Annotated in this window: 62 protein-coding genes and 1 tRNA gene (2 of these 63 cut by a window edge); 35 read left to right on the top strand and 28 right to left on the bottom strand. The window is 64.1% G+C overall.

Annotation, left to right across the window (positions count from 1 at the left end):
• From HOY44_RS12500 to HOY44_RS12510, 3 genes are all read right to left on the bottom strand, one after another.
• Nucleotides 1-1,684 carry the 5' end (the start) of a beta strand repeat-containing protein gene (locus tag HOY44_RS12500; RefSeq protein ID WP_287434937.1) on the bottom strand. Its footprint begins 2,600 nt before the window's first position, so only the first 1,684 of its 4,284 coding nucleotides appear in the window; its start codon is at nt 1,682-1,684; its stop codon lies off the left edge, out of view.
• Nucleotides 1,685-1,942: 258 nt separating this feature from the next.
• Nucleotides 1,943-2,018, bottom strand: a tRNA-Ala gene (locus HOY44_RS12505).
• Nucleotides 2,019-2,225: 207 nt separating this feature from the next.
• Nucleotides 2,226-2,558, bottom strand: coding sequence for a TIGR02300 family protein (locus HOY44_RS12510; protein WP_287434939.1), 333 nt, complete (start codon nt 2,556-2,558; stop codon nt 2,226-2,228).
• 120 nt (nt 2,559-2,678) lie between these two features.
• Here HOY44_RS12510 and HOY44_RS12515 point away from each other — a divergent pair, with 120 nt between their 5' ends.
• The 3 genes from HOY44_RS12515 (at nt 2,679) to HOY44_RS12525 (ending at nt 4,898) form a co-directional block, all read left to right on the top strand.
• Nucleotides 2,679-3,419 (top strand): M48 family metallopeptidase, encoded by a 741-nt coding sequence (locus HOY44_RS12515; RefSeq protein WP_287434942.1) that lies wholly within the window; start codon nt 2,679-2,681, stop codon nt 3,417-3,419.
• A gap of 30 nt (nt 3,420-3,449) precedes the next feature.
• The gene (locus HOY44_RS12520) at nt 3,450-4,115 is read left to right on the top strand and encodes a GntR family transcriptional regulator (RefSeq protein ID WP_008331367.1); all 666 of its coding nucleotides are present in this window, start codon (nt 3,450-3,452) and stop codon (nt 4,113-4,115) included.
• Nucleotides 4,116-4,199: 84 nt separating this feature from the next.
• A complete protein-coding gene (locus HOY44_RS12525) occupies nt 4,200-4,898 on the top strand; it encodes an intradiol ring-cleavage dioxygenase (protein WP_287434945.1) in 699 nt (232 codons plus the stop codon).
• A 160-nt stretch (nt 4,899-5,058) separates the two neighbouring features.
• Here HOY44_RS12525 and HOY44_RS12530 read toward each other — a convergent pair whose 3' ends face one another.
• Nucleotides 5,059-6,411: an ammonium transporter AmtB gene (locus tag HOY44_RS12530; RefSeq protein ID WP_287434947.1), complete on the bottom strand. Its 1,353-nt coding sequence runs from the start codon at nt 6,409-6,411 to the stop codon at nt 5,059-5,061.
• Nucleotides 6,412-6,436: 25 nt separating this feature from the next.
• On the bottom strand, nt 6,437-6,775 hold the full coding sequence (locus HOY44_RS12535; protein WP_008331361.1) for a P-II family nitrogen regulator: 339 nt from the start codon (nt 6,773-6,775) through the stop codon (nt 6,437-6,439).
• A gap of 268 nt (nt 6,776-7,043) precedes the next feature.
• On the opposite strand from HOY44_RS12535, the gene HOY44_RS12540 reads away from it, so the two are divergent.
• The 7 genes from HOY44_RS12540 (at nt 7,044) to HOY44_RS12570 (ending at nt 15,391) form a co-directional block, all read left to right on the top strand.
• Nucleotides 7,044-9,245, top strand: a complete 2,202-nt coding sequence (locus tag HOY44_RS12540; protein WP_287434949.1) for a transglycosylase domain-containing protein — start codon at nt 7,044-7,046, stop codon at nt 9,243-9,245.
• Between the two features lie 100 nt (nt 9,246-9,345).
• Nucleotides 9,346-11,094: a type I secretion system permease/ATPase gene (locus HOY44_RS12545; RefSeq protein ID WP_287434951.1), complete on the top strand. Its 1,749-nt coding sequence runs from the start codon at nt 9,346-9,348 to the stop codon at nt 11,092-11,094.
• The gene (locus HOY44_RS12550) at nt 11,094-12,479 is read left to right on the top strand and encodes an HlyD family type I secretion periplasmic adaptor subunit (protein ID WP_287434954.1); all 1,386 of its coding nucleotides are present in this window, start codon (nt 11,094-11,096) and stop codon (nt 12,477-12,479) included. The genes HOY44_RS12545 and HOY44_RS12550 overlap by 1 nt, the downstream gene beginning before the upstream one ends.
• Nucleotides 12,480-12,533: 54 nt before the next feature.
• Nucleotides 12,534-12,995, top strand: a complete 462-nt coding sequence (locus HOY44_RS12555) for a RidA family protein (protein ID WP_287434956.1) — start codon at nt 12,534-12,536, stop codon at nt 12,993-12,995.
• On the top strand, nt 12,992-13,759 hold the full coding sequence (locus HOY44_RS12560; RefSeq protein ID WP_287434958.1) for a glycerophosphodiester phosphodiesterase family protein: 768 nt from the start codon (nt 12,992-12,994) through the stop codon (nt 13,757-13,759). Before HOY44_RS12555 ends, HOY44_RS12560 begins: the two co-directional genes overlap by 4 nt.
• Nucleotides 13,760-13,790: 31 nt before the next feature.
• Complete coding sequence (locus HOY44_RS12565) at nt 13,791-14,954, top strand: GNAT family N-acetyltransferase (protein ID WP_287434960.1); 1,164 nt, start codon at nt 13,791-13,793, stop codon at nt 14,952-14,954.
• A 50-nt stretch (nt 14,955-15,004) separates the two neighbouring features.
• On the top strand, nt 15,005-15,391 hold the full coding sequence (locus tag HOY44_RS12570) for a DUF302 domain-containing protein (protein WP_287434962.1): 387 nt from the start codon (nt 15,005-15,007) through the stop codon (nt 15,389-15,391).
• 123 nt (nt 15,392-15,514) lie between these two features.
• On the opposite strand, the gene HOY44_RS12575 is transcribed toward HOY44_RS12570, so the two are convergent.
• Entirely contained in the window at nt 15,515-16,003 is a 489-nt protein-coding gene (locus HOY44_RS12575; RefSeq protein WP_287434964.1) for a peroxiredoxin, read from the bottom strand.
• Nucleotides 16,004-16,080: 77 nt separating this feature from the next.
• Here HOY44_RS12575 and HOY44_RS12580 point away from each other — a divergent pair, with 77 nt between their 5' ends.
• From HOY44_RS12580 to HOY44_RS12590, 3 genes are read left to right on the top strand one after another with little or no spacing between them, the layout of a single operon-like run.
• Nucleotides 16,081-17,304 (top strand): NAD(P)/FAD-dependent oxidoreductase, encoded by a 1,224-nt coding sequence (locus HOY44_RS12580; protein ID WP_287434965.1) that lies wholly within the window; start codon nt 16,081-16,083, stop codon nt 17,302-17,304.
• Nucleotides 17,301-17,864 carry a 16S rRNA (guanine(966)-N(2))-methyltransferase RsmD gene (rsmD, locus tag HOY44_RS12585; protein ID WP_287434967.1) on the top strand — a complete coding sequence of 188 codons (564 nt, stop codon included), beginning with the start codon at nt 17,301-17,303 and terminating at the stop codon, nt 17,862-17,864. Before HOY44_RS12580 ends, rsmD begins: the two co-directional genes overlap by 4 nt.
• A complete protein-coding gene (locus HOY44_RS12590; protein ID WP_287434969.1) occupies nt 17,861-18,511 on the top strand; it encodes an HAD family hydrolase in 651 nt (216 codons plus the stop codon). The genes rsmD and HOY44_RS12590 overlap by 4 nt, the downstream gene beginning before the upstream one ends.
• Nucleotide 18,512: 1 nt before the next feature.
• Here the strand turns inward: HOY44_RS12590 and HOY44_RS12595 are convergent, their stop codons facing one another.
• Entirely contained in the window at nt 18,513-19,427 is a 915-nt protein-coding gene (locus HOY44_RS12595; RefSeq protein ID WP_287434971.1) for an oxygenase MpaB family protein, read from the bottom strand.
• Nucleotides 19,428-19,558: 131 nt separating this feature from the next.
• Here HOY44_RS12595 and HOY44_RS12600 point away from each other — a divergent pair, with 131 nt between their 5' ends.
• Both HOY44_RS12600 and HOY44_RS12605 read left to right on the top strand, forming a co-directional pair.
• The gene (locus HOY44_RS12600; protein WP_287434973.1) at nt 19,559-19,891 is read left to right on the top strand and encodes a hypothetical protein; all 333 of its coding nucleotides are present in this window, start codon (nt 19,559-19,561) and stop codon (nt 19,889-19,891) included.
• Between the two features lie 135 nt (nt 19,892-20,026).
• Nucleotides 20,027-20,902, top strand: a complete 876-nt coding sequence (locus HOY44_RS12605; protein ID WP_287434975.1) for a DUF2189 domain-containing protein — start codon at nt 20,027-20,029, stop codon at nt 20,900-20,902.
• On the opposite strand, the gene map is transcribed toward HOY44_RS12605, so the two are convergent.
• Nucleotides 20,893-21,711 (bottom strand): type I methionyl aminopeptidase, encoded by an 819-nt coding sequence (gene map / locus HOY44_RS12610; protein ID WP_008331338.1) that lies wholly within the window; start codon nt 21,709-21,711, stop codon nt 20,893-20,895. The two genes, HOY44_RS12605 and map, sit on opposite strands and share 10 nt — an antisense overlap.
• 123 nt (nt 21,712-21,834) lie before the next feature.
• Between map and HOY44_RS12615 the strand changes: the two genes are divergently transcribed.
• Nucleotides 21,835-22,470 carry a hypothetical protein gene (locus tag HOY44_RS12615; RefSeq protein WP_287434978.1) on the top strand — a complete coding sequence of 212 codons (636 nt, stop codon included), beginning with the start codon at nt 21,835-21,837 and terminating at the stop codon, nt 22,468-22,470.
• A 6-nt stretch (nt 22,471-22,476) separates the two neighbouring features.
• Here the strand turns inward: HOY44_RS12615 and sfsA are convergent, their stop codons facing one another.
• The 4 genes from sfsA to HOY44_RS12635 all read right to left on the bottom strand — a co-directional run bounded on the left by sfsA (nt 22,477) and on the right by HOY44_RS12635 (nt 24,590).
• Complete coding sequence (gene sfsA, locus HOY44_RS12620) at nt 22,477-23,184, bottom strand: DNA/RNA nuclease SfsA (protein ID WP_287434980.1); 708 nt, start codon at nt 23,182-23,184, stop codon at nt 22,477-22,479.
• 167 nt (nt 23,185-23,351) lie between these two features.
• Nucleotides 23,352-23,711, bottom strand: coding sequence for a hypothetical protein (locus HOY44_RS12625; RefSeq protein WP_287434982.1), 360 nt, complete (start codon nt 23,709-23,711; stop codon nt 23,352-23,354).
• Nucleotides 23,689-24,288: a thymidine kinase gene (locus tag HOY44_RS12630; protein ID WP_287434984.1), complete on the bottom strand. Its 600-nt coding sequence runs from the start codon at nt 24,286-24,288 to the stop codon at nt 23,689-23,691. Before HOY44_RS12630 ends, HOY44_RS12625 begins: the two co-directional genes overlap by 23 nt.
• Nucleotides 24,289-24,329: 41 nt before the next feature.
• A complete protein-coding gene (locus tag HOY44_RS12635) occupies nt 24,330-24,590 on the bottom strand; it encodes a DUF6455 family protein (protein WP_040884722.1) in 261 nt (86 codons plus the stop codon).
• A gap of 102 nt (nt 24,591-24,692) precedes the next feature.
• Here HOY44_RS12635 and HOY44_RS12640 point away from each other — a divergent pair, with 102 nt between their 5' ends.
• Nucleotides 24,693-24,950 (top strand): DUF8831 family protein, encoded by a 258-nt coding sequence (locus HOY44_RS12640; RefSeq protein WP_008331330.1) that lies wholly within the window; start codon nt 24,693-24,695, stop codon nt 24,948-24,950.
• 15 nt (nt 24,951-24,965) lie between these two features.
• Here HOY44_RS12640 and HOY44_RS12645 read toward each other — a convergent pair whose 3' ends face one another.
• Nucleotides 24,966-25,223, bottom strand: coding sequence for a DUF167 domain-containing protein (locus tag HOY44_RS12645; protein WP_287434988.1), 258 nt, complete (start codon nt 25,221-25,223; stop codon nt 24,966-24,968).
• Between the two features lie 109 nt (nt 25,224-25,332).
• On the opposite strand from HOY44_RS12645, the gene HOY44_RS12650 reads away from it, so the two are divergent.
• From HOY44_RS12650 to HOY44_RS12660, 3 genes are read left to right on the top strand one after another with little or no spacing between them, the layout of a single operon-like run.
• The gene (locus HOY44_RS12650; protein ID WP_287434990.1) at nt 25,333-25,911 is read left to right on the top strand and encodes a nitroreductase family protein; all 579 of its coding nucleotides are present in this window, start codon (nt 25,333-25,335) and stop codon (nt 25,909-25,911) included.
• Nucleotides 25,908-26,606: an EI24 domain-containing protein gene (locus HOY44_RS12655; protein WP_008331324.1), complete on the top strand. Its 699-nt coding sequence runs from the start codon at nt 25,908-25,910 to the stop codon at nt 26,604-26,606. The genes HOY44_RS12650 and HOY44_RS12655 overlap by 4 nt, the downstream gene beginning before the upstream one ends.
• Nucleotides 26,607-26,660: 54 nt before the next feature.
• Nucleotides 26,661-27,362 carry a heme-dependent oxidative N-demethylase family protein gene (locus tag HOY44_RS12660; RefSeq protein ID WP_287434992.1) on the top strand — a complete coding sequence of 234 codons (702 nt, stop codon included), beginning with the start codon at nt 26,661-26,663 and terminating at the stop codon, nt 27,360-27,362.
• Here HOY44_RS12660 and HOY44_RS12665 read toward each other — a convergent pair.
• Together HOY44_RS12665 and mce are read right to left on the bottom strand one after the other, a co-directional pair.
• Complete coding sequence (locus HOY44_RS12665; protein ID WP_287434994.1) at nt 27,359-27,640, bottom strand: DUF1467 family protein; 282 nt, start codon at nt 27,638-27,640, stop codon at nt 27,359-27,361. The two genes, HOY44_RS12660 and HOY44_RS12665, sit on opposite strands and share 4 nt — an antisense overlap.
• On the bottom strand, nt 27,640-28,044 hold the full coding sequence (gene mce / locus HOY44_RS12670) for a methylmalonyl-CoA epimerase (protein ID WP_008331319.1): 405 nt from the start codon (nt 28,042-28,044) through the stop codon (nt 27,640-27,642). The genes HOY44_RS12665 and mce overlap by 1 nt, the downstream gene beginning before the upstream one ends.
• Nucleotides 28,045-28,190: 146 nt before the next feature.
• On the opposite strand from mce, the gene HOY44_RS12675 reads away from it, so the two are divergent.
• Nucleotides 28,191-28,874 carry a response regulator gene (locus HOY44_RS12675; protein WP_287434997.1) on the top strand — a complete coding sequence of 228 codons (684 nt, stop codon included), beginning with the start codon at nt 28,191-28,193 and terminating at the stop codon, nt 28,872-28,874.
• Here HOY44_RS12675 and HOY44_RS12680 read toward each other — a convergent pair whose 3' ends face one another.
• Nucleotides 28,875-29,594, bottom strand: coding sequence for a GNAT family N-acetyltransferase (locus HOY44_RS12680; protein WP_287434999.1), 720 nt, complete (start codon nt 29,592-29,594; stop codon nt 28,875-28,877).
• A 186-nt stretch (nt 29,595-29,780) separates the two neighbouring features.
• Here HOY44_RS12680 and HOY44_RS12685 point away from each other — a divergent pair, with 186 nt between their 5' ends.
• Nucleotides 29,781-29,963 carry a hypothetical protein gene (locus HOY44_RS12685; protein WP_287435001.1) on the top strand — a complete coding sequence of 61 codons (183 nt, stop codon included), beginning with the start codon at nt 29,781-29,783 and terminating at the stop codon, nt 29,961-29,963.
• A 140-nt stretch (nt 29,964-30,103) separates the two neighbouring features.
• Nucleotides 30,104-30,580 (top strand): hemerythrin domain-containing protein, encoded by a 477-nt coding sequence (locus HOY44_RS12690; RefSeq protein ID WP_008331311.1) that lies wholly within the window; start codon nt 30,104-30,106, stop codon nt 30,578-30,580.
• 58 nt (nt 30,581-30,638) lie between these two features.
• Here HOY44_RS12690 and HOY44_RS12695 read toward each other — a convergent pair whose 3' ends face one another.
• Both HOY44_RS12695 and aspS read right to left on the bottom strand, forming a co-directional pair.
• On the bottom strand, nt 30,639-31,148 hold the full coding sequence (locus HOY44_RS12695; RefSeq protein ID WP_287435004.1) for a DUF1993 family protein: 510 nt from the start codon (nt 31,146-31,148) through the stop codon (nt 30,639-30,641).
• A gap of 1 nt (nt 31,149) precedes the next feature.
• A complete protein-coding gene (aspS, locus tag HOY44_RS12700) occupies nt 31,150-32,928 on the bottom strand; it encodes an aspartate--tRNA ligase (RefSeq protein WP_287435006.1) in 1,779 nt (592 codons plus the stop codon).
• A 263-nt stretch (nt 32,929-33,191) separates the two neighbouring features.
• On the opposite strand from aspS, the gene HOY44_RS12705 reads away from it, so the two are divergent.
• From HOY44_RS12705 to lfb1, 6 genes are all read left to right on the top strand, one after another.
• The gene (locus HOY44_RS12705) at nt 33,192-34,427 is read left to right on the top strand and encodes an SAM-dependent methyltransferase (protein ID WP_008331306.1); all 1,236 of its coding nucleotides are present in this window, start codon (nt 33,192-33,194) and stop codon (nt 34,425-34,427) included.
• 78 nt (nt 34,428-34,505) lie between these two features.
• Nucleotides 34,506-35,702, top strand: a complete 1,197-nt coding sequence (locus tag HOY44_RS12710; protein WP_287435008.1) for a class I SAM-dependent methyltransferase — start codon at nt 34,506-34,508, stop codon at nt 35,700-35,702.
• A complete protein-coding gene (locus HOY44_RS12715) occupies nt 35,699-36,940 on the top strand; it encodes a glycosyltransferase family 87 protein (RefSeq protein WP_287435011.1) in 1,242 nt (413 codons plus the stop codon). Before HOY44_RS12710 ends, HOY44_RS12715 begins: the two co-directional genes overlap by 4 nt.
• A gap of 109 nt (nt 36,941-37,049) precedes the next feature.
• On the top strand, nt 37,050-40,319 hold the full coding sequence (gene carB, locus HOY44_RS12720) for a carbamoyl-phosphate synthase large subunit (RefSeq protein ID WP_287435013.1): 3,270 nt from the start codon (nt 37,050-37,052) through the stop codon (nt 40,317-40,319).
• A 303-nt stretch (nt 40,320-40,622) separates the two neighbouring features.
• Nucleotides 40,623-42,026, top strand: a complete 1,404-nt coding sequence (locus tag HOY44_RS12725; RefSeq protein WP_287435015.1) for an L-serine ammonia-lyase — start codon at nt 40,623-40,625, stop codon at nt 42,024-42,026.
• Nucleotides 42,027-42,085: 59 nt separating this feature from the next.
• Complete coding sequence (gene lfb1, locus HOY44_RS12730) at nt 42,086-42,415, top strand: LIC10280 family protein (protein WP_287435018.1); 330 nt, start codon at nt 42,086-42,088, stop codon at nt 42,413-42,415.
• Here lfb1 and HOY44_RS12735 read toward each other — a convergent pair whose 3' ends face one another.
• The 9 genes from HOY44_RS12735 to HOY44_RS12775 form a co-directional block, all read right to left on the bottom strand.
• Nucleotides 42,416-43,054, bottom strand: a complete 639-nt coding sequence (locus HOY44_RS12735) for a sulfotransferase family 2 domain-containing protein (protein ID WP_287435020.1) — start codon at nt 43,052-43,054, stop codon at nt 42,416-42,418.
• A 109-nt stretch (nt 43,055-43,163) separates the two neighbouring features.
• Nucleotides 43,164-44,531: a 30S ribosomal protein S12 methylthiotransferase RimO gene (gene rimO, locus HOY44_RS12740; protein ID WP_287437224.1), complete on the bottom strand. Its 1,368-nt coding sequence runs from the start codon at nt 44,529-44,531 to the stop codon at nt 43,164-43,166.
• A gap of 87 nt (nt 44,532-44,618) precedes the next feature.
• Nucleotides 44,619-44,963, bottom strand: a complete 345-nt coding sequence (locus HOY44_RS12745; RefSeq protein ID WP_287435022.1) for a hypothetical protein — start codon at nt 44,961-44,963, stop codon at nt 44,619-44,621.
• 49 nt (nt 44,964-45,012) lie between these two features.
• A complete protein-coding gene (locus HOY44_RS12750; RefSeq protein WP_287435024.1) occupies nt 45,013-45,270 on the bottom strand; it encodes a hypothetical protein in 258 nt (85 codons plus the stop codon).
• A gap of 78 nt (nt 45,271-45,348) precedes the next feature.
• The gene (locus HOY44_RS12755) at nt 45,349-45,636 is read right to left on the bottom strand and encodes a hypothetical protein (RefSeq protein ID WP_287435026.1); all 288 of its coding nucleotides are present in this window, start codon (nt 45,634-45,636) and stop codon (nt 45,349-45,351) included.
• Nucleotides 45,637-45,789: 153 nt separating this feature from the next.
• Entirely contained in the window at nt 45,790-46,146 is a 357-nt protein-coding gene (locus HOY44_RS12760) for a hypothetical protein (protein ID WP_008331291.1), read from the bottom strand.
• A gap of 91 nt (nt 46,147-46,237) precedes the next feature.
• Nucleotides 46,238-46,603 (bottom strand): glyoxalase superfamily protein, encoded by a 366-nt coding sequence (locus HOY44_RS12765; RefSeq protein WP_287435028.1) that lies wholly within the window; start codon nt 46,601-46,603, stop codon nt 46,238-46,240.
• A gap of 1 nt (nt 46,604) precedes the next feature.
• Complete coding sequence (locus HOY44_RS12770) at nt 46,605-47,189, bottom strand: GcrA family cell cycle regulator (protein WP_008331288.1); 585 nt, start codon at nt 47,187-47,189, stop codon at nt 46,605-46,607.
• Between the two features lie 96 nt (nt 47,190-47,285).
• Nucleotides 47,286-48,167: a DMT family transporter gene (locus HOY44_RS12775; RefSeq protein ID WP_287435029.1), complete on the bottom strand. Its 882-nt coding sequence runs from the start codon at nt 48,165-48,167 to the stop codon at nt 47,286-47,288.
• A 251-nt stretch (nt 48,168-48,418) separates the two neighbouring features.
• Between HOY44_RS12775 and HOY44_RS12780 the strand changes: the two genes are divergently transcribed.
• The 4 genes from HOY44_RS12780 to HOY44_RS12795 all read left to right on the top strand — a co-directional run bounded on the left by HOY44_RS12780 (nt 48,419) and on the right by HOY44_RS12795 (nt 51,502).
• Nucleotides 48,419-49,597 (top strand): aspartate aminotransferase family protein, encoded by a 1,179-nt coding sequence (locus tag HOY44_RS12780; RefSeq protein ID WP_287435031.1) that lies wholly within the window; start codon nt 48,419-48,421, stop codon nt 49,595-49,597.
• Nucleotides 49,594-50,520: an ornithine carbamoyltransferase gene (argF, locus tag HOY44_RS12785; RefSeq protein WP_287435033.1), complete on the top strand. Its 927-nt coding sequence runs from the start codon at nt 49,594-49,596 to the stop codon at nt 50,518-50,520. The genes HOY44_RS12780 and argF overlap by 4 nt, the downstream gene beginning before the upstream one ends.
• A gap of 63 nt (nt 50,521-50,583) precedes the next feature.
• Nucleotides 50,584-50,820: an Lrp/AsnC ligand binding domain-containing protein gene (locus HOY44_RS12790; RefSeq protein WP_008331284.1), complete on the top strand. Its 237-nt coding sequence runs from the start codon at nt 50,584-50,586 to the stop codon at nt 50,818-50,820.
• Between the two features lie 184 nt (nt 50,821-51,004).
• Nucleotides 51,005-51,502 carry an isochorismatase family protein gene (locus HOY44_RS12795; protein WP_287435036.1) on the top strand — a complete coding sequence of 166 codons (498 nt, stop codon included), beginning with the start codon at nt 51,005-51,007 and terminating at the stop codon, nt 51,500-51,502.
• On the opposite strand, the gene HOY44_RS12800 is transcribed toward HOY44_RS12795, so the two are convergent.
• A complete protein-coding gene (locus tag HOY44_RS12800) occupies nt 51,499-52,317 on the bottom strand; it encodes a sulfotransferase family protein (RefSeq protein ID WP_040884708.1) in 819 nt (272 codons plus the stop codon). The two genes, HOY44_RS12795 and HOY44_RS12800, sit on opposite strands and share 4 nt — an antisense overlap.
• A 143-nt stretch (nt 52,318-52,460) precedes the next feature.
• On the opposite strand from HOY44_RS12800, the gene HOY44_RS12805 reads away from it, so the two are divergent.
• Both HOY44_RS12805 and HOY44_RS12810 read left to right on the top strand, forming a co-directional pair.
• On the top strand, nt 52,461-54,038 hold the full coding sequence (locus HOY44_RS12805) for a DUF5928 domain-containing protein (protein ID WP_287435041.1): 1,578 nt from the start codon (nt 52,461-52,463) through the stop codon (nt 54,036-54,038).
• 10 nt (nt 54,039-54,048) lie between these two features.
• Nucleotides 54,049-54,313, top strand: the 5' portion of a protein-coding gene (locus HOY44_RS12810) for an HIT domain-containing protein (RefSeq protein WP_138423858.1). It continues 113 nt past the right edge of the window; only the first 265 of its 378 coding nucleotides appear in the window; the start codon lies at nt 54,049-54,051; its stop codon lies off the right edge, out of view.

Genomic DNA, 54,313 nt, shown 5'->3' on the forward strand with positions numbered 1-54,313 from the left:
CGCTGCCGAAAATGACATAGGCCTCACCTGCGGAGCTGCCACCGTCATCACCGAAGTGCGCGCCCAGAATCAAATCGTCAAAGCCGTCACCGTTGACATCACCCGCATTCGCAACGTCACGGCCCAATTGGTCGTCCGGTGCATCGCCCACGACAGAAAAACCAAAAGCTCCCCCAAGTGTTCCGGCATTCACGTGGGTACCGAACCCAGTCGCCGAGCCGCCGTAGATGACATAGGCCTCGCCCGCGTCGGTGCCGCCGTCGTCGCCGCCATAGGCGCCCACGATCACGTCATCGATCCCGTCACCGTTCAGATCACCGGCGCCCGAGACGCTCCAACCTGCCCGGTCGTAAGACATGTCGCCCTGAATGATGAAGCCGTCAGCAGCGGCAAGAGAAGACAGGTCGACATTGGAAATCCCGCTCGACTTGCCGAACACGACATAGGCCTCGCCCGCAGTCGTGCCACCATCGTCACCGCCTTGAGCCCCGACGATCAGGTCGTCGATCCCGTCGCCGTTCACGTCCCCCGCGGACGAAACGCTCCACCCCGCATAATCGTTGGAGGCGTCGCCCTGAATGATGAAGCCGTCTGATAGAGTCAGATTCGTCAGATCGATGTTGGTAAAGCCGCTCGCCTTGCCGAAAATCACATAAGCTTCGCCCGCGTTTGTGCCACCATTGTCGCCACCTTCTGCACCAACAACAATATCGTCGATGCCGTCGCCATTCACATCACCGGCCGCCGAGACACTTCGTCCTGCGGTATCGGAATTGGTGTCTCCCTGAATTATGAAGCCGTCCGCAAGCGCGAAAGCGGACAGATCGATGTTCGTGAAACCGGTCGATTTTCCGAAGATGACATAGGCTTCACCTGCACCCGAGCCACCGTCATCGCCATTCGGTGCACCGACGATCACATCGTCGATCCCGTCGCCGTTCACGTCCCCCGCGTAAGACACGCTGAAACCGAGACCGTCACTTGACGCATCGCCCTGAATGATGAATCCATCAGCCGTCGTCAGGATCGTCAGGTCGATGTTCGCGATCCCGCTCGACCTGCCGAAGATGACATAGGCTTCGCCTGCACCCGAGCCACCGTCATCGCCATACGGTGCACCGACGATCACATCGTCGATCCCATCGCCGTTCACATCGCCAGCATAGGACACGCTAAAGGCGGCTTGATCGTTTGCCGCGTCGCCCTGAATAATGAACCCGTCCGCGAGCGTCAGGCTCGACAAATCGATGTTCGCAATCCCGCTCGTCTTCCCGAAGATGACATAGGCTTCGCCCGCGTTGGGATCACTGTCATCGCCGTAGGGCGCGCCGACGATCACGTCGTCGATCCCGTCGCCGTTCACATCGCCCGCATAGGACACGCTGTAGGCGGCTTGATCGTGTGCCACATCGCCCTGAATGATGAACCCGTCGGCGAGCGTGAAGCTCGAAAGGTCGATGTTCGTGAAACCGCTTGTCCTTCCGAACACGACATAGGCTTCGCCCGCGAACGAGCCGCCGTTGTCGCCATAACTCGCCCCGACGATCACATCGGCGATCCCGTCGCCGTTCACGTCGCCTGCGTTCGAAACGCTCCACCCGGCCCGGTTGCCGGACACGTCGCCCTGAATGATGAACCCCTGCGCCGAGGTCAGAAAAGTTAGGTCGATAACGCGTGCAGCCATAATGCGGTCCCCCGAACCAATGCATTTTCAAATCGAATAGCGGCGCCCGGAATGTTGGGCGCTCAGGCCTGAGTTATTGTTAACAAGCATAGGGAAACGAGCGTGTCCCGCAACTCTGCCGTCGGTCGCCCATCCCGGCTGACGGCGATCGGGAGGACGGGATGCGCAGGGCCGAAGGCGTAGCGACGCAGTTGCGGGCTATATGGCACACGCATCGAAACGCGCGAGAAAAACGCTTCTGCGACTTGGAGGGGGATTTGGTGGAGCCTAGGGGAGTCGAACCCCTGACCTCTTGCATGCCATGCAAGCGCTCTCCCAACTGAGCTAAGGCCCCGATGACGGCTGTGCCGTTCGTTCGCGGTGTTTAGGCGAGGCGGGGATGCGTTTCAAGCGAAAAAGTTGTCGGCGGCGGCTTTTGCGTCGACGCGCCCAATGGCCCTGCAAAATCTGGGTTTCCCGGGCCTGCGCGGTCGAAAACCGCCCGCCGCGAACGAAAAAGGCCGGGCGCTGCGGCCCGGCCCAAATCCGTCATGTCAGACGATCACTCGTCGTCGTCCGAGGCGACGTCGGCGATGTCGTCCAGCGACACATCGTCGTCTTCGTCGTCTTCGAGAACGTCATCGCCCAGATCGACATCGTTGTCGTCATCGTCGTCGATCACGTCATCATCGTTGTCGATAAGGTCGTCGCTCTGCGTATCGTCTTTGCGCGATTTCTTGTCGGCCTTGTCGGCCACCATCGTCCGGGTCTTGCCGGTGTCGATCTCGACCACTTCGCCGGTGTAGGGCGAAACGATCGGGTTGGCGTTCAGGTCATAGAACCGTTTGCCGGTCGTCGGGCAAACGCGCTTGGTGCCCCATTCTTCTTTGGGCATGGATAACCCTTTCCGTCATCGTGTCGTCATGCGAGAATCTGGGTGCAACTGCCATATGTGCAAGAGGGTGTCAAAGCCTTTCAAAACCGCATTGGCGATATGGGCGAGCGGGGGCCGGAAATGGGGCTGAGACGGGCATTGTTCGGTGGGGCACCGGATGCGGGGCCGGGCGTGATTCGGGTCGCCGGGTCGCCCGAGGTCACCGTGCGGCTCAAGCGTTCGTCCCGTGCGCGCCGCCTCTCCTTGCGGATTTCGCGGCTCGACGGGCAGGTGACGCTCACGCTGCCGACCCATGTTCCGCGTCGCGAAGCCGAGGCTTTCGTGCATGAGAAAGCCGACTGGATTCGCGGGCATCTTGCCGACCTGCCGGGCGAGCTTCGCCCGATGCCCGGCGATCTGATACCGTTCGAAGGGCAGATGTGCGAGGTCGTCGCCGTCGCCCGCCGTGGCGTCGCGCAGGTGGGCGGCCGGATCGAAGTGCCTTCGAGCGGGGTCGAGGCGACCCCGGCCCGGCTCGGCGCGTTCCTCAAGGTCGCGGCGCGCGAGCGGCTGGTCGCGGCGTCTGAGCGCCATGCCGCCGCCATCGGGCGCGAGATCGGCAAGGTCACGCTGCGCGACACACGCTCGCGCTGGGGGTCGTGCACCCACGAGGGCAACCTCATGTATTCGTGGCGGCTGGTGATGGCGCCGCCCGACGTGCTTGACTATGTGGCCGCGCATGAGGTGTCGCACATGGTCCATATGGATCACTCCGATGCGTTCTGGCGCCAATGCGCGGACCTGTTCCCGGATCACAAGGCGCAGCGTCGCTGGTTGCGGCAAAAGGGCGGGGCGCTCCACCGCTATCGTTTCCGCGATTGACCAATCCGCGATTTGTGATCACGAATAGGCATGGACCAGCCAGCCCCCACTCCGATCCAGCCGCCCGACCCGAATACCTCGGCGCATGAGCGGGTCTACCGCACTCTGCGTGGCCGCATCATGGCGGGCGAGATGGAGCCGGGGGTGGCCCTGACCCTGCGCGGCATCGGGCGGGAATTCGACGTCTCGATGACCCCCGCGCGCGAAGCGGTGCGGCGTTTGGCGGCCGAGGGTGCCCTGACGCTGTCCTCCTCGGGTCGGGTCACGACGCCCGACCTGTCCCCGGAACGGATCGAGGAACTGGCCGCCCTGCGTGCCCTGCTGGAGCCGGAGCTTGCCGCCCGCGCCCTGCCACGCGCCCACAACGCCCTGATCGAGCGGCTGCGCACGATCAACGGACGGGTGGCCGAGGTCGTGGCGAAGCATGACGTGACCGGCTACATCCGTTCGAACCTCGAATTCCATCGCACGCTTTATCTGCGCGCACAGGCCCCCGCGATGCTGGCGATGGTCGAAACCGTCTGGCTGCAACTCGGGCCGACGATGCGGGCGCTTTATCAGTCCCGCGACCGTTCCGACCTGCAAAAGCACCACCGTTCGATTCTCGCCGCCCTCGCAGCCGGGGACGAGCCGGGGCTGCGGCTGGCCGTGCGGACGGATGTGACGCAAGGGCTGAGGATGCTGGTGGGCTTGTGAAGATTACAAATCTGTAATCGCCCCTGCCGACGGACTGCCGCCGCCCCCACGTTAGGGTCGGACAGGCAAACGAAAGGCAGCGCCATGACCGACACCTCACCGACCCGCAGGCAGCTTCTGGCCGCCTTCGCCGCGTCCCCCATCGTGCTGACCGGCGTCGGCGTCTTTCCGAGAGCCGCGCGGGCGCAGGCGAGTTCGGCGGGCCTTATCGCGCCGAACGTCTGTATGGTGATGCCGGAAACGACGGAGGGGCCTTATTACTTCGACCCCGGCCTCGTGCGCGCCGACATCACCGAGGGTCGGGCGGGCGTGCCGCTCGACATGGCCATACAGGTGGTGGATGCCGCTTGCGATCCGATAGCGGATGCGCGGGTGGACATCTGGCATTGCGACGCCGAGGGGAATTACTCCGGCTACGCCCAGAACGCGGGTGGCGACACTGAGGGCGAGACGTTCCTGCGCGGCACACAGATCAGCGATGCACGCGGCGTGGTCACGTTCCGCACGATCTATCCCGGCTGGTATCCCGGCCGCACGACGCACATCCACTACAAGGTGTTTCTGGATCAGCGCACCGTGCTGACCAGTCAGATCTTCTTTCCCGATGCGCTGTCGCAGTATTTTTACCAGTCCGTCGAACCCTACAGCACCCACGGCGCGGATCGTGCGGTCATGAACCGCAACGACAGGATCGCCAGCAGCGTGGGCGACGGGGGCTATGCGGCCATCCGCGAGCAGTCCGAGGCCTACTCGGCGCAACTGGTGGTGGGCGTCGACGTCTGAACGGGAAACGGGAGGGCAATGTCCTGCCCCCTTCCGCGCTGTGCCCGAACCGGGCGCAGCAGAAAGGCCGGGGATCTTCCCCGGCCTTTTTCATGGCTGGACCGAATGAAAAGGCCCGGGCGATTGCCCGGGCCTTTCCCACTTCACTGTCCAGCAAGGATTAGCTGGTGAATTCCGGATAGGCTTCCATACCCAGCTCGGCCTTGTCGAGGCCCATCATCTCGTCCTCTTCGCTGACGCGCAGGCCCATGATGGCCTTGAGGACGAACCAGATGATCGCGGAGACGACGAAGGCGAAGATGCCGACGATGATGATCGAGATGATCTGACCGCCGAAGGTCGCGTCCGAGTTGGTGAAGATCACCGCGATGGTGCCCCAGATACCGGCGAAGAGGTGCACCGGGATGGCGCCGACCACATCGTCGATCTTCAGCTTGTCGAGCAGCGGCACGGTGAAGACCACGATGACGCCACCGATGGCACCGATGATGGTCGCGGCACCCAGCGACGGGGTGAGCGGTTCAGCGGTGATCGACACGAGACCGGCGAGCGCGCCGTTCAGAACCATCGTCAGGTCGACTTTCTTGTAGACGATCTGGGTCAGGATCAGGGCGGCGATGGCGCCACCGGCAGCGGCCGTGTTCGTGTTCGAGAAGATGCGCGAAACGTCGGCCACGTCACCCACGGTGCCCATGGCAAGCTGCGAGCCGCCGTTGAAGCCGAACCAGCCGAGCCACAGGATGAACGTCCCCAGCGTGGCGAGGGTGAGGTTCGAACCCGGGAAGGCCGTCACTTTGCCGTCGACATACTTACCCAGGCGCGGGCCGAGGATCAGAGCACCGGCGAGAGCCGCCCAGCCACCGACCGAGTGCACGACGGTCGAACCGGCGAAGTCGAGGAAGCCGAACTGGCTGTCGAGGAAGCCGCCGCCCCATTTCCAGGAAGCCTGGATCGGGTAGATGAAGCCGGTCAGGATGATCGTGAAGATCAGGAACGGCCACAGTTTGATGCGCTCGGCGAGCGTGCCGGACACGATCGAAGCGGTCGTGGCGCAGAACATCAGCTGGAAGAAGAAGTCCGAGCCGGTCGAGGCGTAGCCGTAGTCGTCGGCTGCGTCGCGGCCAACGCCGACAGCTTCCAGAACCGCAACGCCGAAGGCGCCGAGGTAGCCGCCGGTCTCATCGGTGCCGATGGACCAGTTGCCCAGCGGATACATGAGGTTGTAGCCGATGAGGTAGTACATGATCGCTGCGAGCGAGAAGAGCGCGATGTTCTTGGTGAGCTGCATGGTCACGTTCTTGGAGCGAACGAGACCGGCTTCGAGCATCGAGAAGCCGGCAGCCATCCACATGACGAGGAAACCGCCGATGAGGAAGAGCAGCGAGTTGAAGATGAAGATCGAGTCGGACGACGCATCGGTGCCCGCAGCGGGCCCTTCGTCCTGACCGAAGGCGACCATCGGCAGCAGGGTAGCTGCCGCGACGCCAAGCGGAAGAAGTTTCTTGAGTTGCATGTCGTTGTTCCCCTGTTTCCCGCGCTTAAAGCGCGTCCCCGTCGGTTTCGCCGGTCCGCACGCGCAGAGCGCCCGAAACGTCCATGGTGAAGATCTTGCCGTCGCCGATCTTGCCCGTCTGGGCGGTCTTGGCGATGGTTTCGACGACCTGCTCGGCCAGCCCGTCTTCGACGACGATTTCCAGTTTGACCTTCGGCACGAAGTTCACGGCGTATTCCGCACCGCGATAGATTTCCGTGTGGCCAGACTGGGAACCGAAACCCTTGATTTCCGTCACCATCATGCCGCGCACGCCGATGGTGGTCAGCGCCTCGCGGACCTCCTCCAGCTTGAACGGCTTGATCGCTGCAATGATCAGTTTCACGTCATTCCCCTTTTATTTATGCGGGTGTGTCCCCGCGCGAAATCACGCCCTTAGCAAGCGCATGCGGACCCCGGCCAACAAGGAATCCACGGGGTCCATGTGCCCGCATTGTGGGCAACTGCACAAATTTTAGTCAATAACCGCGCGCCGTGTGCAAGAATTGAGCGCACAAGAAAGCAGCATTTAAGCGGACTCCCGCCATAGCCCTCGCAAACGGTCCGGCGAGTCGTTACCTTGGGCCGAAAAGAGCAGCTGAGACAGCGGACACATGGCACAGAACGGAAATCGGCGCCCGCCGCTCGTCGCGGACAAGCGCTATGCAAAGCCGCAGAAAACAAGGAAAAAACCGACCAAGAGTCCGTCGGGGAAACCGCCGCGCAAGACGCGGAAATCGGCCAAGCGCAAACCCCGTCGCAACTTGCCCCTGATCCTCGCCTTGCCCATCGGTCTGGTCCGTTGGGTTTTCCGTATCGTCTTCCGCCTTGGATTCGTGACCGCGATCATCGCCGTGCTCGGGCTCGGCGCGGCCGTTTGGTATACCTCGACGACGATTCCGCCGCTCAATCAACTCGTGGACGGGCGCGCAAAGGGGTCGGTCACCATGCTCGACCGTTACGGCAACACCTATGCGTGGCGCGGCAACCAGTTCGGCGGGCTCGTCACGGCCGAAACCGTCAGCCCGCATCTCAAGAACGCGGTGGTCGCGACCGAGGATCGGCGGTTCTATCGCCACTTCGGCGTCAGCCCGCGCGGGATCGCCAGCGCGATCCGCATTAACATGGCCGAGGGGCGCGGCCCGCTCGAAGGTCACGGCGGCTCGACCATCACGCAACAGACCGCGAAACTGCTGTGTCTCGGCACGCCCTACGACTCCTCGTCCGGCATGACCGAAGCGGAATACGAGGCCGATTGCCGCCGCTCGTCGCTTGCCCGCAAGGCCAAGGAGGCGATCTACGCGATGGCGCTGGAGCTGAAATTCTCCAAGGACGACATCCTGACGATCTACCTGAACCGGGCCTATTTCGGCGGTGGCTCATACGGGGCCGAGGCCGCGGCGGGACGCTATTACGGCATTTCCTCCGCCGAACTCAGCCCGGCGGAAAGCGCGACGCTCGCCGGTCTGCTCACCGCGCCTTCGACCTATTCGCCGACCAGCAGCATGGATCGCAGTTGGGCCCGTGCCCTGACCGTGCTCAAGCTGATGGAGCAGCAGGGTTACCTGTCCGAAGCCGATGCGGAATACGCCCGCGCCAATCCCGCACAACTGTCGGAAGCGGCCGAGCGCAAGGCGGGCGGGTATTTCGCGGATTGGGTGATGGGCGAGGGGCCGAGCTTCCTGACCCGTGACACGACCGAGGACGTCATCATCAAGACGACCTTCGACCAGAAGATCCAGACCGCCGCCGAAGAGGCGCTGGCCCACATTTTCGAAACCAAGGTGTCCGAAGGGTCCGAAGCGCAGGCCGCGATCGTGGTGATGAGCGCGGACGGCGCGGTCCGCGCGATGGTCGGCGGGCGCAAGACCAAGGTGTCGGGCGCCTTCAACCGCGCGACGCAGGCGATGCGCCAGACCGGCTCGGCCTTCAAGCCGTTCATCTATGCCGCCGCACTGGATCTCGGCTGGTCCTATGCCGACGTGATCGTGGACGAGCCGATCACCATCAACGTCCCCGGGTCCGGCCCGTGGTCGCCGCAGAACTACACCCGCAAGTATTATGGCCCCGTCACCCTGACGACGGCGCTTCAGAACTCGCTCAACATCCCGGCGGTGAAGCTGTCCGAGGACGTGGGGCGCGAAAACGTGCGGACGGTCGCAAGCTATTTCGGCATCGAAAGCGACCTTGCCGCCGGCCCCGCCCTTGCGCTGGGGGTGTCCGAGACGACGCTTCTCCAGATGACCGGCGCTTTCGCGGGCATCCTGAACGGCGGCTCGGCGGTGGTGCCCTACGGCCTGACGGAACTGTCGCTTCTGGGCGAATCCCAGCCGCTGATGGAGCAGGAGGGCGGGATCGGCAAACGCGTGATCCAGACCGCCGCGAACGAACAACTCGTCTACATGATGAATCAGGTGATCGAAGCCGGGTCGGGCCAGCGCGCCAAGCTGTCGGACCGCGAGGCTGCGGGCAAGACCGGCACCACCCAATCGGCCCGCGATGCGTGGTTCGTGGGGTTCACGGCGGATTACGTGGCCGGGGTCTGGATGGGCTATGACGACAACACGCCGCTCAAGGGTGTGACCGGCGGCGGGCTTCCGGCCGAGATCTGGAAAGAGGTGATGGAACGGGTGCACGCGGACCTGCCGCCCCGTCCGCTGCCGATGATCCGGCCCGAGATGGCCCCGGTCGTCGTTCAGGACACACCCGCCGAGACGTTCAACCCCGGAAACATCTTCAACGGCGGCAACAACAATAATCGCCCGCGCGAAGACAGCCTGATCGGTGTCATCCAGAACATACTCGGGATCAATTGAGCCAATCCGTCCAATTTGCCGATGACGAGAATGACCGTGCGCGTTAACCAGTTATTGGGGAGCGCCCGCCTATTCTCGGGTTGCAAGGTGATGAGGGCACATGAGCCTCGATACGACAGTTTCCGGACGCACTGAACTCCGCGCGGTCCTTCGTGAGAACAGGGGCCTGTTCTGGGCCGTCGGCATCTTCTCGGTCTTCATGAACGTGCTGATGCTGACCGGCCCGCTTTACATGCTTCAGGTCTATGACCGCGTTCTGGGCAGCCGGTCCGAAGAAACGCTGATCGCGCTGACGATTCTGATGGCGTTCCTGTTCGCGATGATGGGCATTCTCGATTTCGTCAGGGGCCGGGTGCTGGCCCGGATCGGGGCCAAGTTTCAGGCCAAGCTCGATCACCGGGTGTTCACGGCGGTTCTGGACTACGACTCGCGCACGAACCGCAAGTCGGGCAATAGCGAGAACGGGCTGAAGGAACTCGAAGCGATCCGGCGGCTCTTGTCGTCGCCCGTGTTCGGCGCGCTGTTCGACCTGCCGTTCACCCCGATCTTTCTGGCGGGTATCCTTCTGTTCCACCCGTATCTGGGCATTCTCGCGCTCGTCGGCGGCGGGGTGCTGGTCACCATCGCGATCCTGAACCAGATATCGACCTCGGCCCCCGCGCGGCAGGCGAATGCCGCGACCATGCAGTCGGACAATGTGGCCGAACAACTGCGCGGCGAGGCCGAGATGGTGCGCGCGCTGGGCATGTCCGACGCCGCGTTCAGCCGCTGGTATCGCCAGCGCCACGCGGCCCTCGCCGATGCTATCCTGTCCGCCGACCGTTCGGGCGCTTATACCTCGCTCTCCAAGACCCTGCGCCTGCTCTTGCAGTCGGCCATGCTGGGCCTTGGCGCCTATCTGGTGCTCGAAGGGCATGTGACCCCGGGCGTCATGATCGCAGCCTCGATCCTGCTCGGCCGCGCTCTGGCCCCCGTCGACCTTCTGATCGGCCAATGGCAGATCGTTCAGGCCGGGCGCCGCGCCTGGCGCACCTTGTCCGCGCTGTTGTCCGAAGTGGCGCGCCCGGGTCCGCGAACCGCCTTGCCGCGCCCCCGAGCGGTGCTGACCGCCGAAAACCTGACAGTCGTGCCGCCGGGTACGACGCAAGCCTCGCTCCGCATGGTGAATTTCGACGTCCAGCCGGGCGAGGCGCTGGGCGTCATCGGCCCGTCCGGCGCAGGCAAGTCGACGCTGGCACGCGCGATCACCGGGGTCTGGAACCCGGCGGGCGGGCGCCTGCGTCTGGACGGCGCATCGCTCGACCAGTTCGACACGGCGACCTTGGGGCAGCACATCGGATACCTGCCGCAACGTGTCCGCCTGTTCGACGGAACGATCGCCGAGAATATCGCGGGCCTGTCGCTGACCCCGGACGACGCCAAGGTCGTCGAGGCGGCGAAAAAGGCGGCGGCCCACAACCTGATCCTGCGTCTGCCCGATGGCTACGACACGCCGGTGAAAGGGGCGGGCGGCCTGCTGTCCGGTGGACAATTGCAGCGCATCGGTCTGGCGCGCGCGCTTTACGGCGATCCGGTCGTGCTGGTGCTGGACGAGCCCAACGCCAACCTCGACAACGAGGGGAGCGAGGCGCTCAATCAGGCCGTGCGCGCGGTCAAGGGCGAAGGCGGTGCCGTGCTCATCATGGCGCATCGCCCATCGGCCATTCAGGAGTGCGAGAAACTTCTGGTCCTCGACGACGGTATGCCGCGCGCCTTCGGGCCGCGTGACGAAGTGCTGCGGCGCACGGTGCAGAATGCCGCCCAGATCGAGGACAGCGCGGCGCAGCGCAAAGGCGGAGGAGTCGCCTGATGGCACGCAACCTGACCGACCCGAAACCGACCAAACTCGCCAAGGTCGAACCTGCACAGTCCGCCCAGTCCGGCTGGGGGGACGACGTGGCCCGCGCATGGTCGGCCCGCACCCACATGGTCGTCGGACTGCTCGCGCTTCTGATCCTCGTGGGCGGCTTCGGGACATGGTCCGTGACCACCGACATTTCCGGCGCGATCATCGCGCCCGGCGGGATCGAGAGCGAGCAGAACCGGCAGGTCGTCCAGCACCCCGACGGCGGCGTGATCCAGTCCATCGAGGTCAAGGAGGGCGATATCGTCGAAGCGGGCGACATTCTGGTCCGGCTCGACCCCGAAGAGCTTCAGTCCGAACTCACCATCGTCCAGAACCAGTTGTTCGAGCTTGTCGCGCGCCGTGGGCGGCTAGAGGCCGAACGCGACGGGACCGACCAGATCACATTCGACGACCTCATCGTCGAAGAGGCGCGGGTGCATCCCGACGCGCAGGAGTTCATGGACGGTCAGCAACGACTCTTTGACCAGCGCCGCGAAAGCCTCGCCTCCGAAACCGAGCAGTTGCGCAAGCGCATGTCGCAGATTTCCAGCCAGAACGAAGGGATCGCCGCGCAACAGGCGGCTCTCGAGACGCAACTCCGGCTGATTTCCGAAGAACTGGTCAACAAACGCTCCCTGCTCGAACGGAACCTCGTCCAGTCTTCGGTCGTGCTTGCGCTGGAACGCGACAAGGCCGCGCTCGAAGGGCAGAGCGGCGAACTTACCGCCGCCATCGCCCAGAACGAAGGGCGCATCACCGAAATCGAGATCGAGATCCTGAAACTGGGTCAGGCCCGGCGCGAACAGGCGATCGAGAACCTGCGCGACCTCGGTTATCAGGAGCTGGAACTGGCCGAACGGCGCCGCGCCCTGATTGCCCAACTCGGTCGCCTCGACATTCGCGCACCGCTTTCGGGGGCCATCCATGCGATGCAGGTCTTCGCCGAACGCGAGGTGATCCGCTCGGCCCAGCCGCTGCTGTACATCGTGCCGCAGGATCAGGCGCTCGTCATCGGGGCGCAGGTCGACCCGATCCACATCGACGAAATCCACGTCGGGCAGGAGGTGACCCTGCGGCTGGCCGCCCTCGACCGCCGCAACACGCCGGAACTGATCGGGCGGGTGATGACGATCTCGGCCGACGCGCTGACCGACGAGAACACCGGGCGCAGCTTCTACCGGGTGCGCATCGCGCTGGAGGATGGCGAGGTCGAGAAGCTGCCGGAGGGGACCGTGCTGGTGCCCGGTATGCCGGTGGAAAGCTACCTGCGCACGGCGGACCGCAGCCCGCTCGCCTATCTCGTCAAACCGCTGGCGGATTACTTCAACAAGGCGTTCCGCGAAAGCTGACCCTTCCACCCGGTCCCACCCCGCGCTAGCGTGCCGCCAACCAAGGAGGCCCGCATGAGCACTTACGAATCCCGACTGTCCGATCTCGGCGTCACCCTGCCCGACGCCCCGGCGCCCGCGGCGAATTACGTTCCGTGGCAGGTCCTGGGCGACATCGTCTATGTCTCGGGCCAGGTTTCGATGCAGGACGGCACGCTCGTCACAGGCAAGCTGGGCGCGGACATGGCGACCGAAGACGGCGCGGCGGCGGCGCGCCTGTGTGCGATCAGCCTGCTCGCGCAAGTCAAGGCGGCCTGCGGCGGCGATCTCGACCGGCTGGTGCAGGTCGTGAAACTGACCGGGTTCGTCAATTCGACGCCGGATTTCGGCGACCAGCCCAAGGTCGTGAACGGCGCGTCCGACTTCCTTGTCGAGGCTCTGGGCGACGCCGGTCGTCACACCCGTTCGGCGGTTTCGGCGGCCTCCCTCCCGTTCGGCTGCGCGGTCGAGATCGAAGGCATCTTCCGCATCAAATGACCGCGCTTCCCGACGTCTTCCTGCGCGCACCACTGGCCCACCGCGCCTATCATGACGCGTCGGCGGGCCGCCCCGAAAACTCCCGCGCCGCGATCCGTGCGGCGGTCGCGGCGGGCTACGGCATCGAATGCGATGTGCAACTCAGCAGCGATGACGTCGCGATGGTGTTTCACGACTACGACCTCGGTCGGCTGACGGCGCAAAAAGGCCCCGTGGCGCAAAAGACGGCACGCGCGCTGGGCGCGATCCCGTTGCTCGGCGCGGACGACGGCATTCCGACCCTTGCGGAGGTGCTGGGCATCGTGGCCGGTCAGGTGCCGCTTCTCATCGAAATCAAGGATCAGGACGGCGCGATGGGGGCCAACATCGGCCCGCTGGAGGCTGCGGTGGCCCACGCGCTCGAAGGATACGCAGGGCCGGTGGCCGTGATGTCGTTCAATCCCCATTCCGTCAGCGAAATGGCCCGGCTGGCGCCAGAGATTCCGCGCGGCCTGACCACCTGCGCCTATGACGCCGACGATTGGCCGCTTCTGAACGCGACGACACGAACGCTTCTTGCCCGTATCCCGGATTACGACCGCGTCGGGGCGTCGTTCATCAGCCATGATGCCCGCGATCTGACCTCGGATGTGGTGGCCGATCTGAAAGCGAAGGGTACGCCCGTGCTGTGCTGGACGATCCGCTCGCCCGAGGCCGAGACAAAAGCGCGTGAGGTCGCCGATAACGTGACCTTCGAGGGCTACGCAGCCGCGCTCCCCGCTTGACCCTTACCGCACCGCCGCGTCACATCGGCCCATGGATCAACGCGCCATCGAAATCCGCACGCATGACAGTATCGACGGGATCGACCCGGCCGACTGGGATGCCTGCGCCTGCCCCGAAGGCAGCTTGCGGCCCGACGACCCGTTCACGACCCACCGCTTCCTCGCCGCGCTGGAGCGGTCCGGGTCTGTCGGACCCGGCACCGGCTGGCAACCGCTCTACCTGACCGCCCATGACGAGGCGGGAATGATCGGTGCCGCGCCGATGTATGCCAAGTCGCACAGCCAGGGCGAATACGTGTTCGATCACAGCTGGGCTCATGCCTATGAGCGGGCGGGGGGCCGCTATTACCCCAAGCTTCAGATCGCGGTGCCGTTCACGCCCGCGACGGGGCGGCGCTTTCTGGTCAAGCCGGGGGCCGAGGCCGAAGCCACGGCGGCGCTGGTTCAGGGCGGGGTGCAGGTCGCGGCGGACAACGAGATATCCTCGCTCAACGTCACCTTCTGCACCGAGGCCGAGGCCATCGCGGGAAAAGCGATGGGGCTGATCCACAGGACGCACAGCCAGTATCATTGGTTCAACGACGATTTCACCGACTTCGACGCGTTCCTCGAAACGCTGTCATCGCGCAAGCGCAAGGCGATCCGAAAGGACCGGCGCACGGCGCAGGATTTCGGGGGCGAGATCGTGGCGCTGACCGGCGACGATCTGAAACCCGAGCACTGGGATGCGTTCTGGGTGTTCTATCAGGACACGGGGATGCGCAAATGGGGCTCGCCCTACCTGAGCCGGGCCTTCTTCGACGACGTGCAGGCGACCATGCGCGACGACGTGTTGCTGGTGTTCGCCATGCGCGACGGGCACCCCGTCGCGGGCGCACTGAACTTCATCGGGCGCGACGTGCTCTATGGCCGCTACTGGGGCTGCACCGAGCACCATCCGAGCCTGCATTTCGAGCTCTGCTACTATCAGGCCATCGACTATGCCATCGCACACGGGCTGGGCCGGGTCGAAGCGGGCGCGCAGGGCGACCACAAGCTCGCCCGCGGCTACCTGCCGGTGACGACCCATTCGCTGCACTGGATCGGTGACCCCGGGTTCCGGCGCGCGGTCGCGGAGTTCTGCGAACAGGAAGCGCGCGCGGTGGACGAGGATATCGAGATCCTGACCTCGATGGGACCGTTCAAGCGCGGTTGACGCGGCGCAGTCCGGCCCCCACATTCGAAATAACGAATATGGAGGACCGAATGGCCTATACCCTCGACCGCACCATCACCGATGCCGATTTCGAAACCGTCGATGCCCGCACCCGCAAGGCGCTGGGTGACGCGGGCTTCGGCGTGCTGACCGAAATCGACGTGCAGGCGACGATGAAGAAAAAAATTGACAAGGATATGGACGGCTACCGCATCCTCGGCGCCTGCAACCCGAACATGGCGTGGGAAGCGATCGGGATGGAACCCAAGGTGGGCGCGATGCTGCCCTGCAACGTGATCCTGCGCGAGGTGGACGGCGGCGTCGAAGTGTCGGCGGTCGATCCCGTCGCTTCGATGTCCGGCATCGACAACGCGGACCTCAAGGGTGTCGCAGGTCAGGTGCGCGACATGCTTCAGGGAGTGATCGCGGCGATCTGAGGAAATGGTGCGGCGCAAGCGCCGCGCATGATTTGCGCTGTCCCACCTTGCGGTGGGACAGCGCGGTGTGCGAGAGGGCCAGCCCTCTCGCGCTCTCCCGGGATATTTGCGACCGGAAAGAGGTCAGATGGCCTCGACCATCGCTTCGCCGCCCGACATATCGCAGACGCCGGGGTTTTCTTCGGCTTGAAAGACCTTCACGACCCCGTTGTCCGCCATCAGCGCGTAGCGTTTGGACCGGGCGATGAGACCCACGGGCGGGGCGTCGAACCTCAGGCCCATCGCTTCGGTCAATTTGCACTCGGCGTCGCCCAGCATGGTGATGCCGGCGTCGTTCGCGCCGGTCGATGCACCCCAGGCCCCCATCACGAAGGGATCGTTGACGGAGACGCAGACAACCTCGTCCACGCCCTTGTTCTTGAGCGCGTCCATGTTGCGGATGAAGCTGGGCACATGCGCCGTGGTGCATGTGCCGGTAAAGGCGCCGGGCAGGCCGAAGATCACCACCTTGCGTCCCGAGGTCAGGGCGGAAAGCTCGACCGGTTCCGGTCCCTTTTCCCCGAGTCTCATCAAAGTGGCCTCGGGTAGCGTGTCACCCACTGCAATCGTCATAACGTCCTCCTGTTCGCGTTGCCATTTGATTACGGCTGGCGATATGGTCCGGACCAAAGTGGGAGAGGCAAGTAAAAATGTCGGATATCGTCGTAATCGGGGCCGGGCAGGCCGGGGCAGCACTGGTGGCCAAGCTGCGGCACCTGAAATTCGAGGGCAGCATCACCCTGATCGGGGAAGAGCCTGTGCCGCCCTACCAGCGCCCGCCCCTGTCCAAGGCATATCTTCTGGGCGAGATGGAGCTGTCGCGGCTCTACCTCCGGCCCGAAAGCTTCTACCCCGAGCACGACATCGACCTGAAGACCGGCACGCGGGTCGAGCGGATCGATCCCGCCGCCAAGACCGTGACCTTTGAGAGTGGCGAAACGCTGGATTACGGCCAGCTTGCGTTGACCACCGGATCGCTGCCCAACCGGCTGCCGGCGGCCATCGGTGGCGATCTGGGCGGCGTTTACACCGTGCGCACGCTCGCCGATGTGGATGCCATGGCGCATGAGTTCGCCGAGGGGCGTCGCGTGCTGGTGATCGGCGGCGGCTACATCGGGCTCGAGGCCGCCGCGGTCGCCGCCAAGAAAGGGATGCAGGTGACCATCGTCGAAATGGCGCAACGCATTCTGCAACGTGTGTCGGCCCCCGAGACGTCGGACTATTTCCGCGCGCTGCACAAGGCGCACGGCGCGACCATTCTGGAAGAGGTCGGGTTGTCGAAGCTGACGGGCGAGGGGCATGTCTCTGGCGCCGAACTCACCGACGGCTCGACCATCGACGTCGATTTCGTCGTGGTCGGCGTGGGGATCAAACCGGACGTGGCCTTGGCCGAGGCCGCTGGGCTTGCCATCGACAACGGGATCAAGACCGATGCGCAGGGGCGCACGTCGGACACGTCGATCTTTGCCGCGGGCGATTGCGCCTCGTTTCCCTACAAGGGCGAGCGTATCCGGCTGGAAAGCGTGGGCAACGCCATCGATCAGGCGGAAGTGGTGGCCCAGAACATGCTGGGCGCGGGCAAGGATTACATCGCGAAGCCGTGGTTCTGGTCGGACCAGTACGACACCAAGCTTCAGATCGCCGGGCTGAACACCGGCTATGACCGGGTCGTCACCCGCGATGACGGGACCGAGGACGGCAAGACCTCGGTCAGTTACTGGTATTACGCGGGCGACACGCTGGTCGCGGTCGATGCGATGAACGACCCGCGCGCCTATATGGTCGGCAAGCGCCTGATCGAAGGCGGCAAGAGCCCGGACCCGGAGGCCGTGGGCAACCCCGAGACCGACCTCAAGGCGCTTCTCAAAGCGTGAGGATCATCGCGGGGCAGTTTCGCGGGCTGGCGCTGGCCAGTGTCGGCAAGGGCGATGCCGCCGCGCATCTGCGCCCCACGACCGACCGCGTGCGCGAGAGCCTGTTTTCGATGCTGACGGGCGGACGGTTCGGCGATCCGGTGACGGACGCGGTGGTGCTCGACCTGTTCGCGGGCACCGGCGCGCTGGGGTTGGAGGCGCTGTCGCGCGGCGCCGCGCAGGTCACCTTCGTCGATGACGGGCGCGTGGCGCAGAAGCTCATCCGAGAAAACATCGCCAAATGCCGGGCCGAGGATCAGGCGAGGCTGGTCGCGCGCAACGCCACGCGGCTCGGCCCGGCGACCGAGACGCCCGCGACGTTGGTGTTCCTCGACCCGCCCTATGGCAAGGGGCTGGGGGACAAGGCGCTTTCCGCCGCGATGGAGGGCGGCTGGATCGCGCCGGGGGCCTGCGTGGTGTGGGAGGAAAGCGGGCCGGTCACGCCGCCCGCCGGCGTGCAACTCATCGACAGCCGCCGGTATGGCGACACGACCATCAGCATCTGCACGGTGGCGGAATGACGCGCCCGGCTGCCGTCCTGTTCGACTGCGATGGGGTGCTGGTCGATAGTGAGCCCGCGGGATTCGACCTGCTGGAAGCGGAATTCGCCGCCCACGGCCTACCGCTCGACCGGGATGAGATGGAGCGGCTGTTCGTCGGCTCCACCATCGCGGCGCTGGCGGATGAGGCGCGGCGGATGGGCGCGGGGTTTCCGCCCGATTGGATCGATGGGTTCTACGAGAAACTTTATGCCCGGCTGGCCGAGGGCACGGCGCTGTTTCCCGGCGTCGGTGCTCTGCTCGACCGGCTGGATGCGGCGGGCATTCCCTATGCGGTCGGCTCGAACGGCACCACGCGCAAGATGCGCACGACGGTGGGCCAGCATCCGGGCGTCTGGACGCGACTGAAGGATCATCTGTATTCGGGGCAGGAGATCGGCGCGCCCAAACCCGCGCCGGACCTTTACCTCATGGCCGCCGAGGCGCTGGGCGTCGCGCCCGAGGGCTGCGTCGTGATCGACGACAGCGCCACGGGGTGCCGGGGCGGACTTGCGGCAGGCATGCGGGTGATCGGTTTCGCGCCGGGCCACGTCCCCGACACGCTCGCCGCACTCGGGGTCGAGATCGCGACGAGCATGGCGGATGTGGGGCGGCGTCTGGGCCTTTGACCTACTGGGCGGACACCGGGGCCCGACCGCGATCCGCGAGGATACGCCCCTTGGCAGCTGGGCTTTTCCACGCGAAATTATCCGGCAGGCCCAGACGCCGCGCGGCGCCCACGGCGGGGCTGTTCTTGGCGGGCACGGTGTTGGCCAGTTTGGCCGCCAACCGCAGCCACACCCGTTGGGGGAGCGTCAGGTCAAACTCGGCCCCCAACGCCAGCCGTACCCGCACTTCGCCGGGCAACAGGTCGACCGCAGCGTTGGCGACGGCCACGTAAAGCCCCTTGGGCACACCGCGTGCGGCCTTGCCGGATTTGATGATCTCCAGAAAGTCGCGGTTGATCTGGTGCGGCTCGAACCGGGGGAGGCGCGACCGGCACATCGCCTCGAAATCCTCGGGCCTGCGGATCGGCGACTTGACGCCATAGAGCGTTACGACCGGCACGCTTTCCTCGTAGAACTGGCACTTTTCGCCGTAGCTCAGGGGCGTCACGTAACGGTCATAGGCCATCATGAAGCCGTAGGCCGCCGTGGCGCTCACCCAATCTAGAAGCTCGACATCCGTGGCCGAATAAGCCTCGCCCGTCGGCGTCTTCCCCGATACCCCAGCGTGCATGTTGTTCACGCCCTTGATGACGCGACGCGCGGCGCTTTCGGGGCCGTAGATCCCGACCATCGCGGCCAGCCCGGTGCGGCGCGAGCGGCCCAGCGGGTCGGTGGGGTAGACGGAATGATCCCAGACGCCGGACCTGATCCGGGCGTCCGCGAATTCAAGCAGAACGGCCGCCACCCCGCCGATGGCGAGCGAAATGGGGTTCTTGTAGACGGTCCAAGATATCGAGTCCGGCGCACATAACGCGGCCTCGCCCTTGGGTTCGGTGAAATCGAGATTCCAGCCGAGGTATGACTTCACAGGTTCCATAGGCCGCGTCCTCCGTTGTCGGCCATCGGTCCTTCCTCACCTGCCACCATCGGGGCAAGCGCCCCAACCGATCAAGGGTGACCCGAGGGCAGGCGCTGGACAGGCGCGGATTTGCAGCGTTGGATGGTGCCATGACGATGCCCGATCATTTCTGTCCCGGCTGCGGCACGCGGCTCAGGGCCTTCGCACGATACCCTTGGCATTTCTGTAACGAATGCCGGGCGCGCGCGGTGGACGGACAGGGGCAACCGCTTGAATTCGCGAACGAAAGCCTGTCGGGCGGGTTCATGTTCCGACGCGCGGGCGAAGAGGATTGGACCGTGTGCGGCAGCGTGATCGCCCGCATCGACGGGCGGCGGGTGAAGGTGCACGAGGCGCGGTTCGGCGGCGTGGTCGCGGAGCCTGTGACCGAGGATATCCCGGGCCTCGCCCCCTATCGTCAGATCGACCTGACCCGCCCTTAACCTGTTTCCCCTAATCGTGAGAGCGGCCGCGACCGCCGCGTGCTATCATGGCAATATGGACCGGAGCCCGACGCGGGACGGTCATACCATCGCGCCGCCTTCGGTCCGCTCGTGCACGGACTTGAGGAGGAAGCCATGCCAAAGACCATCGGAAATCCACTTTCCTTCGGGATCGGGGCGCTCGGGCAGGGGGCGCGCAGCGTCGAACACGGGATCGAGACCATCGGCAGTCACGATCTGACCATGCCCGTGGTCCGCAAGATCACGCTCGCCGACCTGCGCATCGCGCTCAGGCGTGGAGTGGCCGACTTCGCGGCGTTTCGCACCGACGTAATGTTCCTCGTCATCGCTTATCCCATCGTCGGTCTGCTGATCGCCGGGTTCGCCTTCAACGCCGCGCTCGCCCCGCTTCTGTTCCCCATGGCCGCCGGGTTCGCGATCCTCGGCCCCGTGGCCTGTGTTGGGCTTTACGAGATGTCAAAGCGGCGCGAGATGGGGTTGGCCGTGACATGGGGTGATGCCTTCTATGCCGCGCGCAGCCATGTGGTCGGGCCGATGCTGACACTGGCGCTTTACCTCGTGCTGCTTTTCACCGTCTGGGTGTTCTTCGCGGACATGATCCACGAGGCGACGATGGGGGCGGCGGTTCCGGCGAGCCTGACCGCCTTCGCCACGGGCGTGTTCACCACCTCCGGTGGCTGGCAGATGATCGTGATCGGTATGGCGGTGGGCTTTGTCTTCGCGCTCGTCACGCTGGTCACGACCTTCGTCGCCGCGCCCATGCTGGCCGACCGCCCGGTCGGAATGCCTGTGGCCATCGCCACGTCGATCCGTGCGGCCCGCGAAAACCCGGTGCCCGTGCTGGTCTGGGGTCTGATCGTCGCCGTGCTTCTGGCGCTGGGGTCGATCCCGCTGTTTCTGGGTCTCGTCGTCGTGCTGCCGATCTTGGGCCACGCGACATGGCACCTTTACCAGCGGCTCGTCTTCTGGCCGGGTGAGGCTCAGGCGTAAGTTGGGTGGAATTTCCCTGCGGGCGAGAGCGTGAAGATCTCGCACCCGTCCGCGGTGATCCCGATGGAATGCTCGAACTGCGCCGACAGGCTCTTGTCGCGCGTCACCGCCGTCCAATCGTCGGCGAGCACCTTGGTTTCGGGGCGACCTAGGTTCACCATCGGCTCGATGGTGAAGAACATGCCTTCCTGAAGGATCGGCCCGGTGCCGGGGCGACCGTAATGCAGCACGTTGGGCGGCGCATGGAACACCTGACCCAGCCCGTGACCGCAGAAATCGCGCACCACCGACATGCGGTTCTTCTCGACGAAACTCTGAATGGCGAAGCCGATGTCACCGAAGGTATTGCCCGGCTTCGCCGCCTCGATGCCCAGCATCAGCGCCTCATGCGTCACGTCGACCAGCCGCTCGGCCTTGCGCGGCATCTTGCCCGCGACGAACATGCGCGAGGTGTCCCCGAACCAGCCGTCCACGATCACCGTGACGTCGATGTTCAGGATGTCGCCATCCTTCAGCTTCTTGTCCGACGGAATGCCGTGGCAGACCACATGGTTGATCGAAATGCAGGAGGCGTGTTCATAGCCCTTGTAACCGATCGTGGCCGAGGTCGCGCCGGCTTCGTTCACCATCGCCTCGATCGCCGCATCCAGCTCGCCCGTCGTCACACCCGGCTCCACCAGCGGAATGACCCGGTCGAGGATCTCCGCCGCCAGTTTTCCCGCCTTGTGCATCCCCGCGAAATCCTCGGGTTCGTACAGGCGGATGCCCTCTCGGGTGATGCGGGTCTTGGTATCCAAAGGATGCTCCATGCGTGGTTTGGCCTCTAAATAGGCAGAAACGGCGCGGGACACAACGGATGCGGCGCCTTGCGCGACGCCGGGGTGCCACTTAGGCTCGCTGTATTCGTATCCACGGCATTTCAGAGGACTCCCATGCGCATTTTCCTGCTTTCGCCCGTCTTGTTTGCCGCGACGCCGCTTTTGGCCGATGCCTGTCTGGACGAGGTAAAGGCGATGTATCTCGAAGACGGCGGGGTTTTCGACCCGGCCTTCGACATCCAGCATCAGGAAGTGACGTTCAACCGGATGCCGGACGGCACCGAACAGATCGTCGTCACCGCGCGGTGGCAGGCCCCCGATCAGGTGATTTCCGCGTTCCCGGATGGCCGGTTCATGCTGCTCTGGGGGCAGGATTTCTACGACGGCTCGTCGTGGGACGGGCCGTGGACCGATACCGGGTCGGACAATCCTTATGACGCGATGGAATTCGCCCGCGACATGAACGCATCCTCCGCCGCCAGCATCACCGAGGCGACATGCGACGGTGAGGTCGACGTCGAGGGACGAACGCTCCTGCGCTATGCCTATCGCGTGCGCACCGAAACGGCGGGCGGTCAGTCGTGGTGGGAAAGCGATCAGGTCCTTTATATCGACCCGACCACCGGGCGAATGGCCATCACCGAAGAACACAACCTCATGGAAAGCTGGGCGCCGGAGCCGAAGGACTACGTCAGGGTGACGACCGCGGTCTACGGCACCGACTTCGCCATCGCCGCGCCGGAGGGCTGATCGGCGCTAGGCCCAAGGTGGCGTGAACGGGAGCCGTTTTCCAAGCGTGACACCGCCGGGCGTGATCCGACAGGCATAGGCGAGCGGCTCGACCCCGGCCTCCAGCGCGGACCGCACGGCGTCGGCATAGGTCGGGTCGATGTCCCCCGCGATCGTCACCGCACGCGCGTCGGTGCGCTGGACGAGGTAAAAGATCACCGCCCGGTGCCCGAAGCGCGTCATCTCGGCCAGATCCGCCATGTGCTTGGTGCCACGCGCCGTCACGCTGTCGGGAAACTCGGCGATCCCCGGTTCCCGCGACAGGGTGACGGATTTGACCTCGACATAAGTATCGGGCCCCGCGCCGGTCAGTAGGAAATCGACCCGGCTGTTCTGCCCGTATTTCACCTCGGCCCGCACCATCGGCGCGACCAGTTCCGGCACGTCACCCGCCATCAGCGCGGCCTTCAGCATTCGGTTCGGCAGCGACGTATCCACCCCGGTGAAATGTCCCGTGTCGTGCTCCACCAGCCGCCAGCCGTACTTCAACTTTTTCTTCGGATCGTCATTCGGCTCCAGCCAGATCCGGCTGCCCGGCGTGGCCAGCCCCATCATCGAGCCGGGATTGGCGCAATGCGCTGTTACCTCGGTCCCGTCCGCGAGTTGGCAATCCGCAAGGAACCGTTTGTAGCGTTTGACGAGGGTGGCGGGGATCAGGGGCGTCGGAAAGTCCATGCGGTCTTTCTCTACGGATGAGCGCACCTAGACAAGGTTGGGGGAATAGAACTGACTTCCAATTTTCTCTGTTTCAAAAAACCTCGAGGGTCGCCATTGGTCCGAGCGACAATGGCGACGGGGCAGCGCCCCCAACCGGGTCGGCGGGCGCAGCCCGGCGAAACCCCTCACTCCCCGCAGTCCACCGCGATCTGACAGCCGTTCGCATCGAACCCGACCAGAAACCCCGGCGCACCCCGCCGCCACGGCGTTGCGGCATCGGGGATCAGTCGCAGACCCTCGACTGCGCCGCAGGCCCCATTCGCTTCGCGCACCTGCCAGCCCTGTGCCATAGCGATGTCGATGACCGCATCGCGCCGGGTGCAGCCGCCCAGCGTGGCCGCCGCATGATATTCGGACAATTCCCGGTAATACTCCAACCGCAACTCGGCGCGTTCCTTGTCGAGCCACGATTTCGCGCCGATCAGCCCGACGACGCCCATCGCGCCGAGACCGACGAGGCGCCTAACGAGGGCGAGAGGGTTCACGGTCGCCCACCGCCTCGCGCCAGTGCTTGCGACACAGGCTGACGTAGCTTTCATTGCCGCCGATCTGAACCTGTGCGCCCGCGGTCAGCACGTTGCCCTCGCCATCCTGTCGGATGACCATCGTTGCCTTCTTCCCGCAGTGGCAGATCGTGCGCACTTCGCGCATCTCGTCGGCAAGGGCGAGAAGAGCGGCGGAGCCGGGAAAGAGGTTGCCCTGAAAATCGACGCGCAGGCCGTAGCACATGATGGGCGCGCGCAGATCATCGACCACGCGGGCCAGTTGCCAGACCTGATCTTCCGACAGGAACTGCGCTTCATCGATGAACACGCAGGCGACGTGGCCCTGCGCCAGTCGTGCCTCGATCTTGGCGAACAGATCCTCGCCCGTCTCGAACGTGTCCGCGTAGGAGCCGATCCCGATGCGCGACCCGATCTGGCCCTCGCCCGCCCGATTGTCGAAACGCGCGGTGATAAGGTAGGTGTCCATCCCCCGTTCGCGGTAATTGTGTGACGCCTGCAAGAGCAGCGTCGATTTTCCCGCGTTCATCGTGGAGTAGTGGAAGTAAAGCTTCGCCATGGGACCGGATTAGCCCGCAGGCCCCCGGCGTTCAAGCGCGCTTACCAGCCCCCGCGCATATGGTCGAAGAGCGGCTTGTTCGGGCACAGGTTCGGGGCTTCGCGGGCGCCGCCGGAATGGTCGTCCAGCCACATCGCGCAGCCGTCCGGATCGTTGCAGGACTTGCACCGCTCGACCGCACGGTCAAGCTGGCGGCGAGTCACGATATGCGCGTCGTATTCGACCCCAAGGTCGAGGCTCAGAGTTTCGGCCATGCGGGCCATTGCGCTGGGTGTGCGGGGGCGGTCCAGGTAATCTCTCATAACAATGTCCTCCACCGCCGATCATGCGGATTCGCCACTCACTAACCTTGATCCATGACAAATCGGGCTGGCAAATCCCGGCAAGGGGCGTAGGCTGAAGCCATGTTTACAATCGAACACGACTTCGACGCGACCGTCATCACCCTCGTGGACGAGGGCGAAGAGGGCGTCTCGCATCTGAAAGAAGACGTCACGATCAATGCCTTCGAGGATTGCGTCACGATCGAACAGCTCGAACCGACGACGGACCGGGTGCAGGTCGTCACGCTGTCCATGGCGCAGTTGCAGGATCTCGCGGCCGCGCTCGACCTGCCCGAAGGCGTCTATCGGCTGGCCCGGACCGAGGACGTTCAACGCTAGGTGTGCGCCCGACGTTCAGTCGATCCGAAACACCTTGTCGCGTGACGTAGCCCCACGCAGGAGCGTCAGGCGGGACCGGGCGACACCGAGCGCATGGGCCAGCAGCTTCACCACCGCCGCCGTCGCCTTGCCGTCCTCCGGCACCGTGGTCACGCTGACCTTCAGGTGCCCGTCCTCATCCACCGACACGGCGTTGCGCGACGCTTTCGGTGTCACGCGCACGGCCAGTTCGGACCCCGGCACCGCCAGATAAGCCAGTTCACCCTTCTTCATGCCGTCTCATCCCCGATCCTTGCACGCGGGACAACAGCCCATTTTCGCCCGTGCTGTTGACGTGGGCGTGAAAAGTGCCGACATGCACCGGGACGGACAGGAGACCTTCATGCCATACAAGAACCCGGCGGCGCTCGATTTTCTGCTGACGCGCCGCTCCCGCCCGGCCAAAACGCTGACCGGCCCCGTGCCGGATCGCGAAGAGCTCATGCCGATTCTGACGGCCGCCGCCCGGACGCCCGATCACGGCAAGCTGGAGCCCTGGCGTTTCATCGTGCTGGGCAAGCCCGCGCTGACCCGTCTTGCCGATGCCGTCGGCCCGCGCGGGGCCGCGCTGGGCATCGAGCCCGAGAAGATCGAGAAATCCTATCGCCAGTTCGCCGATGCCGATCTGGCCGTCGCCGTCGTCTATTCCCCGGTCGACAGCCCCAAAGTGCCCGAGGTCGAGCAACGCTATTCCGCGGGCGCCGTCTGCCTGTCGCTGCTAAACGCCGCTTTGGCCGCCGGTTGGGGCGCCAACTGGCTTTCCGGCTGGCCCAGCCACGACGCCGCGTTCGTTCAATCGGGTCTCGGCCTCGCCGCGCATGAAAGCATCGCGGGCTTCATCCATATCGGCACGGAAACCAGCGCGCCGCCGGATCGCCCGCGCCCGGACCTGTCCAACATCGTGGCTTGGGTGGACGCATGATCCTCGACGATTTCTTCAAGGCGCTGGGCCAGCTTGGCGACCGCCGTTTCCGTAAAGTCCTGCTTCTGGGTATCGGCCTGACCATCGCGCTCCTCGCGGTCATCACTGTCGCGCTCGTCTGGGTGGCGGGGCTTTTCCTGCCCGAGGTCGTCACGCTTCCCTTCGTGGGCGAGGTCGCTTGGCTCGACTCGGTGGCAAGCTGGGCCATCGTAGGCCTCATGGTGATCCTGTCGCCCTTCCTGATGACGCCCGTGTCCATCGCGTTCATGGGCATCTTCCTCGACGAGGTGGCGGATGCGGTCGAACAGCGACACTATCCGAACCTGCCGCCCGCCCATGACGTGACCATCCTCGACGGTTTGCGCGATGCGGCGAGCCTGATCCTCGTCACCATTTTGCTCGGCATCCTCGCCTTCGGGCTGTCGTTCTTCATCGGCCCGCTCGCGCCGGTGTTGTTTTGGGTCGTGAACGGCTATCTGCTCGGTCGCGAGTATTTCCAACTCGCCGCCATGCGGCGTGAGGGCAGGGCCGGGGCCAACCAGCTTCGCCGCAAGTTCAACGGTCAGGTCTGGCTCGCCGGTATCCTCATGGCGATCCCGCTCACCGTGCCGATCCTGAACCTTCTGATCCCGGTCATGGGGGCTGCGACCTTCACGCACCTGTATCACCGTGTGACGGGGCGCGCGGCTGGCTGAATTTTGGCGTTTCGCGCCGGTTGCATCCGGCCCCGAAGCGCCCAAACTGCCGGTATGAGCGAAATCCTTCACGACTCGATGCCCGCAGACGCGGTTTCGCACCCGTTGCCCGGAACCCGGCCCCTCGCCGCGGGTGACTGGCTGCGCCGCGACGAACGCTTCGCCGAGCAGATGGCCCTGCGCGATGACTTGGTCCTGCACCGGCGGGAGGACGTGATCGCGCTGCGCCCGGAAGGGGAGGCGCCGGCGCGCGAGGTGCTGGAGGTCGTGTGCCAAGAACTCAGGATCAACGGCGACACATACGACCGACCGGATGGTGTCACCGTCACCATCGACAAAACCGACCCGCTCGCCACCCTGGGGCGGCTCTGTCAGGAGGATTTCGCGATCATGGTCGCGGGCGAGGTCGAACACTGGCTCGCAGGCGGGGTGATCTGCTTTCCCTCACGCTGGACGCTGGCGCAAAAGATCGGGCGACCCCTCACCGCCATTCATACGCCGGTCGAAGCCTATGATGACGGAATGGCGAAACGGGTCCAGCGGCTGTTCGACTGCGTGCGCGTGGGTCAGCCGCTCGTGCGCTGGAACAACCTGTCCTACCTTGTCGGTGACCTGCACAACCCCAAGCCGGAGTTCACGCCGGAACCTCCCGGCGAGCCGCGCCTATTCCGTCGCCGTGAACGTCAGATCCTCGTGCGTCTGCCCGAAACCGATGCGGTGGTGTTTTCGATTCACACCTATCTGGTGCGGGCCTAGTTCGGCACCCGCTCGCCCAGGTAGTTGTTCCAGTCGAGCATATCGACGGTCACGACCCCCGACAGGATGATCGCCACGACGCCGATCCAGATCGGAACGGCGAAAAGCGTGGTCATCAGCATCGTGCGACCGAGGCGGAAGTTCGACGGCGCACCCTCATGCGTGCCGGGCACCACCTCGCCATCCTCGGCCTGCGTGCGCATGATGATCGGCAGGACGATGAACAGGGTCATGAACCAGATCACGACGAGAAGGACGGCACCGCCGGTGATCGACATCAGACCTGCTCCAGCTCGATCAGGCAGCCGTTGAAGTCTTTGGGATGCAGGAACAGCACCGGCTTGCCGTGGGCGCCGATCTTGGGTTCGCCGCTGCCCAGCACGCGCGCGCCGTCGGCTTTCAGCTTGTCGCGGGCGGCAAGGATATCGTCCACCTCGTAGCACATATGATGGATGCCGCCCGAGGGGTTCTTTTCCAAAAACCCCTTGATTGGGCTGTCTTCGCCCAACGGGTAGAGCAATTCGATCTTGGTGTTCGGCAGTTCGATGAACACGACCGTCACGCCGTGGTCCGGCTCGTCCTGAGGATCGCGCACGGTCGCGCCCAGCGTGCCGCGATACTGCGCCGCGGCGGCGTCCAGATCCGGCACGGCGATGGCCACGTGATTCAGGCGTCCGATCATGTCTCTCTCCCTCGTAAGCGTCGTTTCCGCTTATGCCCAAGGGCCGCAGGGCACGCAAGGCTCCGGCGAAAACGTCGCATCAGACCTTCGTGTTAACCGCCTGTTCACCGAATCAATGCGTGACTGTCGGGTGTAAGGAGGGCGCCATGCTCGATGATCTGTTTCCCGTTCAGCCGAAACCCACGGCCGCCAAACCGTTGTCGGGAATGACCGTGCTCGTGGTCGAGGACAGCCGTTTCGCGTCCGAGGCTTTGCGCCTGCTCTGCGTTCATTCCGGGGCGCGGGTGCGCCGGGCCGATTGCCTGACCTCGGCACGTCGCCACCTCAAGGTCTACCGCCCGAGTGTCGTGATCGTGGACCTCGGCCTGCCCGATGGGTCGGGCGAAGATCTGATCCGCGAACTCGACACCGCGATGCCGCGTGTTCCGGTGATCCTCGGCCTGTCCGGCGAACCGGATGGCGAAGACACGGCCCGCGCCGCCGGTGCCGACGGATTTCTGGCCAAGCCGGTCGAGGGTCTCGGGGCGTTCCAGATCGCCGTTCTGAACGCGCTGCCCGAGGCGGACCGCCCCACGGGCTTGCGCATGGTGCCGTCGGACGAGGTGCACCCGGACCATGCCGTGCTGGACGAAGACATCCTGAACGCCTGTGACCTGCTCGCGGCCGCGCGGTCGCGTGAAGACTACGACTATCTCGCGCATTTCCTGCACGGGCTGGCCCTCTCAGCCCATGACGGGGAACTGACCGCAGCGGTCGAAGCGATCCGGGAGGACCGGATCGACGAGGTCGAGGCGCTGCTGCGCAGACGTCTTGGCGTGGCCGAGGACTGATCAGCGCCTTAGGGCCGGGTCGGAGGCCACCCGAACCAGCGCGGTCAGATCGGCCAGACGTTCCTTCTGCCGACCGTCGCGGTCGAAATTGGCCGGGTTCAACCAGACACCGAACGCCTCTTTCAAGGCGGGCCATTCGCTGTCGATCACCGCGAACCACGCCGTGTCGCGATTGCGCCCCTTCACCACCATGTGCTGCCGGAACACGCCCTCGTAGCTGAACCCGAGCCGCTGGGCGGCACGGCGCGAGGCGAGGTTCAGCGCGTTGCACTTCCATTCATAGCGCCGATACCCGGCCTTGAACGCCCATTGCATCAGCAGGAACATGGTTTCGGTCGCGGCGGGCGTGCGTTGAAGCTCTGGCGAGAAGGTGATGAACCCGACTTCGATCGACCCGGCCTCGGGCGATATTCGCAAGAGCGAGCAGAACCCGACCCACTTGCCGCGCTGAACGTCGCGGATCGCGAAGAAATACGGATCGTTCTGCGCGGTCGCGTCGCGCATCCACCGATGAAAGGACGACGACGAGGCGAAGGGACCGACGGGCATGTAGTCCCACAATTCATCATGGCCGTCGAAGGCCCGAAACAGATCGGCGGCATGTTTGGCCGCGTCCAGAGGTTCGAGCGACACGAACCGCCCGTTCAGTGTCAGCCCGTCCGGGCGGGGCGGTGCGGTCCAACCGGTGACCTCGCGCCCCAGGTTCTTTTCGTCAGCCATGAAACCCTTGGAATATTAACCATTTTCTAAGGGGTATTGTGGAATGACTGCCCCTGTAAATCCCCCAAAGCGTGCCAATTGCGGCACCGGGGTTGCGCATTTCTGCCCTAATCGGGCGGCAGGTTGACGATACAGACGGACAAGGTGGTTCACAGGCACCGCGTCCGCCATGGTCAGGAGAGAATGATGCAAAACGTGTTCGAACGCTTCACCAACCAGAAAGACGGCAACGCCCTTGTGGACTGGGCCGTTCTGTTCACGGGTCTGGCGCTGATGGTCACGTCGATTGCACTGACGCTGTCGCATGGCCCCGACACGGTTTCGTCCGAAGCGGACGTCCCGGCGATCGTGGACCGGATGGCCGGCTGACAGCACGAAAATTCGAGGGACGGCGGCGCGGCTTGAAAAAGGCCGCGCCGTTTTTCGTTTCGTAACGTCGCAATCGGGAACCCGCCTGCGCGCCATCGCGTTATCCGCCCAACGACGATCAGCCACGTAAAGGACGAGCCATGCCCTCGATCTACGACGCCATCATCGCGGACCATGAAAAGCACCGCGACCTGCTGGATAAAATCGCCAATACCGAAGGCGACAGCCCGGAACGCCGCAAGGCGTGGAACGCGTTCTATTGCGACATCAAAAGCCACTCCGCCGCCGAAGAGGAAGAATTCTACTCCAAGCTCATGGCCGAGACCTGGGGGCAGGACGCCGCCCGCCACTCGGTCGCGGAACATCACGAGATGGACGAAATCGTGGAAGAGCTGAACGAGATGGACATGTCGTCGCCCGGCTGGCTGACCCGCTTCAAGACGCTCAAGCACGACTACGAGCATCACATGGAAGAGGAAGAAGACGAGGTCTTCACCCGCGCGAAAAAGGTCGTCGGCGAAGAAGATAACGACGCCTACGGCCAGCGTTTCCTTGATCGCAAGGAAAAGGAACTCGGGCTGGTCCAGAAGAAAAAAGAGGACCACCTCGAGGATTGAGGTCTAAAGGTGCACTTCAATCGGAGACGCCCGCGCATTGCCGCGGGCGTTTCTCGTTTCAGAACCGGAACCCCGGCGGATAGTCGTGCAGCCCGTCGAAATCGGCCTTGCCGATGTCCATGCCGCCCTGCCTGAGCACCGCGAACCCGATCGACAGGTGGAACATGAAATTGGGTATCGCGAACAGGTGCAGGAAATCCGCCCCGCGCTGGTCGAGATCCGCGAACCCTGCAAGGTGCCTGATGCGCCGCGCTTCGGCCCCCTCGAACGCGGCCGGGTCCATCGTCACCAGCCGCTCATGCGCGAAATCGATCCGGGTCAGAATGCCCTCACGATCCATTGCCGCGCTCGGGAACTCCGGCACCGGCTCACCGATCAGCGGAAAGGTCCCGCGCAACGAAAAGCCAGCCGCCGTCGCGAATTGCTGGGCCGCCGAAAACATATCCGGGGCGAGCTTGCCCTCCAGCAGTTCCGGTCGCCCGCGACAGGCGGACACCAGCCCGCGCGCCTGTTCGAGGTAGTGCAGGAAAACCGGCACCGAAGCCTGATAAAGCGCCGGTGCCGCCATGTCAGTCTTTGGGCTGCTCGATGACGCGCAGCGACAATTCGCGAAGCTGCTCGTTCGTCGGCTCGGACGGCGCGTCCATCATCAGGTCTTCGGCGCGCTGGTTCATCGGGAACATCATGACCTCACGGATGTTCGCCTCGTCGGCCAGCAGCATGACGATCCGGTCAATCCCGGCGGCACAGCCCCCGTGCGGCGGGGCGCCGTACTGGAACGCAGTGGCGAGACCGCCGAAGCGTTTCAGCACCTCTTCCTGTCCGTAACCCGCTTTCTCGAACACGCGGAACATGACCTCGCGCTTGTGGTTGCGGATCGCACCCGAAATCAGCTCATAGCCGTTGCAGGCGAGGTCGTATTGATAGCCCAGCACCGCCAGCGGATCGCCGTCGAGATCGTCGAGGTTCTGCGGCATCGAGAACGGGTTGTGCGAGAAATCGATGTCGCCGGTTTCCTCGTCCTTCTCGTACATCGGGAAATCCACGATCCATGCAAAGGCGAAACGGTCCATGTCGGTGAGGCCAAGCTCTTCACCGATCACGGTGCGCGCCTTGCCCGCCACACGCTCAAAGCTTTCGGGCTTGCCGCCGAGGAAGAACGCCGCATCGCCCACGCCAAGGCCAAGCTGCTCGCGGATCGCTTCGGTGCGCTCCGGGCCGATGTTCTTGGCGAGGGGGCCTGCGGCTTCCATGCCGTTGTCGCCGTCACGCCAGAAGATATAGCCCATCCCCGGCAGGCCCTCTTTCTGGGCGAACGCGTTCATCCGGTCGCAGAATTTGCGGCTGCCGCCACCGGGCGCGGGAATGGCGCGGATTTCGGTGCCGTCTTGTTCGAGCAGTTTCGCGAAGATCGCGAAACCGGAGCCCGCGAAATGTTCGCTGACGACCTGCATCTTGATCGGGTTGCGAAGGTCCGGCTTGTCGGTGCCGTACCACAGCGCCGAGTCGGCGTAGCTGATCTGCTCCCACGTCGTGTCGACCTTGCGGCCACCGCCGAACTCTTCGAACACGCCCTGAATGACCGGCTGGATCGTGTCGAAAATGTCCTGCTGCTCGACGAAACTCATTTCGAGGTCGAGCTGGTAGAAATCGGTGGGCGAGCGGTCGGCGCGCGGGTCTTCGTCGCGGAAGCACGGCGCGATCTGGAAATACTTGTCGAAGCCCGACACCATGATGAGCTGCTTGAACAGCTGCGGGGCCTGCGGCAGGGCATAGAACTTGCCGGGGTGCAGGCGCGACGGCACGAGGAAGTCGCGCGCGCCTTCGGGCGAGGAGGCCGTGATGATCGGCGTCTGGTATTCGCGGAAGCCCTGATCCCACATCCGCTTGCGCATCGACGCGATCACGTCCGAGCGCAGCGTGATGTTGCGCTGCATCTCTTCACGCCGCAGGTCGAGGTAGCGATAGCGCAGGCGGGTTTCTTCGGGATATTCCTGATCGCCGAACACCATGAGCGGCAGTTCCTGCGCGGCCCCCAGCACTTCCATGTCCTGAATGAACACTTCGATCTCGCCGGTGGGAAGCTTCGGGTTCACGAGGCTTTCGTCACGGGCCAGAACCTTGCCGTCGATGCGGATACAGTATTCCGAGCGGAGTTTCTCGACCTCAGCAAAGACCGGGCTGTCCTCGTCCGCCAGAATCTGCGTCACGCCGTAATGGTCGCGCAGGTCGATGAACAGAACGCCGCCGTGGTCGCGCACGCGATGCACCCAGCCCGACAGGCGGATGGTATCGCCCACGTTGGCCTTGGTCAGATCGGCACAGGTGTGGCTGCGATAGGCGTGCATGATGGTCCCTCGGGGTCGATTTCAGTCCGGGCCGATACACCTTGCGGCGGGGGTGAAGTCAAGCCCGACAGGGGGAAATGCACCGGAGTGGGAACCTTTGTGCGCAAAGGAACCTTTACAGAACAGACATTTTTGCCAAACATTAACGTGTGAGGCGGCGTTTCGGGTGGGATCTTTCCCGACAAGGGAACCGTTGCGGGAAAGAGCAGACACGCGATTTGGGAAGCCGGCGGGAAAGGCGCCGGCCAATCAGGGAGCCTGCTATGTGGACTGCTTTGCTTGACGTCATGCTGAAACATTTTTTCCGGCATGGCACACTTCACGTCACAATGCCCGACGGCACGTCGCACCGGTACGGGTCGGGTTCGCCGGAAACGCATGTTCGGGTCCGCGACAAGGGCATCATCAAGGACTTGGTGCTGAACCCCGAGCTTGCCATTGGCGAAGGCTATATGGACGGCCGGATCGAAATCGACGATCTGCGCGGGTTCTTCGCCGTCGCGATCCCGGCGATCTACAAGGCCGAGCGGCCGTGGTTCCAGAAGCCGCTGGATGTCACCAAGCAGATGTTCCGCAAGCTCGCGCAGTCCAACAGCCTGCTCAAGTCGCGCTCGAACGTGTCGCATCACTATGACCTGTCCGGTGAGCTTTACGATCTCTTCCTCGATGCCGACCGCCAGTATAGCTGCGCCTATTTCGCCCGGCCCGACATGACGCTGGACGAGGCGCAGGAGGCGAAGAAGCATCACATCGCGCACAAGCTGCGGATCGAACCGGGCATGAAGGTGCTCGACATCGGCTGCGGCTGGGGCGGCATGGCGCTGACCCTCGCGCGCGACTACGGCGCGCATGTGGTCGGTGTGACGCTGTCGAAGGAACAGCACGCCATCGCGGTGAAACGCGCCCAAGACGCTGGGCTGTCCGACCGGATCGACATCCGGCTTCAGGATTACCGCGACGTGACCGAGTCGTTCGACCGGATCGTGTCGGTCGGCATGTTCGAGCATGTGGGCGTTCCCTATTACGACCAATATTTCGGCAAGGTGAAGGATCTGCTCAAGGATGACGGCCTCGCGCTGATCCACACCATCGGGCATGTGGGGCCGCCGAATTATTCCGACCCGTGGATGGTGAAATACATCTTCCCCGGCGGCTATTCTCCGGCCCTGTCCGAAATGGTCGCGCCCATCGACAAGCACTACCTCGTCCTTCAGGATATCGAGGTTCTGCGCACGCATTATTCCAAGACGCTCGGTCACTGGCACGACCGTTTCATGGAAAAAGCCGACAAGGCCCGCGCGCTTTACGACGACCGCTTTGTGCGGATGTGGCGTTACTACCTGCTGGCGATGGAGGCGGCGTTCCGCGACGGATCGCTCCTCGTCTATCAGGTGCAGATCGGGAAAACCTTCACCGCAGCGCCAATCACACGCGATTATCTGTATCCCTACGAGGGCGAGGTGTCGGACAAGGACGCTTACGCGAAGGCGGCTGAATAACCGTCCGTTAACCGCTTTTACCTGTGCCCACTCGCGTCTAAGGTGCACGCCGACAGACAGACGCGAGCGGGACAATCAATGTTTGCAGGTATGCTCAGGCGCATGGTTCAGCGCCTCGTCACCGACGGTGACCTGACCATTTCATGGCCCGACGGGGTGCGCGAACGCTATGGCGATGGCACCGGCATGCCCGTCCATCTGCGCATCACCGATGCCGGGCTCATGAAGCGCCTGATGCAGAACCCAGAACTCGCGCTGGGCGAGGGGTATATGGAAGGCGGGCTGACCGTCGACGACGACGATCTCACCGGCTTTCTGCGCCTCATTTCGCGCAACGTCCGCAAGAACGGGTCGGGCCGGTTCTCGGCCGCGGCGGCGGGCGCGCGCACCGGGTTGCGCCGGATCGCCCAGCACAACCCGCTTTCGGTCGCCAAGCGCAATGTCGAAGTGCATTACGACCTGCCGACCGAACTTTACAAACTCTTCCTCGATCAGAACCTGCAATATACCTGCGGCTATTTCCGCGAACCCGATATGGATATCGACGCGGCCCAGATCGCCAAGATGGACCACATCGGGAAAAAGCTGCTGATCGAGCCGGGGATGCGCGTGCTCGACATCGGGTCCGGCTGGGGCGGGCTGTCGATCCATCTCGCTAAGAATTTCGGCGCGCAGGTCACGGGGGTCACACTCTCAAAAGAGCAACTGGCCGAAGCCGAAAGGCGAGCCGAGGCCGCAGGGGTCGCGGACAAGACCGATTTCCGCCTGATGGATTACCGCCATCTCGACGAGACCTTCGACCGCGTCGTGGTGGTCGGCATGATGGAGCATGTGGGCCAGCCGCAATACCCCGTCTTCATGAATCAGATTTCCAACGTGCTCGCCCCGGACGGCGTCGCGCTGGTCCACACCATCGGGCGCACCACGCCGCCCGGCCAAACCTCGCCCTTCATTCACAAGTATATCTTCCCCGGCGGCTATATCCCGGCCATGTCCGAAGTCATGTCGGTCGTCGAGAAAACCGACCTGCTGCCCACGGACATCGAGGTCTGGCGCGACCACTACATCCGCACCATGCAGGCATGGAAGGCGCTGTTCGACGAACACGTGGACACCGTGCGCGAGATGTTCGACGACAGGTTCGTCCGCATGTGGCGCTATTACCTGACGGCCTCCGAGATGAGTTTCTCGGAGCTTGGGCTTGTCATCTTCCAGTTCCAACTGGCACATAATCAGCACGCCGTTCCGACCAATCGCGAGTATCTTTATCCATGACCCGTGACGCCCTGATTGCCGCGCTGATCGCCGGGGTCTGGGCCGTCGCCATTGTCATGCTGAACTGGGGGTCGTGGAAGATCGACCTGTCCGCGATCTACTACGCTGCGCGCTCGTTCGGAGAAGGGCTTCCGGCCCTCGTTTACGACGCGGGGCCGCGCCCCTTCCTGACCGACCCGCCGGTCGAGTGGATAAACTGGGCGCAGGGGGAGGGGTTCTCGGCCCCGCAGTTCACGCCCTATCTCTACCCGCCGCTCTGGGCCGCCGCACTTGCACCCGCCGCCACCTCGGTCGGCGCTCAGGTCTTTTTCGACATTTCGCTGGTGCTGAACGCTGCCGCGACGGTTTGGATGGTGTGGCTCGCCTGGCGGCTGATGCGCCCGATCCAGATCGGCCCAGTGGGCTGGGCGCTGTTGTCCTTCGCGCTGATGATCGCGACCGCACCGGGATACATGGCGTTCTGGTTCGGGCAGCCGCAGGTCATCGTCTCGGCCTTCATCCTCGCCTCGTTCGTGGCGCTGGTCGAAAAACGCGACATCCTTGCAGGTGGGTTCCTCGCGCTGGCGGCCATGGCCAAAATCTCGCCCGTGCTGCTGGCGCTCATCTTCATCATGGAGAAGCGGTGGACGGCGCTCGCCAGCTTCGCCGTTTTCATGGCTGTCCTGTTCCTCGCCTCCATTGGCACCGCCGGTTGGGCGCTGCACCCCGAACTCGTCGCCAAACTGGCCGCAATCGAGGCGCAGATTCTCATCAGCCCGCTCAACGTGTCGCTCGAACAGGCGTTCTACTATGCCCGCTATATGCTGACGGGCGAAGGCGACCTGACCGTGCGGCCCCACATGGTGCCGGAAACCGCGTGGATCGCCTGGCTGACCCGTGGCTTTCTGATCGCGGCCACGGCGGCGCTCTGGTGGGGCACCCGCAATCTCGCCCTTCGGCTCAGGCTCTGGACGCGGCTTATGGGGCTTGTCCTGATCACGCTGCTCGCCAATCCGCTGGGCTGGGTCCACTACCTGATCCTCCCGCTGATCCTGTTGCCGGGCCTGATCGAAGTCCTCCCTCGGCGCGTCGCGATCCTCGGAATCGCCCTGATCGCGCTGCCCCTCAGCCTGCCGGTGTTCATCTATTTCGGCGATACGCGCGGCATTGGCCTGCTCCCCGTCCTGCTCAACACCGGCGCGACGCTCGTCATGCTGGGCTTCGTGGTGCTTGCGGCCCGGCGCGAAGCGAACCCATAGGGGATTTTCAAGAAACCCCCCTTGCCCCCGAACGCCTCGTGTCTATAACCCACGACAATTTGCGGACCGGGCCACCCGGGCGCCGCTGGCCCTTTGCCGAGGTGACGTCATGCCGAAAAGAACCGACATCCAGTCCATCATGATTATCGGCGCGGGCCCCATCATTATCGGGCAAGCCTGCGAATTCGATTACTCCGGGGCGCAAGCCTGCAAGGCGCTGCGCGAAGAGGGTTACCGCGTCATCCTCGTGAATTCGAACCCGGCGACGATCATGACCGATCCGGGTCTGGCCGACGCCACCTACATCGAACCGATCACGCCCGAGATCGTCGCCAAGATCATCGCCAAGGAAAAGCCCGACGCGCTTCTGCCGACGATGGGCGGGCAGACCGGGCTGAACACCGCACTGGCGCTTGCCGACATGGGCGTGCTCGAAGAACACGGCGTCGAACTGATCGGAGCCAAACGCGAAGCCATTGAAATGGCGGAAGATCGCAAGCTCTTCCGCGAGGCGATGGATCGTCTGGGCATCGAGAACCCGCGCGCCACCATCGTCACCGCGCCCAAGAAAGCCGACGGCAAGGCTGACCTTGAGAAGGGCGTTCAGATCGCGCTCGAAACGCTCGAGGAAATCGGCCTGCCCGCGATCATCCGCCCGGCCTTTACCTTGGGCGGCACCGGGGGCGGCATCGCCTATAACCGCGAGGAATACATCTATTACTGCCGCTCGGGGATGGATGCCTCGCCGGTGAACCAGATCCTCGTCGACGAGTCGCTCCTTGGCTGGAAAGAATTCGAGATGGAGGTCGTGCGCGACAAGGCCGACAACGCCATCATCGTCTGCGCCATCGAAAACGTGGACCCGATGGGCGTCCACACCGGCGATTCCATCACCGTCGCGCCCGCGCTCACGCTGACCGACAAGGAATACCAGATCATGCGCACGCACTCGATCAACGTGCTGCGCGAGATCGGGGTGGAAACCGGCGGCTCCAACGTCCAATGGGCGGTGAACCCGGAAAACGGCCGGATGGTCGTGATCGAGATGAACCCGCGCGTGTCGCGCTCGTCCGCGCTGGCGTCGAAAGCCACGGGCTTTCCCATCGCAAAGATCGCCGCGAAACTGGCCGTCGGCTATACGCTGGACGAGCTCGACAACGACATCACCAAGGTCACGCCGGCCTCGTTCGAGCCGACCATCGACTATGTCGTCACCAAGATCCCGAAATTCGCCTTCGAGAAATTTCCCGGCTCCGAGCCGGCGCTGACCACCGCGATGAAATCGGTGGGCGAGGCGATGGCGATCGGTCGCACGATCCACGAATCGCTGCAAAAGGCGCTCGCGTCGATGGAATCGGGCCTCACCGGTTTCGACGAGGTCGAAATCGAGGGCGCGCCGGACAAGGCCGCCGTCATCGCGGCGCTATCGAAAAAGACCCCCGACCGGATGCGCACCATCGCGCAAGCGATGCGCCACGGCCTGTCGGATGACGAGATTTTCGGCGTCACCCAGTTCGACCCGTGGTTCCTTGCCCGTATCCGCGAAATCGTCGAGGCCGAGGATCGTGTGCGCCACGACGGCCTCCCGGTGACGGAAGAGGGCCTGCGCGAACTCAAAATGATGGGCTTCTCCGACGCCCGCCTCGCGATCCTCACGGGCCGCGACGAAGGTCAGGTGCGCCGCGCGCGCCAGAACCTCGGCGTCAACGCCGTGTTCAAGCGGATCGACACCTGCGCCGCCGAATTCGAAGCGCAGACGCCCTATATGTATTCCACCTACGAAGTCCCGATGATGGGCGAGGTGGAATGCGAAGCGCGGCCGTCTGATCGGAAAAAGGTCGTCATCCTCGGCGGTGGTCCGAACCGGATCGGGCAGGGGATCGAGTTCGATTACTGCTGCTGTCACGCCTGTTTCAGCCTGACCGACGCGGGATACGAGACCATCATGGTCAACTGTAACCCCGAGACGGTTTCGACCGACTACGACACCTCGGACCGCCTGTACTTCGAGCCGCTCACCTTCGAGCACGTCATGGAAATCCTGCGCGTCGAGCAGGAAGCCGGGACACTTCACGGTGTCATCGTCCAGTTCGGCGGCCAGACCCCGCTGAAACTCGCGAACGACCTGTCAGCGGCGGGTATCCCGATCCTCGGCACTTCGCCGGACGCGATCGACCGCGCCGAAGACCGCGAGCGGTTCCAGGACCTCGTGAACAAGCTGGACCTGAAGCAGCCGAAGAACGGCATCGCCCATTCGGATGAGGAAGCCCTTGAGATCGCCGAAAGCATCGGTTTCCCGCTGGTGATCCGCCCGTCCTACGTTCTGGGCGGTCGCGCCATGGAAATCGTGCGCGATATGGACGGGCTCAAGCGATATATCCGTGATGCCGTGGTCGTGTCCGGTGACAGCCCGGTTCTTCTCGACAGCTACCTGTCCGGCGCGGTCGAGATCGACGTCGACGCGCTGTGTGACGGAAAGTCCGTCCACGTCGCCGGGATCATGCAGCACATCGAAGAGGCGGGCGTTCACTCCGGCGACAGCGCCTGTTCGCTACCGCCCTATTCCCTGTCCGACGAGATCATCGACGGGCTTAAGCGCCAGTCCGAGGCGCTTGCGCTGGAGCTTGGTGTCGTCGGGTTGATGAACGTGCAGTTCGCGGTGAAGGATGGCGAGATTTACCTGATCGAAGTGAACCCCCGCGCCTCGCGGACCGTGCCTTTCGTGGCGAAAGCCGTGAACTCGCCCATCGCATCGATCGCCGCGCGCGTGATGGCGGGTGAGACGCTGGACAACTTCGACCTGATCGACCCGCTGATCGACAAATACGCGGTAAAAGAGGCGGTCCTGCCCTTCGCCCGCTTCCCCGGCGTCGACACGCTGCTTGGCCCGGAAATGCGCTCGACCGGCGAGGTGATGGGATCGGACAAAAGCTTTGCCCGCGCCTTCCTCAAGGCGCAGCTTGGCGCGGGCACGATGCTGCCCACCGAGGGCACCGTGTTCTTTTCGATCAAGGACGCCGACAAGACCGACGAAATGGTCGAGACCGCCCAAATCCTGCGCGACATGGGTTTCACCATCATGGCCACCTCCGGCACCGCCAAGTTCCTGAACGACGCGGGCATCGAAACCGAAGTCGTGCGCAAGCAATACGAAGGCGGGCGCACCATCGTCGACATTATGAAGGATGGCCTCGTCCAGCTCGTGATGAACACGACCGAGGGCGCGCAGGCGGTCGAGGACAGCCGCACGATGCGCTCGGTCGCGCTTTACGACAAGATCCCCTACTTCACCACGGCGGCGGCAAGCCACGCGGCGGCCCGCGCGATGCAATCGCGGCTCGAGGGCGAATTGGAGGTGGAGGCGCTGCAAAGCGCCTGACGCCGATCAAGTCGGGAAAACGCAAAAGGGGCGGCCTTGATCGGGTCGCCCTTTTTTCGTGCCTGAATGCGCGGCGTTAACGAATTTGCGGTCGGAGAGTGACTCAAGTCATTGAAAGTAAACGTTTTCATTCGCACTAGGATACTAGAATCCTAGTATTCTGGTATCCTGAACCAGACCATCCGCACCCCACGCCGCGCCACGGCGCCCCCCCCCCACGCCGCACGCCCAGAATGTCGGTTTATCCTGAGCGGATGTCGCGCCCCTCCTGTCACGCCGCGCCCGTCCCGTTATGCTTGCCCCATGTTCATTTCGGTATTCGACATCTTCAAACGCGGCATCGGCCCCTCCTCGTCTCACACGATGGGTCCGATGGTGGCCGCTGTCCGCTTTCTCGACGCCCTGCGGAGCGACGAACGCATCCCGGGCGCGGGCGACATGGCCGGTCTTCGTGTCAGCCTGCACGGCTCGCTCGCCTGGACGGGCAAGGGGCACCATACGGATCGTGCGGTGATCCTGGGCCTGCTCGGCGAGCGGCCCGAGACGTTGGACCCGGACCGGGGCGACGCACTGATTGCGCAACTCGCCAAGTCGCGCAGCCTCACGCCCGAGGGCCTGCCGCCGCTCAGGTTCGACCCTGAAACCGACGTCGAATTCGACTTCGGCCGGCCGCTCGAACACCACGCCAACGGCATGATCTTCCGGGCCTTCGACGGGGCGGGGAACCCTTACATGACCACCGCCTATTTCTCGGTCGGCGGCGGTTTCGTCATGACCGAGGCCGAGCTCACCGCCGAACACTCCACCTCGCTGTCCGATCAGAAACGCGCGCTGGGCTATCCCTATCCCTTCGGCTCCGCGGCCCAGATGCTCGCCATGGGCAAGCGCGCAGGGCTGACGATTGCCCAGATGAAGCGCGCCAACGAAGAGGCGAACGGGATCGCCGATCTCGACGCGGGCCTCGACGCGCTGGCGGACGCGATGATGGACTGTATCGACCGGGGCTTCGCGAACGAGGGCATTCTGCCGGGCGGCCTGAACGTGAAGCGCCGGGCGAAGAAGCTGCACGACGAACTCACCGCAACGAAATTCTCCAACCGCAACGCCCCGCATGTGGTGAATGACTGGATCTCGGCCTACGCCATGGCGGTGAACGAGGAAAACGCCGCCGGGGGCCGGGTCGTGACCTCGCCCACGAACGGCGCCGCCGGCACGCTCCCGGCCGTGCTGCGCTACTGGCGCGATCACATGGCGGACGAGGTGACGGAGGAAAAGCGGCGGGACTTCCTGCTGACCGCCGCCGCCATCGGGGGGCTTATCAAGGCCAACGCTTCGATCTCGGGGGCAGAGGTCGGCTGTCAGGGTGAGGTCGGATCGGCCTCTGCCATGGCCGCCGCCGGTCTGTGCGCGGCCCTTGGTGGCACGAACGAACAGATTGAAAACGCAGCCGAAATCGCGCTGGAACATCACCTCGGCATGACCTGCGACCCGGCCAAGGGCCTTGTTCAGGTGCCGTGCATCGAACGCAATGCGATGGGCGCGATCAAAGCGGTGTCCGCGGCTTCCCTCGCCCTGCGCTCGGACGGCGAACACATCCTGCCGCTCGACAATTGCATCCGCGTGATGATGGAGACGGGCCGCGACATGGACGTGCGCTACAAGGAAACCTCGCAGGGCGGTATCGCGGTCAACCTGCCGGAGTGCTGAGGCTTGCCAGACTCCGGTGCGCTGCTACCCTTGGGCACGTATTTCCAAGGAGCCATGCCATGATCCCTCGACTTGTCCTCGCCGCGCCCTTTGCGCTGATCGCCAGCCTCGCTGCCGCCGACGTCACGGGCAGCTACACCGCCCAAGGGCGCAACCCGGATGGCAGCGCCTATTCCGGCTCGGCCGAACTGGTGCAGGAAGATGGGTTCGTTTCGATCCGCTGGACCATCGGGGGGCAGACCTACACCGGGCAGGGGCCGTTGAACGGCGATGTCGTGACGATCGACTGGGGCAGTTCGGCTCCGCTCGTCTACGTCATCATGCCGGACGGCGAGTTGCACGGGACATGGGCGGACGGCACCGCGCTCGACAAGCTCATCCCGCGCTGACTACGCGGCGACGAGAAACCCCGAGAACGCCTCGTAATCCGTCGCCGCCTCGGCCCGGATGATGGCACGGGTTTCGGGCTTGAGATCGCGCATCTTGAGCGGCTCGTGCGACACGGCCTGCGCGGGCGCCGGGAGCGTGATGCGCCGCCCGGTCATGCAGGACAGATCGGACACGACCTCGCCAAGCCGGCCTGCATCGTAGATGTGGTCATAGGCGCCAAGGTCGGGTCCGGTGAAGACCATCTGTTTCATCGCGTGATGCTTGATCGCGAAGGAGGCCGCGCGATAGCGGTCGAGGTTCTGGAAGAAAAAGTCCGGGTCGGGCCGCGTCGGCATGTCGATCCGGCCCCGGCGCACGTCGGCGGCATAGGCGAGCACGTCACGCCCGAGGATCAGGTCCGTATAGACGGCCAGCAGGCGCTCGATCGGGTCGCGGATGACGGTGAACCGCCAGAAGTCGGCCGAGCGGGCGAAGGTCTCGGAATTGAAGCGGCGGGTCGGCATGTGATTGTGGACCCAGGCCGGATCGTCGGCCTCGGGCAGGGTCTCGCCAAGCGTCGCCAGAGCGGTCTTGACCACCGTGCTGCCCGCTTTCGGCACCGGCGCATAGGCCAGCTCGAACTCCTCGAAATCCACCATCGGATGATCCTCGTCTTTCCCTTCGCAAACAGGGTTAAGCGGGGATTAAGGCGCGTTCTGGACTAAATCGGACAGAAATCGGGGTATTGTTTCAGGGCGCAGGGCTGGCTCAGGCCAGCCGCCCCCACAGATCGTATTCGCCCGCCTCGTCCACGATGACCGAAACGATCTGACCCGGTTTCAGGTCTTCGTGGCCTTCGTCGATGAACAGGCAGCCGTCGATCTCTGGCGCGTCGGCCTTGGTGCGGCAGGTGGCGGCGTCTTCCTCGACCTCGTCCACGATGACCTCGATGGTCTTGCCCACCTTGGCGGCGAGCTTCGCCTCGGAAATCGCCTGTGCTTTCTCCATGAACCGATGCCAACGCTCTTCCTTCACCTCGTCCGGCACATGGTCCGGCAGGGCGTTCGACCGCGCGCCATCGACGTTTTCGTACTGGAAACACCCGACCCGGTCGAGTTGCGCCTCGTCCATCCAGTCGAGCAGCACCTGAAACTCGTCCTCGGTTTCGCCGGGATAGCCGACGATGAAGGTGGAGCGGAGCGAAATGTCGGGGCAGATCTCGCGCCACGCCGCGATCTCGTCCAGCGTGCGCGCCGCCGCCGCAGGCCGTGCCATGCGTTTCAAGACGCCCGTGTCGGCATGTTGGAACGGAATGTCGAGATAGGGCAGGATCAGCCCCTCGGCCATCAGCGGGATCAGCTCGCGCACATGCGGGTAGGGGTAGACATAGTGCAGCCGCACCCAAGCCCCGAGCGACCCCAGATCGCGGGCGAGGTCGGTGATATGGGCGCGGTGCCCCCGCTCTTCAGCGTATTTCAGGTCGAGCCCGTAGGCTGATGTATCCTGCGAAATGACGAGGAGTTCCTTGACCCCGGCCTCGACCAGTTTCTCGGCCTCGCGCACGATCGCATGGGCCGGGCGCGATTGGAGTTTGCCGCGCATGTCCGGGATGATGCAGAACTTGCAGGCGTGGTTGCAGCCCTCGGAAATCTTCAGATAGCTGTAGTGGCGCGGGGTCAGCGTCACCCCGGTCGCGGGCAAAAGATCGACGAACGGGTCGGGCTGGGGCGGGACGGCCTTGTGCACCGCATCCAGAACCTGCTCGTACTGGTGCGGGCCGGTGACCGCCAGAACGCTCGGGTGCGCGCCGGTGATATACTCCGGGTCGGCGCCGAGACAGCCGGTGACCAGCACCCGCCCGTTCCGGTTCAGCGCCTCGCCAATTGCCTCGAGGCTTTCGGCCTTGGCGCTGTCGAGAAACCCGCAGGTGTTCACGATGACCGCATCCGCGCCCGCGTAATCCGGGCTGATCGCATAGCCCTCGGCCCGCAGGCGGGTGAGGATGCGTTCGCTGTCCACCAGCGCCTTGGGGCAGCCAAGGCTGACCATGCCGATTTTGGGCTGGCCGGGGCGCGAGTCTTCGCGCAGCACGGCACGGGCGAGGTCGGGGCGAAGATCGGGCGGGTTCGTGGACATCAGCGGGATATACGCGCTGGCGTGGCTTGTGGAAAGGGGCACGATCCCGCGCCGCGTCCGCCTCGGCGCCGGGCCGCTGGCAAGTGCCTATTCCGAAACGTCCTCGAGCCGGGGCGAGGTCGCCGCCGCACTTTCGACCACCTGCCCGGCACGTGCCGTGGCATTGGCCAGATACCGTTGCACCGTCTGGGCGCACCCGCCTTTGCACGGCACGAACTCGCTGCCGATCTTCACTTCCTGACCGGCCGGCACCCAGCTTTCCACGACATTTCCCGACACCCGGACAAGCTCCACTCTCTGCACTTCCCAGATGTCGAATTTCTGGCCGTTCACGGTGACGGTGTTGCCGGTCCGATAGGTCCGCGTTTCGCCGAGGTCGCAGGCCGCGAGCGCCATGAGCGCGCCGAGGGCAAGAATGGAAATTTGCTTCAATATCGCCTCCTGAAATGAACAGTGCCCGAACGTGGGCCGAAGAAACCGATCACTTCACCAGTTCGCGAAAGACCGCCTTTCCGCAGTCCGGTTCGCATTGCAGGAACTTGTCGCCGACCCGGACGACCTCGGCCGTGGTGACCTTGGGCAAGCCGCCATAGGTGTTGGTCACTTCGGCCTTCAACGCGTAGATGTCGTAGGGGACACCATCGTGGATGACGGCGCGGCCGGTCTTTTCATAGGTCCAGCTGTCGGTGCAGCCGACCAGTGTCACGGCGAATGCGGCGAGCGCGGCCAGTCGTATCATGCGCGATCCTCCCCCGGTGCAGGTGAACCTTAAACGGCGAAGAGATTCGGCGCAAACTTGGGGCCGGGTCGGGGCCGCCTAGGGTTGGCGCGTATAGGGACCGGCGAACCGGATAAGCAGGTCGGGGTCCGGCTTTGCCGCGTAGCGCAGAATGGCCGCATCGCATGACGGGGTGCAGGCCACATACCCGCCGTCGACGCGCACGACGATCTCCGCTGCCTGCGCCCCCGCGGGGCGAGCGTCCTGTGCGATGGCGACCGGATAGGTGGTGCTGCCCTGCACCACGACATGACCTGTCGGAATGATCGCGCGAGGGGTGTCGCAGCCGATCAGGAGCAGGCAGGGGATGAGGGCCAGACCACGCATGTGGTCGAGCAAGGCAGATGGTTACGAATTCGTAAACGGGGGATCGTGGACCGTGGTAAACGACGACGCTTGATTGTTTCCGATGTGGAAACAAATGCCATCAGCCGGGCGCGTCGCCCGGCAAATGTCGCGCAATTGATCGGTCTGTTCGACCTAGCGAACGATGTAGGTATCCTCGGACGACGGCAGACCCGGCACGCCGTAGTGGCGCGCGACGGTGCCCTGACAATCGGATTGCGGACAATCCATCATCTCGCCCTCGATCATCACGTAATGGCGCGTGTCGATCACGGTGCCGGTGTCGGTATCGACCTGATGTTCGGTATAGGTTTCGTAATCGCTACCGTCGAATGTGGTGGCGCCACCGACGACCATCATGCCGCCCTTGGTGCTCGCCACGGCGATCTGATTGCCGCCGGTCTCGTGCAAGGTGATGGCGTGATCCTTGGGCGCGAACAGTGCGCAGCCGCCCAATACGAAGGCGACGGGTAATGCCAGAATGACTTTCATGAACCTGCTCCCTGAAATGGATGGTTAATGAAAGGATACGGTCGGGATCGGATTCGAAGCAACGCCGGATTTGGAAACAATCGGCTTGGGCCTAGTCCTTGGACTGCCAGAAGATGATGCGATTTCCGAACGGGTCGTTCAGCATGACTTCGCTGGCCCCCCAGCTTTGGTGCTGAATTCCGGGGCGCAGGCGCTTGTGGCCGCGTTCCGTGATCTCGGCATGGAACGCTTCGATGTCGCCAACCTCGATCCGAACCGCGCTGCCGGGTGCGGCGTCGCCGTGATGCTCGGACAGGTGCAACTCGCAGTCGCCGCGCTTGACGCTCATGTAAAGCGGCAGATCGGGGGCGAAGCGGTGCTCGAATACCACCTCGAAACCCAGGTAACGCAGGTAGAAATCCCGCGCCTCGGCCTCGGAGAACGAGCGCAGGATCGGAACCGCAGCGCCCGCCTTCATATCAGCGTTTCCGGTCACGACGCGAGGACATGGGCTGGAACGCCACGCCCACATGCGCCTCGCAATACGGCTTGCCCTGCTGGACCGGCAGGCCGCAGAACCAGAAATCCTCGGTCGCGGGGTCGCCCACGGGCCATTTGCAGGTCCGCTCGGTCAGTTCCAGAAGCGACAGCTTCTTGGCCGACTTCTCGATCTCCGACACCTTTTTCAGCGCCTCCGGGCTGATCTCGTTCGCGCTGGGCTGCGGCGGGAGCGGCTGACCGGCGGGGATGATCTGCTTGCGCGCAGGCGTCACCGGCTTGGCGGCAGGCGCGGCCTCGGCGGCGGCAGGCTCGGCCTTCGGCTCCGCCGCTTTCGCGGTCGCGGGCTTCTTCGCGGCGGGCTTGGCTGCCGGTTTTTCCTTGGCCGGGGCCTTGGCGGTCGTCGCCGGGCTGCCGCCTGCGCGGTTGGACAGACCAAGCCGATGCACCTTGCCGATCACGGCATTGCGGGTCACGCCGCCCAGTTCCTTGGCGATCTGGCTCGCCGACTGGCCCTCGGACCACATCTTTTTCAGGGTTTCGACTCGTTCGTCTGTCCAGGACATCGCGTTTCCTCGTGGGCCTGATCGGGCCGTATCTAGCGTCAGGCGCGTATTCTAGCCACCGGGGCCGGGGTTACAAGGTGAAGGCCGCTATATGGATCAACCGGGCGCACGTTTCAACCGTCCCTCGCGCCACGCCAGCAGTGCGCCGCCCGCCACGATGACGCCCGCGCCAAGCGCGCTGGTCGCGGTGGGCCATGTGCCGAAAACGATCCCGTCGTAAAGCGCGGCGAACACGAGCGTGGCGTAGAAGAACGGCGAGGCGAAGCTCGCATCCGCTCGGCGCATCGCCTGAATGAAACAGGTCTGGGCCAGTGCCATGACGAACCCGATCCCCGCCAGCACCGCCCAAGTGCGCGCATCCGGCATCTGCCACACCCACAGGACCGAGGCGGCGATGGTCGCGATGGTCAGACCCATGCCGTTGTTGATGAGCAGGATCTGAAGCGGCCCCTCGCGGTCGCTGAGAAACTTGATGAGCGTGATCTCGAACGCCATGAACCCCGCCGCCGCCAGCGCTAAGAGAGCGCCGGGCTCGATCGTGCCGGTGCCGGGGCGCAAGAGGATCGCACCACCGGTGAGGGTGATCGCCGCCGCCGTCCAGCGCCACGGGCCGATCCGCTCACCCAGGATCGGGATGGCGAGGAACATCGCGAAGACCGGATTGAGAAACGAGATCGCCGTCGCATCGCCCAATGGGATGAACTGCACCGCCGCGAAGGTCAGCGAAATCCCCGCCCAGCCCGAGAACGAGCGCCCGGCATGAACCGCCCACTTGGGCCGCGTGTAGCGCGGGCGCAGGATCAGGTTGGCCGCCGCGATCCCCAGAAAAGCGAACAGGAACCGCCCGTGGCTGACCTGAAGCGGATGCAGCCCGGCCTCGCCCGCGACCTTGGCCAAAAGCGTCGTTCCCGCCACCAGCGCGGCAGCGAGCAGCATGAAGCCCACGGCGGCGAGCGGTTGTTGCTGGGTCGGGGTCATGCGGTGGCCACGTCGAAATCATAAAGGGTCATCGCCCCATACGCCCGGTTCGTGGCCGAGGAAAGAGATGGACTTTCGCCCCGGACCGAAGTATCGCCGCACCCATGAACGCACGGACCCATACCGCTGATTGCCGACGCCGCCGCACCCGCGCCTGACGTCCGCTTCCGTTCGCCCCCAAAACCCTCTTAAATCGTTGACACCGGCCCGCCCTTGCGGCACCCAAAGGCCTCTTTTTGAAGGATGACGCTATGATCCCGTCCGTTCTGCCGACCTATGCGCGCGCGAAACTGAACTTCGTCAAAGGCGAAGGCAGCTGGCTGATCGAGGAAGGGGGGGACCGATACCTCGATCTGGGCGCGGGCATCGCGGTGAACGCGCTGGGCCATGCGAACCCCGACCTGATCGGCGCGTTGACCGCGCAGGCCCACAAGCTTTGGCACGTCTCGAACCTTTACGAGATTCCGGGCCAGAAGGTGCTGGCCGACAAGCTGGTCGAAGCCTCTTTCGCGGACACGGTGTTCTTCACCAACTCCGGCACCGAAGCCGCCGAACTCGCCATCAAGATGGCGCGCAAGTACCACTATGACCGCGGCGACACCGACCGGGTCGAGATCATCACCTTCTCCGGCTGCTTCCACGGCCGCTCCACCGGCGCCATCGCGGCCTCGGGGGCCGAGAAGATGGTGAAGGGCTTCGGGCCGCTGATGCCCGGCTTCGTCCATCTCGAATTCGGTGACCACGACGCCTTGCGCGCCGCCGTGACCGAGAAAACCGCCGCGATCCTGATCGAACCGGTGCAGGGCGAGGGTGGCATCCGCCCGGTGCCCGATCAGTGCCTCAAGGGTCTGCGCGACCTGTGCGACGAGACCGGGACGCTTCTGATCTTCGACGAGGTGCAGTGCGGCGTCGGTCGGACCGGCAAGTTCTTTGCCCACGAATGGGCCGGCGTCACGCCCGACATCTGCATGTCCGCCAAAGGCATCGGCGGGGGCTTCCCGCTGGGCGCGGTGCTTGCGACCGAAGATGCCGCCTCGGGCATGGTCGTCGGCACGCATGGCTCCACCTACGGCGGCAACCCGCTGGCCATGGCCGTGGGGATCAAGATGGTCGACGTGGTCACCGGCAACGGGTTTTTGGACGACGTGAACCGCAAGGCCGGGCTGCTGCGTCAAAAGCTCGAAGGGCTGATCGACGCGCATCCCGACATCTTCGACAGCGTGCGCGGCGTGGGCCTGATGCTCGGCCTCAAGTGCAAGGTCGCGCCTGCCGATCTGGTGGCCGCTGGTTATGACGCCCATGTCATCACCGTGCCCGCCGCCGACAACGTGGTGCGCCTCCTGCCGCCGCTCAACATCACCGACGAAGACATCGCCGAGGGCGTGGCGCGGCTCGACGCCGCCGCAACGGCGCTGGAGGCCAAGGCATGAGACATTTCCTCGACATCAACGCCACCGACCCGGTGGACCTGCGCACCATGCTCGACGAAGCCCACCGGATCAAAGCCGGGCGCGGCGATGCGGCCAAGGGCGTGCCGGACGACGAACAGGCATTGGCCGGAAAGGTCGTCGCGCTGATCTTTGAGAAGCCCTCGACCCGGACGCGCGTGTCCTTCGACGTGGGCGTGCGCCAGATGGGCGGCGAAACGCTGGTCCTGTCGGGGTCGGAAATGCAGCTGGGCCACGGCGAGTCGATCCCCGACACCGCCCGCGTTCTGTCGCGTTACGTCGACCTCATCATGATCCGCACGTTCGAGGAATCCGCGCTGCAAGAACTGGCCGAATTCGCGACCGTCCCGGTCATCAATGGCCTGACGAACCGCACCCACCCCTGTCAGATCATGGCCGACATCCTCACGTATGAGGAACATCGCGGCCCGATCGCCGGGAAAAAGGTGGTCTGGACCGGCGACGGCAACAACGTCTGCGCGTCCTTCATCCACGCCGCGGGGCAGCTTGGCTTCGACCTGACCTACACCGGCCCCGAGCGGCTCGACCCCGACCGCGAGTTCGTCGAGGAAGCGCGCGCCAAGGGCGTGAAAATCGAGATCGAGCGCGACCCACATGCCGCCGTCAAAGGGGCCGACCTCGTTGTCACCGACACGTGGGTTTCGATGCACGACGCGCCTTCGACCCGCGAACGCCGCCACAACCTCCTGCGGGCCTATCAGGTGGACGACCGGCTCATGGCGGGCGCCAACCCCGACGCGCTGTTCATGCACTGCCTGCCCGCCCACCGGAACGAAGAGGTCACCGACGCCGTCATGGACGGCACGCAATCGGTGGTGTTCGACGAGGCCGAGAACCGCTTGCACGCACAGAAAGCGATCATGCGCTGGTGCCTGGGCGTCTGAGTTGCCAACCGGGCGGCTTTGACCCAAGGTGCCCGCAAGGCCGCCTGACCGAAGGATACGAGAATGAGCGCCATCTTCATCCAGATCCGCTGCAAGCCGGGGTCGACCTATCGCGTGGCCGAGGAAATCGTGCTGCGCGAACTGCACTCCGAGCTATACTCGACCAGCGGCGACTATGACCTTCTGCTCAAGCTCTACGTGCCGGACGGGCAGGACGTGGGCCGATACGTGAACGAGCAACTGCTCGACGTGCCGGGGATCGAGCGATCCCATACGATCATGACGTTCAACGCGTTCTGAGCCGACCCCGCCCGTTTCAGTCTTGCCTTCGGATTGCGCGCCCCGCCCGGAAAATGATCGGGTTCATGGGGATCGCCCCGCGACCTGCAAGGGTCACGTATCCCGTAGTGTCTGGCGCCCCCGGAATGTGGGAGTGTTACGCTCAACTGTCAGAGCCGTTTCACGGCGTATCTAGGGGTGGGGTATGACCGCAGCACTGGTGGTCATCGATATGCAGGTCAGCCTGATCGAGGACGAAACGCCGAACACCGATGAAATCATGTCGGCGGTGTTTCGTCTGGTCGAACGGGCGCGCGGCGATGGCGTGCCCGTTGTCTGGGTGCTCGACACCGGCGTCACGCCGGACCCGTCGCTGCACCCCGTATTCAAGCCCAAACCCGGCGAGGCGGTGGTGCGCAAGGACCTGTGCAACGCTTTTGTCGGCACGACGCTCGCGGGCGAATTGGGCGGGCGCGGGGTCGACCGGATCGTGGTTTGCGGGATGCAATCCGACGCCTGCATCGACGAAACCGTCCACGCCGCCCCGAACTACGGCTTTGCCGTGACGCTGGTCGGCGATGCGCACACGACCCACGATTTCCACAAGCGCGACTTTCGCGACGTGATCGCGACGGTGAACGCGAACCTCGCCAAGCTGAAGGATGTCGAGGTCGTGGGTCTGACGGAGGTCAAGCTGGTCTAGCTGCCCAGCTTCTTGTGCACTTCGTGCAGGTCGATGTCCCCGATGGGCAGCTTGTTCCCCGGATTGTCGAAGTCGTATTTGAACAACTCGAAATCCTTGCGGTAGATCTCCCACATCAGATGCATCGACAGGTCGTCGAAATAATCCTCGACCGGGTGCGCGCGTTCCGGCCCGTGGCCCGCGCTTTCGTTGAAGCGGGGAATGGTCTTGAGGTTCACCTTCTGCGGCGTCTTCACGTTGTCGAGCACCTTCTTCATCCCGACATTGAAGTTCTCGGTCCAGAAGATGTGGTCGTAGGTGCCGCCGTTGTGGATGAAGGTCGAGACATGGCCGGACATGGCCGACCAGTGAATGTCAGGGTCCATCGGGCGGCGGAACTTGATGGTGTCGCGGGTGAACAGCAGGAACCGTCGGAACGACTTGATCTGGTCGAAGTCGAAATTGTCCTCGGGGCTTCCCACCTCGATCCCGTATTTCTGGATCAGAAGCGGGACGAGGTTACCGCGATAGCGTTTGCCGTTGCGCTGGATGCCGCAGATCTTGTCGAAGAACGATGACAGGATCCGCGTGTAGGGATTGCGCACGCAGGTGAAGGCGAAACTCTTGTGCGTCTTCACGTTGCGTTCGATCTTTTTCTGGTTCTCTTCCTGCGCCCACTTGATGATGCCGTCCTGCGCATCGTGAATGTCGCCGTCGAAGAACGCGCCGTGATCGGAGTAATACATGATCTGACCGATGGTCGAGCAGGCGCATTTCGGAACGACCCGATACACCATGCTTTCCGTTTCGGTCATCCAGGTTCCGGGGAAACCCATGCTTGCTGCCCGCCTTATTGTGACCCGCTCGCCCGAGGTCGGATTGTTTTGACAGAAAAAAGCAAACAAACACTGTCATTTCAATGCTTCGTTACGTTAAGCCTGTCAACAATCCGCCCCGAACCGCCCCTCTTGGAGCCTGAATGGCCAAGATTGCCTTCATCCTTCTGTGCCACAAAGACCCCAAGGCCATCATCGATCAGGCGCAGCGCCTGACGGCGGCGGGCGACTATATCTCGATCCATTTCGACGCCCGCAGCCCGCGCTCGGATTACGAGATGATACAGGCCGCACTGGCCGAAAACGGCTCGGTCACCTTCGCCAAGAAGCGGGTGAAATGCGGCTGGGGGGAATGGTCGCTGGTCCAAGGCACGCTTCACGCGGTCGAGGCGGCGGTGGAGGCGTTTCCGCGCGCCACGCATTTCTACATGGTCTCCGGCGACTGCATGGCGATCAAGTCGGCGGAATATGCCCACGAGTTCCTCGATGACGACGACAAGGACTATATCGAAAGCTTCGATTTCTTCGAAAGCGACTGGATCAAGACGGGGATCAAGGAAGACCGTCTGATCTGGCGGCACTACTTCAACGAACGCACCCAGAAGGGGCTGTTCTACGCCGCGATGAACCTGCAAAAGCGGCTGGGCCTCAAACGCGATGTCCCGGCCGACATCCAGATCATGATCGGGTCGCAGTGGTGGTGCCTCCGGCGCCGCACGATCGAATGGATACTGGACTTCACCCGCAAACGCCGCGACGTGATGCGGTTCTTTTCGACAACGTGGATTCCGGACGAGACGTTCTTTCAGACCCTCGTGCGCCACCTCGTCCCGCATGAAGAGATCGAGACGCGCACGCTGACCTTCCTCATGTTCACCGACTACGGGATGCCGGTGACCTTCTACAACGATCACTACGACATGCTCCTGTCGCAGGACTATCTGTTCGCCCGCAAGATCAGCCCGGACGCGCATGAATTGAAGCGCCGGCTGGGTGCGCTTTATGCCTCGGACACGACCGACTTCAAAATCTCGAACGAGGGGCGCAGCCTATTCAAATTCCTCACGGGCCGGGGCCGGATCGGGCAACGCTTCGGGGAACGGTTCTGGGAAAGCGAAACGACGCTGGGGCGCGACCGCGAATTGCTCATCATCGTTTCGAAGAAGTGGCACATCGGCAAACGGATGCTTCAGCTTCTGCGCGACAAGACCAACATCCCGGCCATCGACTATCTCTTCGACGAAGAAGAGACGGTGCTGCCCGATCTCGGCGGCATTCAGGCGACCATCGAAAAGCGCACGCGCCACCGCCGCGCCCTGATGCGGATGCTGTTCGATTACTACAAGACCGACAGGCTCGCCATCGGGATGGACCCGGGCGATATCGAATTGATGAAAGATTTCTACACGGATCGCTCGAAAACCCGGCTGTTGGAGATCGAAACGGACTATTCCGACGAGTGGATTCTCGGCCACGCCATGCGCGTCGGGCTGGCGGGCGAACGCACCCCGCAAGAGGCGCTCGACCGCCTGATCCCCACGATCCGGCAGGATTTCTTCTATGAATCCGACCGTATCCGCGACGAGGGGTTCGTCGACATGCACATCCTTCGCGAAAACGGCACCTCCGAGGAAAATGCCGAGGCCCTTGCCAAGTTCCTGACGATCCCGGAAGAAAGGGCCCTGGAACTTGCGCAAACCGACGGCTTCTTCAGCGACTGAGACGGGACATATGGCCTACGACTACGATACCCAGAACATCTTTGCGAAAATCCTGCGCGGTGAGATTCCGAACGACACGGTGCTGGAGACCGAGCACAGCCTCGCCTTCAACGACATCCAGCCGCAGGCCCCTGTGCACGTGCTGGTGATCCCGAAAGGCGCCTATGTGACATGGGACCATTTCGCGGCCGAGGCGTCGGATGCGGAACTGGCGGATTATTCTCGCGCCATTCAGGCGGTGATCGACAAGCTCGCCATCGCGCCCGGCGCGGGCG

This window comes from Maritimibacter sp. (assembly GCF_016774595.1).
In the GTDB taxonomy this organism is placed as follows: domain Bacteria; phylum Pseudomonadota; class Alphaproteobacteria; order Rhodobacterales; family Rhodobacteraceae; genus Maritimibacter; species Maritimibacter alkaliphilus.

Coding starts and splice junctions, on each gene's coding strand:
- HOY44_RS12510 (WP_287434939.1), bottom strand. CDS start 2,558: ATGCCCAAAGAAGAATGGGGCACCAAGCGCGTTTGCCCGACGACCGGC.
- HOY44_RS12515 (WP_287434942.1), top strand. CDS start 2,679: ATGGGGCTGAGACGGGCATTGTTCGGTGGGGCACCGGATGCGGGGCCG.
- HOY44_RS12520 (WP_008331367.1), top strand. CDS start 3,450: ATGGACCAGCCAGCCCCCACTCCGATCCAGCCGCCCGACCCGAATACC.
- HOY44_RS12525 (WP_287434945.1), top strand. CDS start 4,200: ATGACCGACACCTCACCGACCCGCAGGCAGCTTCTGGCCGCCTTCGCC.
- HOY44_RS12530 (WP_287434947.1), bottom strand. CDS start 6,411: ATGCAACTCAAGAAACTTCTTCCGCTTGGCGTCGCGGCAGCTACCCTG.
- HOY44_RS12540 (WP_287434949.1), top strand. CDS start 7,044: ATGGCACAGAACGGAAATCGGCGCCCGCCGCTCGTCGCGGACAAGCGC.
- HOY44_RS12545 (WP_287434951.1), top strand. CDS start 9,346: ATGAGCCTCGATACGACAGTTTCCGGACGCACTGAACTCCGCGCGGTC.
- HOY44_RS12550 (WP_287434954.1), top strand. CDS start 11,094: ATGGCACGCAACCTGACCGACCCGAAACCGACCAAACTCGCCAAGGTC.
- HOY44_RS12555 (WP_287434956.1), top strand. CDS start 12,534: ATGAGCACTTACGAATCCCGACTGTCCGATCTCGGCGTCACCCTGCCC.
- HOY44_RS12560 (WP_287434958.1), top strand. CDS start 12,992: ATGACCGCGCTTCCCGACGTCTTCCTGCGCGCACCACTGGCCCACCGC.
- HOY44_RS12565 (WP_287434960.1), top strand. CDS start 13,791: ATGGATCAACGCGCCATCGAAATCCGCACGCATGACAGTATCGACGGG.
- HOY44_RS12570 (WP_287434962.1), top strand. CDS start 15,005: ATGGCCTATACCCTCGACCGCACCATCACCGATGCCGATTTCGAAACC.
- HOY44_RS12575 (WP_287434964.1), bottom strand. CDS start 16,003: ATGACGATTGCAGTGGGTGACACGCTACCCGAGGCCACTTTGATGAGA.
- HOY44_RS12580 (WP_287434965.1), top strand. CDS start 16,081: ATGTCGGATATCGTCGTAATCGGGGCCGGGCAGGCCGGGGCAGCACTG.
- HOY44_RS12590 (WP_287434969.1), top strand. CDS start 17,861: ATGACGCGCCCGGCTGCCGTCCTGTTCGACTGCGATGGGGTGCTGGTC.
- HOY44_RS12595 (WP_287434971.1), bottom strand. CDS start 19,427: ATGGAACCTGTGAAGTCATACCTCGGCTGGAATCTCGATTTCACCGAA.
- HOY44_RS12600 (WP_287434973.1), top strand. CDS start 19,559: ATGACGATGCCCGATCATTTCTGTCCCGGCTGCGGCACGCGGCTCAGG.
- HOY44_RS12605 (WP_287434975.1), top strand. CDS start 20,027: ATGCCAAAGACCATCGGAAATCCACTTTCCTTCGGGATCGGGGCGCTC.
- map (WP_008331338.1), bottom strand. CDS start 21,711: ATGGAGCATCCTTTGGATACCAAGACCCGCATCACCCGAGAGGGCATC.
- HOY44_RS12615 (WP_287434978.1), top strand. CDS start 21,835: ATGCGCATTTTCCTGCTTTCGCCCGTCTTGTTTGCCGCGACGCCGCTT.
- sfsA (WP_287434980.1), bottom strand. CDS start 23,184: ATGGACTTTCCGACGCCCCTGATCCCCGCCACCCTCGTCAAACGCTAC.
- HOY44_RS12630 (WP_287434984.1), bottom strand. CDS start 24,288: ATGGCGAAGCTTTACTTCCACTACTCCACGATGAACGCGGGAAAATCG.
- HOY44_RS12635 (WP_040884722.1), bottom strand. CDS start 24,590: ATGAGAGATTACCTGGACCGCCCCCGCACACCCAGCGCAATGGCCCGC.
- HOY44_RS12640 (WP_008331330.1), top strand. CDS start 24,693: ATGTTTACAATCGAACACGACTTCGACGCGACCGTCATCACCCTCGTG.
- HOY44_RS12645 (WP_287434988.1), bottom strand. CDS start 25,223: ATGAAGAAGGGTGAACTGGCTTATCTGGCGGTGCCGGGGTCCGAACTG.
- HOY44_RS12650 (WP_287434990.1), top strand. CDS start 25,333: ATGCCATACAAGAACCCGGCGGCGCTCGATTTTCTGCTGACGCGCCGC.
- HOY44_RS12655 (WP_008331324.1), top strand. CDS start 25,908: ATGATCCTCGACGATTTCTTCAAGGCGCTGGGCCAGCTTGGCGACCGC.
- HOY44_RS12660 (WP_287434992.1), top strand. CDS start 26,661: ATGAGCGAAATCCTTCACGACTCGATGCCCGCAGACGCGGTTTCGCAC.
- HOY44_RS12665 (WP_287434994.1), bottom strand. CDS start 27,640: ATGTCGATCACCGGCGGTGCCGTCCTTCTCGTCGTGATCTGGTTCATG.
- mce (WP_008331319.1), bottom strand. CDS start 28,044: ATGATCGGACGCCTGAATCACGTGGCCATCGCCGTGCCGGATCTGGAC.
- HOY44_RS12675 (WP_287434997.1), top strand. CDS start 28,191: ATGCTCGATGATCTGTTTCCCGTTCAGCCGAAACCCACGGCCGCCAAA.
- HOY44_RS12680 (WP_287434999.1), bottom strand. CDS start 29,594: ATGGCTGACGAAAAGAACCTGGGGCGCGAGGTCACCGGTTGGACCGCA.
- HOY44_RS12685 (WP_287435001.1), top strand. CDS start 29,781: ATGCAAAACGTGTTCGAACGCTTCACCAACCAGAAAGACGGCAACGCC.
- HOY44_RS12690 (WP_008331311.1), top strand. CDS start 30,104: ATGCCCTCGATCTACGACGCCATCATCGCGGACCATGAAAAGCACCGC.
- HOY44_RS12695 (WP_287435004.1), bottom strand. CDS start 31,148: ATGGCGGCACCGGCGCTTTATCAGGCTTCGGTGCCGGTTTTCCTGCAC.
- aspS (WP_287435006.1), bottom strand. CDS start 32,928: ATGCACGCCTATCGCAGCCACACCTGTGCCGATCTGACCAAGGCCAAC.
- HOY44_RS12705 (WP_008331306.1), top strand. CDS start 33,192: ATGTGGACTGCTTTGCTTGACGTCATGCTGAAACATTTTTTCCGGCAT.
- HOY44_RS12710 (WP_287435008.1), top strand. CDS start 34,506: ATGTTTGCAGGTATGCTCAGGCGCATGGTTCAGCGCCTCGTCACCGAC.
- HOY44_RS12715 (WP_287435011.1), top strand. CDS start 35,699: ATGACCCGTGACGCCCTGATTGCCGCGCTGATCGCCGGGGTCTGGGCC.
- carB (WP_287435013.1), top strand. CDS start 37,050: ATGCCGAAAAGAACCGACATCCAGTCCATCATGATTATCGGCGCGGGC.
- HOY44_RS12725 (WP_287435015.1), top strand. CDS start 40,623: ATGTTCATTTCGGTATTCGACATCTTCAAACGCGGCATCGGCCCCTCC.
- lfb1 (WP_287435018.1), top strand. CDS start 42,086: ATGATCCCTCGACTTGTCCTCGCCGCGCCCTTTGCGCTGATCGCCAGC.
- HOY44_RS12735 (WP_287435020.1), bottom strand. CDS start 43,054: ATGGTGGATTTCGAGGAGTTCGAGCTGGCCTATGCGCCGGTGCCGAAA.
- rimO (WP_287437224.1), bottom strand. CDS start 44,531: ATGTCCACGAACCCGCCCGATCTTCGCCCCGACCTCGCCCGTGCCGTG.
- HOY44_RS12750 (WP_287435024.1), bottom strand. CDS start 45,270: ATGATACGACTGGCCGCGCTCGCCGCATTCGCCGTGACACTGGTCGGC.
- HOY44_RS12755 (WP_287435026.1), bottom strand. CDS start 45,636: ATGCGTGGTCTGGCCCTCATCCCCTGCCTGCTCCTGATCGGCTGCGAC.
- HOY44_RS12760 (WP_008331291.1), bottom strand. CDS start 46,146: ATGAAAGTCATTCTGGCATTACCCGTCGCCTTCGTATTGGGCGGCTGC.
- HOY44_RS12765 (WP_287435028.1), bottom strand. CDS start 46,603: ATGAAGGCGGGCGCTGCGGTTCCGATCCTGCGCTCGTTCTCCGAGGCC.
- HOY44_RS12770 (WP_008331288.1), bottom strand. CDS start 47,189: ATGTCCTGGACAGACGAACGAGTCGAAACCCTGAAAAAGATGTGGTCC.
- HOY44_RS12775 (WP_287435029.1), bottom strand. CDS start 48,167: ATGACCCCGACCCAGCAACAACCGCTCGCCGCCGTGGGCTTCATGCTG.
- HOY44_RS12780 (WP_287435031.1), top strand. CDS start 48,419: ATGATCCCGTCCGTTCTGCCGACCTATGCGCGCGCGAAACTGAACTTC.
- argF (WP_287435033.1), top strand. CDS start 49,594: ATGAGACATTTCCTCGACATCAACGCCACCGACCCGGTGGACCTGCGC.
- HOY44_RS12790 (WP_008331284.1), top strand. CDS start 50,584: ATGAGCGCCATCTTCATCCAGATCCGCTGCAAGCCGGGGTCGACCTAT.
- HOY44_RS12795 (WP_287435036.1), top strand. CDS start 51,005: ATGACCGCAGCACTGGTGGTCATCGATATGCAGGTCAGCCTGATCGAG.
- HOY44_RS12800 (WP_040884708.1), bottom strand. CDS start 52,317: ATGGGTTTCCCCGGAACCTGGATGACCGAAACGGAAAGCATGGTGTAT.
- HOY44_RS12805 (WP_287435041.1), top strand. CDS start 52,461: ATGGCCAAGATTGCCTTCATCCTTCTGTGCCACAAAGACCCCAAGGCC.